The sequence below is a fragment of the Parashewanella hymeniacidonis genome, from assembly GCF_016900895.1.
GTDB lineage: Bacteria > Pseudomonadota > Gammaproteobacteria > Enterobacterales > Shewanellaceae > Parashewanella > Parashewanella hymeniacidonis.
The window spans coordinates 1-40,408 of record NZ_JAFEUN010000030.1 but is presented as its reverse complement, the minus strand read 5'-3'; the positions used below and the strand labels follow the sequence as shown (position 1 = coordinate 40,408).

Annotated in this window: 30 protein-coding genes, 10 tRNA genes and 1 pseudogene; 17 read left to right on the top strand and 24 right to left on the bottom strand. The window is 39.7% G+C overall.

Annotated elements, in window-relative coordinates:
• Window positions 1-164: 164 nt before the first annotated feature.
• The 5 genes from JQC92_RS08105 to gltX form a co-directional block, all read right to left on the bottom strand.
• Window positions 165-240, bottom strand: a tRNA-Glu gene (locus tag JQC92_RS08105).
• 107 nt (window positions 241-347) lie between these two features.
• Window positions 348-423: transfer RNA gene (locus tag JQC92_RS08100), tRNA-Glu, on the bottom strand.
• Between the two features lie 107 nt (window positions 424-530).
• A tRNA-Glu gene (locus JQC92_RS08095) sits at window positions 531-606 on the bottom strand.
• A gap of 23 nt (window positions 607-629) precedes the next feature.
• A tRNA-Ala gene (locus tag JQC92_RS08090) sits at window positions 630-705 on the bottom strand.
• 104 nt (window positions 706-809) lie between these two features.
• The gene (gene gltX / locus JQC92_RS08085; RefSeq protein WP_204999171.1) at window positions 810-2,219 is read right to left on the bottom strand and encodes a glutamate--tRNA ligase; all 1,410 of its coding nucleotides are present in this window, start codon (window positions 2,217-2,219) and stop codon (window positions 810-812) included.
• A gap of 241 nt (window positions 2,220-2,460) precedes the next feature.
• On the opposite strand from gltX, the gene JQC92_RS08080 reads away from it, so the two are divergent.
• From JQC92_RS08080 to JQC92_RS08055, 6 genes are all read left to right on the top strand, one after another.
• Window positions 2,461-2,536: transfer RNA gene (locus tag JQC92_RS08080), tRNA-Val, on the top strand.
• Window positions 2,537-2,587: 51 nt separating this feature from the next.
• A tRNA-Val gene (locus JQC92_RS08075) sits at window positions 2,588-2,663 on the top strand.
• 37 nt (window positions 2,664-2,700) lie between these two features.
• A tRNA-Val gene (locus tag JQC92_RS08070) sits at window positions 2,701-2,776 on the top strand.
• 32 nt (window positions 2,777-2,808) lie between these two features.
• A tRNA-Val gene (locus JQC92_RS08065) sits at window positions 2,809-2,884 on the top strand.
• A gap of 32 nt (window positions 2,885-2,916) precedes the next feature.
• Window positions 2,917-2,992: transfer RNA gene (locus JQC92_RS08060), tRNA-Val, on the top strand.
• Between the two features lie 49 nt (window positions 2,993-3,041).
• Window positions 3,042-3,117 (top strand) — tRNA-Val (locus JQC92_RS08055).
• Between the two features lie 146 nt (window positions 3,118-3,263).
• On the opposite strand, the gene JQC92_RS08050 is transcribed toward JQC92_RS08055, so the two are convergent.
• From JQC92_RS08050 to JQC92_RS08030, 5 genes are all read right to left on the bottom strand, one after another.
• Window positions 3,264-6,578 (bottom strand): immune inhibitor A domain-containing protein, encoded by a 3,315-nt coding sequence (locus JQC92_RS08050; RefSeq protein ID WP_204999170.1) that lies wholly within the window; start codon window positions 6,576-6,578, stop codon window positions 3,264-3,266.
• A 411-nt stretch (window positions 6,579-6,989) separates the two neighbouring features.
• The gene (locus tag JQC92_RS08045) at window positions 6,990-9,821 is read right to left on the bottom strand and encodes an immune inhibitor A domain-containing protein (RefSeq protein ID WP_204999169.1); all 2,832 of its coding nucleotides are present in this window, start codon (window positions 9,819-9,821) and stop codon (window positions 6,990-6,992) included.
• A 330-nt stretch (window positions 9,822-10,151) separates the two neighbouring features.
• Window positions 10,152-12,248 (bottom strand): immune inhibitor A domain-containing protein, encoded by a 2,097-nt coding sequence (locus tag JQC92_RS08040; RefSeq protein WP_204999168.1) that lies wholly within the window; start codon window positions 12,246-12,248, stop codon window positions 10,152-10,154.
• 538 nt (window positions 12,249-12,786) lie between these two features.
• Window positions 12,787-15,945, bottom strand: a complete 3,159-nt coding sequence (locus JQC92_RS08035) for an efflux RND transporter permease subunit (protein WP_204999167.1) — start codon at window positions 15,943-15,945, stop codon at window positions 12,787-12,789.
• A gap of 15 nt (window positions 15,946-15,960) precedes the next feature.
• Window positions 15,961-17,136 carry an efflux RND transporter periplasmic adaptor subunit gene (locus tag JQC92_RS08030; protein WP_204999166.1) on the bottom strand — a complete coding sequence of 392 codons (1,176 nt, stop codon included), beginning with the start codon at window positions 17,134-17,136 and terminating at the stop codon, window positions 15,961-15,963.
• A 294-nt stretch (window positions 17,137-17,430) separates the two neighbouring features.
• Here JQC92_RS08030 and JQC92_RS08025 point away from each other — a divergent pair, with 294 nt between their 5' ends.
• A complete protein-coding gene (locus JQC92_RS08025) occupies window positions 17,431-18,642 on the top strand; it encodes an MFS transporter (RefSeq protein ID WP_204999165.1) in 1,212 nt (403 codons plus the stop codon).
• A 328-nt stretch (window positions 18,643-18,970) separates the two neighbouring features.
• Here the strand turns inward: JQC92_RS08025 and maiA are convergent, their stop codons facing one another.
• From maiA to phhA, 5 genes are all read right to left on the bottom strand, one after another.
• Entirely contained in the window at window positions 18,971-19,621 is a 651-nt protein-coding gene (maiA, locus tag JQC92_RS08020) for a maleylacetoacetate isomerase (protein ID WP_204999164.1), read from the bottom strand.
• 61 nt (window positions 19,622-19,682) lie between these two features.
• Entirely contained in the window at window positions 19,683-20,669 is a 987-nt protein-coding gene (locus JQC92_RS08015; protein ID WP_204999163.1) for a fumarylacetoacetate hydrolase family protein, read from the bottom strand.
• Window positions 20,670-20,786: 117 nt separating this feature from the next.
• Window positions 20,787-22,337 carry a transcriptional regulator TyrR gene (gene tyrR, locus JQC92_RS08010; protein WP_204999162.1) on the bottom strand — a complete coding sequence of 517 codons (1,551 nt, stop codon included), beginning with the start codon at window positions 22,335-22,337 and terminating at the stop codon, window positions 20,787-20,789.
• A gap of 233 nt (window positions 22,338-22,570) precedes the next feature.
• Window positions 22,571-22,909, bottom strand: coding sequence for a 4a-hydroxytetrahydrobiopterin dehydratase (locus JQC92_RS08005; protein WP_204999161.1), 339 nt, complete (start codon window positions 22,907-22,909; stop codon window positions 22,571-22,573).
• 28 nt (window positions 22,910-22,937) lie between these two features.
• The gene (gene phhA / locus JQC92_RS08000; protein ID WP_204999160.1) at window positions 22,938-23,732 is read right to left on the bottom strand and encodes a phenylalanine 4-monooxygenase; all 795 of its coding nucleotides are present in this window, start codon (window positions 23,730-23,732) and stop codon (window positions 22,938-22,940) included.
• Window positions 23,733-23,976: 244 nt separating this feature from the next.
• Here phhA and galE point away from each other — a divergent pair, with 244 nt between their 5' ends.
• From galE to JQC92_RS07985, 3 genes are all read left to right on the top strand, one after another.
• Complete coding sequence (galE, locus tag JQC92_RS07995) at window positions 23,977-24,990, top strand: UDP-glucose 4-epimerase GalE (RefSeq protein ID WP_204999159.1); 1,014 nt, start codon at window positions 23,977-23,979, stop codon at window positions 24,988-24,990.
• A 9-nt stretch (window positions 24,991-24,999) separates the two neighbouring features.
• The gene (napF, locus tag JQC92_RS07990) at window positions 25,000-25,506 is read left to right on the top strand and encodes a ferredoxin-type protein NapF (RefSeq protein ID WP_204999158.1); all 507 of its coding nucleotides are present in this window, start codon (window positions 25,000-25,002) and stop codon (window positions 25,504-25,506) included.
• A gap of 112 nt (window positions 25,507-25,618) precedes the next feature.
• Window positions 25,619-26,029 carry a bactofilin family protein gene (locus tag JQC92_RS07985; protein ID WP_129946480.1) on the top strand — a complete coding sequence of 137 codons (411 nt, stop codon included), beginning with the start codon at window positions 25,619-25,621 and terminating at the stop codon, window positions 26,027-26,029.
• 11 nt (window positions 26,030-26,040) lie between these two features.
• Here JQC92_RS07985 and JQC92_RS07980 read toward each other — a convergent pair whose 3' ends face one another.
• The 4 genes from JQC92_RS07980 to cysQ are packed head-to-tail and all read right to left on the bottom strand — an operon-like array spanning window position 26,041 to window position 29,141.
• The gene (locus tag JQC92_RS07980; RefSeq protein ID WP_338049500.1) at window positions 26,041-26,700 is read right to left on the bottom strand and encodes a DUF2982 domain-containing protein; all 660 of its coding nucleotides are present in this window, start codon (window positions 26,698-26,700) and stop codon (window positions 26,041-26,043) included.
• Entirely contained in the window at window positions 26,690-27,430 is a 741-nt protein-coding gene (locus JQC92_RS07975; RefSeq protein WP_239480467.1) for an ElyC/SanA/YdcF family protein, read from the bottom strand. The genes JQC92_RS07980 and JQC92_RS07975 overlap by 11 nt, the downstream gene beginning before the upstream one ends.
• Window positions 27,431-27,435: 5 nt before the next feature.
• Complete coding sequence (mak, locus tag JQC92_RS07970) at window positions 27,436-28,341, bottom strand: fructokinase (protein WP_204999156.1); 906 nt, start codon at window positions 28,339-28,341, stop codon at window positions 27,436-27,438.
• Window positions 28,341-29,141 (bottom strand): 3'(2'),5'-bisphosphate nucleotidase CysQ, encoded by an 801-nt coding sequence (gene cysQ, locus JQC92_RS07965; RefSeq protein WP_204999155.1) that lies wholly within the window; start codon window positions 29,139-29,141, stop codon window positions 28,341-28,343. The genes mak and cysQ overlap by 1 nt, the downstream gene beginning before the upstream one ends.
• Before the next feature lie 395 nt (window positions 29,142-29,536).
• Between cysQ and JQC92_RS07960 the strand changes: the two genes are divergently transcribed.
• Complete coding sequence (locus JQC92_RS07960; protein WP_239480466.1) at window positions 29,537-30,850, top strand: tyrosine-type recombinase/integrase; 1,314 nt, start codon at window positions 29,537-29,539, stop codon at window positions 30,848-30,850.
• Between the two features lie 19 nt (window positions 30,851-30,869).
• Here JQC92_RS07960 and JQC92_RS07955 read toward each other — a convergent pair whose 3' ends face one another.
• On the bottom strand, window positions 30,870-31,151 hold the full coding sequence (locus JQC92_RS07955) for a type II toxin-antitoxin system RelE/ParE family toxin (protein ID WP_204999153.1): 282 nt from the start codon (window positions 31,149-31,151) through the stop codon (window positions 30,870-30,872).
• A complete protein-coding gene (locus JQC92_RS07950; RefSeq protein WP_204999152.1) occupies window positions 31,148-31,426 on the bottom strand; it encodes a type II toxin-antitoxin system TacA family antitoxin in 279 nt (92 codons plus the stop codon). The genes JQC92_RS07955 and JQC92_RS07950 overlap by 4 nt, the downstream gene beginning before the upstream one ends.
• Window positions 31,427-32,104: 678 nt before the next feature.
• On the opposite strand from JQC92_RS07950, the gene JQC92_RS07940 reads away from it, so the two are divergent.
• From JQC92_RS07940 to JQC92_RS07920, 6 genes and pseudogenes are all read left to right on the top strand, one after another.
• Window positions 32,105-32,551 (top strand): GNAT family N-acetyltransferase, encoded by a 447-nt coding sequence (locus JQC92_RS07940; RefSeq protein WP_204999150.1) that lies wholly within the window; start codon window positions 32,105-32,107, stop codon window positions 32,549-32,551.
• A gap of 334 nt (window positions 32,552-32,885) precedes the next feature.
• Window positions 32,886-33,398 (top strand): type II toxin-antitoxin system RelB/DinJ family antitoxin, encoded by a 513-nt coding sequence (locus JQC92_RS07935; protein ID WP_204999149.1) that lies wholly within the window; start codon window positions 32,886-32,888, stop codon window positions 33,396-33,398.
• 69 nt (window positions 33,399-33,467) lie between these two features.
• The gene (locus JQC92_RS07930; RefSeq protein ID WP_204999148.1) at window positions 33,468-35,879 is read left to right on the top strand and encodes an AAA family ATPase; all 2,412 of its coding nucleotides are present in this window, start codon (window positions 33,468-33,470) and stop codon (window positions 35,877-35,879) included.
• Between the two features lie 65 nt (window positions 35,880-35,944).
• Window positions 35,945-36,076, top strand: a pseudogene (locus JQC92_RS22550) (hydroxyacid dehydrogenase); the annotation flags it as partial.
• A gap of 231 nt (window positions 36,077-36,307) precedes the next feature.
• The gene (locus JQC92_RS07925) at window positions 36,308-37,714 is read left to right on the top strand and encodes an AAA family ATPase (RefSeq protein WP_476739466.1); all 1,407 of its coding nucleotides are present in this window, start codon (window positions 36,308-36,310) and stop codon (window positions 37,712-37,714) included.
• Window positions 37,714-38,571, top strand: a complete 858-nt coding sequence (locus tag JQC92_RS07920) for an HNH endonuclease (RefSeq protein WP_204999146.1) — start codon at window positions 37,714-37,716, stop codon at window positions 38,569-38,571. Before JQC92_RS07925 ends, JQC92_RS07920 begins: the two co-directional genes overlap by 1 nt.
• Before the next feature lie 268 nt (window positions 38,572-38,839).
• Here the strand turns inward: JQC92_RS07920 and JQC92_RS07915 are convergent, their stop codons facing one another.
• The 3 genes from JQC92_RS07915 to JQC92_RS07905 all read right to left on the bottom strand — a co-directional run bounded on the left by JQC92_RS07915 (window position 38,840) and on the right by JQC92_RS07905 (window position 40,303).
• Window positions 38,840-39,478, bottom strand: a complete 639-nt coding sequence (locus JQC92_RS07915) for a helix-turn-helix domain-containing protein (protein ID WP_204999145.1) — start codon at window positions 39,476-39,478, stop codon at window positions 38,840-38,842.
• Window positions 39,479-39,564: 86 nt separating this feature from the next.
• Window positions 39,565-40,071, bottom strand: a complete 507-nt coding sequence (locus JQC92_RS07910) for a hypothetical protein (protein WP_204999144.1) — start codon at window positions 40,069-40,071, stop codon at window positions 39,565-39,567.
• 19 nt (window positions 40,072-40,090) lie between these two features.
• Window positions 40,091-40,303, bottom strand: coding sequence for an acyl-CoA thioesterase (locus tag JQC92_RS07905; RefSeq protein ID WP_239480465.1), 213 nt, complete (start codon window positions 40,301-40,303; stop codon window positions 40,091-40,093).
• Window positions 40,304-40,408: the final 105 nt, after the last annotated feature.

Genomic DNA, 40,408 nt, shown 5'->3' with positions numbered 1-40,408 from the left:
CGAACCCCTGTTACCGCCGTGAAAGGGCGGTGTCCTAGGCCTCTAGACGAAGGGGACCCTGGACCGATGTTTGATTCATCTCTGAATATTTAATATCAGCTTCTGTAGGCTAAAAGCTGATACTGTAGCGTTAAATGAATATTAAACTCATAAAACACGAAAATTGGTATCCCCTAGGGGATTCGAACCCCTGTTACCGCCGTGAAAGGGCGGTGTCCTAGGCCTCTAGACGAAGGGGACCCTGGACTGATGTTTGATTCATCTCTGAATATTTAATACCAGCTTCTGTAGGCTAAAAGCTGATACCGTAGCGTTAAATGAGTATTAAACTCATAGAACACGAAAATTGGTATCCCCTAGGGGATTCGAACCCCTGTTACCGCCGTGAAAGGGCGGTGTCCTAGGCCTCTAGACGAAGGGGACCCTGGACCGATGTTTGATTCATCTCTGAATATTTAATATCAGCTTCTGTAGGCTAAAAGCTGATACCGTAGCGTTAAATGAATATTAAACTCATAGAACACAAAAATTGGTATCCCCTAGGGGATTCGAACCCCTGTTACCGCCGTGAAAGGGCGGTGTCCTAGGCCTCTAGACGAAGGGGACCCTGGACTTACTTCTAGTCGAAATGGTGGAGCTAGACGGGATCGAACCGTCGACCTCTTGCATGCCATGCAAGCGCTCTCCCAGCTGAGCTATAGCCCCTCACTATTCCAACTACAATCGAACCACTTTATTGGGTAGGCCACCCTGTGTCTCAACTGCGAGGCGCATTCTATGCAGCGTACCCAAAAGTGTCAACTCGTTTTTTACGAATTAAGCCTATTTGCTACAAATTCGACCGCTTTGAGGATTCTTTGCTCGCAACGTTCTTTTCCAATAAGGAAAAGTGTTGTATCAAGACCCGGTGACTGCCCTGCCCCTGTAACCGCTACACGTAAAGGCATACCAACTTTGCCCATACCAACTTCAAGCTCAGCTGCAGTATCTTCGATGACTTGATGCAATGCTTCTGGAGTCCAATCATTTAACTCAGATAATTTTTTATGAGCCAGCTTCAATGGCTCCATGGCAACGCCACGTAAATGTTTTTTCGCAGCCGCTGGATCAAACTCTTCATAGTCTTCATAAAAGTAGCGACTTGAAGCAGCTAACTCTTTTAAAGTTTTCGCTCTTTCTGATAGCGCTGTCACAATTTCTGGCAATGCAGGACCATTTGAAGTATCAATGTTTTGATCCTTCATATGCCATTCTAAATGCTCTGCAACATACTCAGCTGGTAGCGACTTAATATAATGTTGATTCAACCATTGAAGCTTTTCAGTATTAAAAGCAGAAGCAGCCTTGTTAATTGCATCTAAGCTGAAAAGATCTTTCATTTCTGAAATCGAGAAAACTTCTTGATCACCATGTGACCAACCAAGACGAACCAAGTAATTAAGCAGCGCTTCTGGCAAATAACCATCATCACGATACTGCATAACACTCACTGCACCATGACGTTTAGATAGTTTTGCACCATCATCGCCTAAAATCATTGCAACATGAGCGTACTCTGGAATTGGTGCATTCAACGCCTTAAGGATATTAATCTGTTTAGGTGTGTTGTTAATGTGATCTTCACCACGTACAACACAAGTAATCCCCATATCCCAATCATCTACGACTACGCAAAAGTTATATGTTGGCGTACCTTCAGTGCGGGCAATAATAAAATCATCCAACTCAGAGTTAGCAATTTCAATTCGACCACGAACGTGATCGTCAAAAACAACTGTGCCATCAAGCGGGTTTTTAAAACGAACAACATATTCTTCATCTGTTTCGTTTATGTCTTTATCACGACAGCATCCGTCATAGCCTTGACGTTCGCCTTTCGCAGCTTGCTCTTCACGTAGAGCTTCGACTCGCTCGCGTGAACACGTACATTTATAAGCCGTGCCCTCTTCTAACATTTGTTCGATAATTTCGTTATAACGATCGAAACGCTTAGTTTGATAGTAAGGGCCTTCGTCCCATTCTAAACCAATCCATTTCATTCCATCGAGAATCGCATCACAAGCTTCTTGAGTTGAACGTTCAATGTCCGTGTCTTCAACACGAAGAACGAACTCACCATTATTTGCTTTTGCATATAACCAAGAATATAAAGCTGTACGTGCACCACCAACGTGAAGAAAACCAGTTGGGCTTGGAGCAAAACGTGTCTTAACTGTCATAACGGACACTTACCTATATAGATGTACATAATTGTAAAGCAGTGATTTTAACGCCAACGCCGTTTTGTTTCTATATAAAGAAGAAAGAGATTCAATATAAATGAAAAGAAATATAGCTATTTCTTGGGCAAGTTGAATAACTGAGCATCAAAATGAACAAAATTAAGCCGTGCAGTTATTTTTTCGATAAAAAGCGTTGACACTAAAAGCTTGCTCCCTATAATACGGCTCCACACAGCGGGGTCGTTTAGCTCAGCTGGGAGAGCACCTCCCTTACAAGGAGGGGGTCACTGGTTCGAGCCCAGTAACGACCACCATGATTTTTGTAGAATCAATTGCTTTCGCTGTGTAACAATAGAATATTCCCAGGTCGCTTAGCTCAGCTGGGAGAGCACCTCCCTTACAAGGAGGGGGTCACTGGTTCGAGCCCAGTAGCGACCACCATATCTTTTGATATGAATATTCTTAAAAAGTGTTCCCAGGTCGTTTAGCTCAGCTGGGAGAGCACCTCCCTTACAAGGAGGGGGTCACTGGTTCGAGCCCAGTAACGACCACCATATACTTTCTAGGTATTAAAATTAGAATCCCAGGTCGCTTAGCTCAGCTGGGAGAGCACCTCCCTTACAAGGAGGGGGTCACTGGTTCGAGCCCAGTAGCGACCACCATATACTTTCTAGGTATTAAAATTAGAATCCCAGGTCGCTTAGCTCAGCTGGGAGAGCACCTCCCTTACAAGGAGGGGGTCACTGGTTCGAGCCCAGTAGCGACCACCATATCTCTTCAATTGAAGATTAAGAAGTTTTAAACTTCTTACATATCCCAGGTCGCTTAGCTCAGCTGGGAGAGCACCTCCCTTACAAGGAGGGGGTCACTGGTTCGAGCCCAGTAGCGACCACCATACTTTCTCTAAAAATTAAAATCCCTAATTATCAATCCTAACTGAAGTTCGATATTTTCTTAATTTAGAAATATAAGAAAGAAAATACAAAAAACCCCGAGTGCTTGCACCCGAGGTTAGAAGGAATTATGTATTTGGTTAAATATTTAAGACTTGTAGACTCTTCGTCTAAACACACTCAGTCCAGCAAGAATAAATATGCCAATAAGCGACACTGTTCCGCCACCACTTGAATTACTTGCCTTTTCTTCTTCAACGACAGGTGCAGCTTCTGTAACACTGATTTGAACAGTTACTGTTTTCGTATTGCCAATACTATCTGTAGAAGTTAGAACCACATCGTAATTACCTGAATTAACGTAAGTATGAGCAGGAGACAAGTCTGTACTGGATGAGCCATCACCAAAATCCCAGCTATGAATCAAATCCCCTTTTCCCCCTGACGATGTATTCGAAAACTGCACTTGTAATTCAGATGCACTAAAATCGAAGCTTGCCTCTATCTCTGAGAACACATCAACCGTCATTTCAATTGCTTCAGAAGCTTGATCATTTTCATCAGTAACAATAAGGGAAACTTTATATTCTCCAGCTTCTGTATATTGATGAACAGGTGACTTTTCTGTACTTACTTCCCCATCACCAAAGTGCCATTGATAAGTATAATTGCCTTTCCCTAAACTACTTTCATCTGTAAACGTAACTGATAAAAAATTGATTTCAGATGAAAACTGAGCAATTGGCTTTGCATATACATCTATTTGAATACTGTCAGTCGCTGTCTTGCCCTGTATATCTGTCACAGTCAGTGTCAAAGTATACTGGCCTTGCTGAGCATATGAGTGAGAACCTTCTGTCACATTCACAACAGTATCATCACCCAAATCCCATGTTACTGAGGCAATATCTCTAGAGTGAGATACGATATTTGCACCGAAATTAATATTGAGTAAAGCAGTGCTCTGCTCAATATTGAACATTATTTCAGCCAATTCTATGTCTATTGATTTTTCAACAACAAACTCTGCACCCTCTGAATCTGTAACTGTTAATGAAACAGTAAAAGTTCCTTCCTCTTGGTAGGTATGAGTTGGGTTTTGAGTCTCAACGACATCTGAACCATCGCCAAAATTCCACTGATAAGTGTATTCCCCACTACCTCCATTAACTGCCGAAGTGAAAGACACTATTTCAAAGTCTTTTGTTTCTTGAATGTCTGCCCATAAAGCGACATCGGCATCATCAGTTTGTCTCAATAATCGAATACTTGCAGAACTATTATCTTCTTCCTGAGAAGTGACTTCCATTTCAAGCCCAAAAGTTTGAAGGGTCAGACCGCTTTCAGGCTGTGTTGGAGAGGAGTAATCTAGGCTATCATCAAACATTGATATTGCACTTAACTCCGTGTCAGCCCCATTAATTAGAGCAATTTGATCATATAAGCTAAATGCAGCATCTCTGATTTGAAGTGAGGTACCATAATCAGCAATCATTGTTTGATCTGCATCGATCACTCCGATGAAACCTGAACCTGGATGAACAGAGACCTGATTATTTGAAACACCAGTATTTTCTAGCCACATTAAAACTCCAGGAGAATAATGCTCACCAGCCAGACTTGCATCTAACCCACTAAAACTTCTTAGCTCAATTAAATATCGACTCGATGAGTATGGTTTAGTATCTGTTATTCTCAAAAAACCCGAAAGTGAAGCATTACTGATAGTCTCAGCGCCATCAAATAGTATCTCAACGCTGTCAGCTTCAACTTTAATATCATCGATAGCCAGACCGTATTCATTTACAAGTTCATCTGTAATATATACGACGCTCAGGGTAATCGATTGCCCTGCATAACTCGATAAGTCGAAATTCAAATCAACCCAGTTATCCGGTTGCTCTGCACCCGTAATATTTGCAGAGCTTCCTGTAAGGATATTAATAGCGTCATGATATTGACCAGTGGCTTTTGTATGATTTCCTACAATTGCATCACCATTCACCAATATTTGTGCGTAATCGTAATCAAGCTCAATATTCCAATGGGACTTCATACTCAGTTCAATTGATGAAGCATTAGGCAAAGTTACATCAAAAGATAAAGAATGGCTTTTATTGTGCCCTTCCCCTGAGTAGTACTGATAGCTCCCAGTATATGGTGAGGTGAATGCTGCAGGGAGCGGAATCGAAATCTGATTTATTTCATCGTAATTTGTCGCAGTAGCCAGCGAAAAAGTTTGATTGTTGTTTGTTATGCTTGATAAAGGTACCTCTTGCTCACGTACCCAGTTTCCACCAAATTTATTTTGTAAAAAACTCTTAGCATATGGACTAAACCCAGTTGGTGCAGCACCAGCAATTTCACCAGACCAACTACCTCCTGACATCACTGACCAGCTTCCTACAGGCGATCCAGGGCCTTCATTGGTAGTGTCATATTCATCAGGTAAACCGATATCATGACCAAATTCATGAGCACACACACCAGCCGCAGCTGTAATCGGTTGAATAGTGTAATTCGAAATTTTCATGCTTGTGCCGGGAATTGTATATTCACCTACACTCCAACGATGAGACCATAATGCGTCTGTTCCTAGAACTCCACCACCTGACTCTTCACCAATACTCGAGTGAAAAAGCATAATATGATCTATAACACCATCAGCTTCGTTGAAGTCACCATCGTTATCAAAATCGAGTGGATCTTCAATATCATAACTTTGTAATTCTTCTTCTGTCATTCCCTCAACAGCTAGAGTTACCGCTTCTTTCACTAACTCTCTTGGTTTTGCACTGCGACCACCACTCTCATTATTACCGTAATAAGCAGCATTCTCACTTGCTGTGACCCACCCTCTTACTTCACCGGTGAAGTTATAAGTTTGACCAGAAACGGTTTTAAAGTATTGGTAAGTTGATAACAAGTTTTCGCTATTTGGGCCTGTAAAGCCTGTCTCAGAAAAGAGTAGATCTTGGTAATGCTCTCTAGGATATACAGGATAAAACATATCACTGTCACCAGCACTTAATCGATTATCGTCAAATGGTAAATCGGGAAAATCAACTAAAACACCTAATACCTTAACGGTTGTTTGATTCACAAACTCGCCAGAGGCTGAGTTAAGATATCGAGGAATCTTATTTTGAAGTAAGCGATTTTGTTTATTTTTTTGAATTCGCTTGTTATTCGCAGTGATTTCTTCAGAAGATAAGTGGGCATGAGATGTATTCTTTACATCACCAATAAACTCTTTGGCTGCAGCCTTTTTCTGTTCTTGAGTTGCTAATGGGGACAATTCTCCCCGTTTAATCATCCAATAGATAATTTGCTGCTCATTAATTAATGCCGCATCACTATCACTTTTCATTGTAATACTCGTTTTAGCCATTAATTCATTAGCTAAAAAACTTGAACACACCCCTAGTGAAACCACGACAACTTTTTTTAAAAATTTTTCCATGTGATTATTCTTCTTTGTATGAAGTTAATATTTTGAAGCTTTCATCTAAAGCCATTAAGAATAAAGCAAAGTAATATTAACATCTACACAACATATGTAATACTAAAGTTTAATGCTAGAGAATTGACGAAGAGTAAAAATTATCCCTTGAGTAGAAAGCTTGTACTAGTTAATTTGAAATGAGAGTAATTACAGTGGCTAAAAGGCACTTCTTAGACATATTCTATCAAGACTGACTCGAATTCAGGATAATGAAAACAATAACACTTTGTGTAGTGAATATATAATTTTAAACTTGACCTACAAAGAAGTTAATTATGTTTCAGTTTAGGTATTTCAGCTCGTAATAGTGAATCTATTTCGAGCTAAAATAACGAAATTGCATCAGTTATTGTTTATTTCGAATTAAGGTTAACGACTCTTCCGTTTCATTCTCAGACCAAGAAGCAGCATCAAACTATAGAAAGAAAAAGTACCTCCAGAGCTTCCTGAATTATTATCCGGCGAGACAGTCGTGTCTGTAACATTAACAGTAACTGATTTACTAACACTCTTCGTACTGTTTTCTTCATCTGTAACTAATAGAGTTACCTGATAAGTACCTGCTCTATTATAAGTATGATTCGGAGATTGTTGTGTGCTGATATTACCATCACCGAAACCCCACTCATACCTTACTTCTCCCTTACCGCCAGCAGAGTTATTAGTGAAAATTACGGCTAAATTATTGACTGATTGAGAAAAGGCCGCTGTAATCGGTAAATACACCTCTACATTTTCTGAAACAGATTCGGTTCTGTTTTCTGAATCCGTGATGGTCAATGTAACTCCATAGTTACCAGCAGTTTGATATGAGTGTGTTGGAGATATTTCCGTGGACGTACTACCATCACCGAAATTCCACTCAAACTGATACTCACCACTGCCACCATTAGCATTACTTGTAAAGTTAACAACATTGAACTCTATTTCAGAACTGAATGATGCTTGTATCTCTCTGACTTCCGGAGTCGAGGATGTGCTGCGATTTATTCGAATAGTTGCACTACTGCTATCTTGAGCTTGGTCAACTACTTCAATACTGATACCTAGACTTCTCAACACCATGCCACTTTCTGATTGAGTAGGTGCAGAATAATCCTGACTATCATCGAACTTAGAGTTATGCAATAGATGGCTGTCTAAACCACCTAAATACGAAGACTGGTCATATAAGCTGAATGTGGCATCACGAACTTGCGATGGTGATTTAAGGTCACTAATCAGATTTTGATCAGCATCAACAACACCAATTAAACTTCGTCCTGCATGATCCGAAACATTATTATCAGATTCATTAAAATTTTCTAACCAAATCAACACACCAGGTACGTAGCTTTCGCTCTGAAGCCCAGCATCAAGACCTTGATGGTTTCTTAATTGAACAATATAACGAGATGCTTTGCCTGGCTTAGTATCACCCGTCCTAACAAAGCCACTGAGGTTTACATTGCCTAATTCTTCAGCATTATTAGACAAAACTGTTTCACCTTCAGCTGTTACGAGCACTTCATCAGCCACAAAACCATACTCTCCAACAGCTTGATCTGTTGCATAAGAAATACTGATTGTGACGTTACGTCCAGCATAAGCACTTAGGTCAAACTCTAAATTAACCCAGTTATTCTCACCTTCTGATGAAGGAATATCTGCTGAATCACCAGTAATGATGTTACGAGCATTATTAGTAATATTTGTCGCTTTAGTATGATTACCAGAAACTGAGACGCCATCAACTTTAATCTGTACAAAATCAAAATCTGTCTCGATATTCCAATGAGCTTTCATCTTAAGTAATAAATTACTTTCACTAGGTAAATCCACATCAAAAGACATCGCATTATTAATTAAATGCCCTTCACCAGAATAATATTGATAGTCTCCGGCATATGGTTCTTTAAAACTGATCGCTTGAGGTGGCAACGGTAAGGAGATTTGATTGATTGCGTCACTATTTGTCGCACTATTAATTTGAACATCTCTTGGTGTGTTGGCAACAGAATCTAATAGAATTACTTGCTCCTTAACCCAGTTACCACCAAACTTGTTTTGGAGATAACTACGTGCATAAGGACTAAAACCTGTCGGCTTTGCACCAGGAATAACCCCTGCCCAGCTTCCCCCGGACATGATTGACCAAGAGCCAACTGGAGAGCCTTTCCCTTTGCTACTCGCAGTATCATATTCATCTGGTAACCCAAGGTCATGACCAAATTCGTGAGCACAAACACCGGCAGCAGCATCAATAGGTTGAACAGTGTAACCAAATGCTTTCATCGAAGTACCAGGAATAGAGTAGCCGTTTGTACTTGAATCAACAAAAAAGCGATGTGACCAAATTGCATCACCTCCAATTACTCCACCACCAGCTTCCTCACCAACACTAGAATGGAATAACATAATGTGGTCAATAATCCCGTCACTTTCGTTTAAGTTACCGTCACCATCGATGTCATAAGGGTCTTCGATATCGTAACTCTGCAATTCATCAGTACTCATGTCTGCAACTGCAGCAGTTACCGCTTCTTTTACTAACTCACCAACAGCTTTATCGTTGTCATTTCGATCTGGATCATTTTCACCATAATATGCAGCATTTTGGCTTGCGGTGTACCAACCTTTAACGTCGCCAGTGAAGTTAAAAGTTTCTCCCGAAGCTTGCTGGAAGTACTGATGAGCTGATAATAAGTTCTGCCCACTAGGTCCCACAAAGCCCGTTTCTGCAAACAGTAGTCCACGATAATGCTCGGCAGTATAGTTATCGTAGTACATTGCAGTATCAGAACTAGAAAGTCGGTTGTTATTATGAGGTAAATCAGGAAAGTCGACTAACACTCCCAAAACTTTAACAGTGGTTTGCTTTGGAGCTGCTTCAGTAAAACTCAGAGAACGAGCAAATAGTGGTTGCTTTTTAGGTGCATTTAATCGCTTCTGTTCTGCTTTCAAAGCTAGAGCAGGATAACTATCCTTTGATTGAGAAGAAGTTTTTGATAAATACGCTTCTAACGCAGCTTGTTTTTCAACCTCAGAAGCATCTTTAGAAATAACACCACGTTTTTCTAACCAATATAAAATCCGCTCTTGGTTTACAACACCAGCATCGGCAAGGTTTTGCTTAATAGGTTTAGCTACCACATTAAACCCTAATGCTAATAAACCTGCACCACACACAATCGCTAATTTTGTCTTTTGTAATTTTTCCATAGATAAACCTTCGGTACTTCAAATATCCGCAATGCGGCTACTTACCAGTGATAAATGTTAATTTTAATTACAGTAAAAGTTCTTTATGTAAAAAAAAGATTGTACCACAGTAAAAAAATCTGAAATAAGTGTAAATAGGTTATTTCCTATAGAATATATAAAACTAAATTCCGGTGTTTATTTTCAAAAAGTTAACAGCTTATAATTTGTTTGCATAAGAACTTTAACTTTATACATTGAATATGTTAACTCGATGAGATGAATGAAAAAAACTCAAAACCGATTTAAATTAAACATCGATTTTGAGTTTTAATGAGAAAGTTGGCTTTATTACGATCTTACTAAAATCCTTTTCCTCATAATTAATATCAGTAACAAGTAGAAGATATTAACTGCGCCTCCTGAATTACTACTCGACTTTACATCGTTTTCAGAATCTGGCTGACTCGGATTAGAGCTAACTGTTACTGTTCTTGTAACATTTATAGAATCATTATTTGAATCTGTAATAGTGACCGAAACTGTATAATTTCCGTCTGAAGTATAAATATGGGTAGGAGATACTTCAGAGCTTGTATTTCCGTCTCCGAAGTTCCATGCGTAACTATAACCTCCACTCCCTCCGGATACGTTTGCAGTAAACGCAATTGAACCATCGGACTGGAGTAAGGTACTAATAGAGGCTCTATACCCACCTTCGTTGGTCACACCTTCACGAATGATCCTTAAACGTGCTGTTGAGTTATCGGTAGCTTGTTCAACAACGCTAATACTTAACCCATGGTTTACGAGTGATATTCCTGCTTGCGGCTTCGAACTAGCAGAATAATTTTCGCTATCTCGAAAACTCGACTTATGATTTAAATGTCGATCTCCTACATACGACGATTGATCGTACAAACTAAAAGCTGCGTCTCTTACTTGAACACGAGTTTTATCACTTCCAATAAGGCTTTGATCCGCATCAATCACACCAATCATTGGCTTACCTGGACGACTTTGTACTCGATTATTTGTTTGATTGGTATCATGCTGCCAAATAAGCACTCCAGGTTCATACTTACGCGTGGATAACCCGACATCAATACCCGTTTTACTTCGTAGCTGAATCAAGTACTTTCTCGGTTTTGACTCACCGTTAGCCAATGGCAAAGTAATGGAGAGCTGGTTAACTTCATTGATGTTCACCGCTTCATTCAACACAAAATCCATTGCTGTTTCAGAGAGTGATGAAAAATCGATTTCTTGTTCTCTAACCCAATTACCTTGAAATTTCTCTTGTAACTTATTTCTAGCGAGTGGACTAAAACCGGTTGGAGCCGTTCCTTGAGGGTTTCCGGTCCACGTTCCTTGCCCCATCAAAGACCAGTAGCCGATGGGCGCACCAACGATACTTGTAGAACTACTCGTATCATACTCATCGACTAATCCGAGCTCGTGCCCAAATTCATGGGCCGCTAAACCAACAGTGGCATCAATGGATTGAATCGTGTAGTTATACACTTTCTTTGATGTGCCAGGTAAAGCTTTACCTCGGCTCGAGCCTTGAACTACAAAGCGGTGTGACCAAATCGCATTTACACCTAAATCACCACCTCCTGCTTCTTGCCCGATGCTGGAGTGATAAATCATCGTGTGGTCAATAATGCCATCAGGCTCTGAATAGTTACCATCTCGATCAATATCATAAGGATCTTCACGGTCATATTCAGCCAACTCTGATGCAGACATCGCTGCAGCAGCCTGTGATGCAGCCTCAAAGACTAAATCCGGTACTCTTGAATCATTGGAGCTTCCGTTTGGTGCACCATAGTAAGCCGCATTATTCTCTGCTCGAAACCAACCTTTTACCGTTCCTGTAAATTTAAACGTGCCACCTGATGCCATATTATAATGTTGATAAACTGATCTTAGAGTTTGCCCGCTAGGGCCTCTATAACCTGTTTTTGAAAACATCATATTCATATAGTGGCTTACTGGATAACTGCTGTAATACATTTGTGTATCACTGCGTTCAATTTGGTCACCATCGTATCTGTAATCTGGGAAATCAATTAGAATGGCCAGTACTTTCACTGTCGTTACTTGTGAAGCGCTTGCATTTGAAGCTCCCACACCAGAAACATTTTGAACACTTTTATTGATATTACGCTTATGTTTGTATGGTTCAGGAAGGTCATCGATAATGTTATTATTCTTGATGACGTTTTCTTGATTAAGGTATCGTGTTATTGCAGCATCTCTTTCTTCTACAGAGGACTCTTTAGACAGTGCACCCCGCTTTTTTAACCAATACTGAATTCTTTCTTCATCAATCAAGGCCATATCTGAAGGCGTTGGTTGTAGTTCAGCTGCGGTTATCACACAACTGAAGATAGACGAAAAAAAAACAGCCGAATACTTCTGCCTTACTACTCTGCTAGACATAACTCATTCATCCTTGAATTACTTGTAAATCCATTTAGCAAATCAAATCGAGTGATAAGGTGAATGACAAAATTAGGCCTATACCTTTTACCAACACTCGACATCAGTTTCTATGTCATCAAAGGACCACCTGAGCTCATAATTTCATCGGTACAAGGCACCATAAATGTAGTACCGACTTTACTTCTAAATTTTGAGGTTTTGGTCTTTTGAGTGGCAGTTCTTAATTGTTATGAAGCAGTAAATGAAATGAGCATGCATGGCATATATCCGTATTAAATTCGAAAACAGCCTTTAATGAATCAATCAGCTGAATACCATTACTAAATTGATGATAATCAGCTTTTAAATGAGTTCATCTACACATCAACCATTTAGCTTTGGCTTGCAGAAAATCAGAACTACTGATGTTTAAATATAGACCAATAAATAGACTATGGTATTAGTAGATAGGAATTAACTATTTTTTGATAATAAAGGACGAATTAAAGACATAAAAAAGGAGGCCGAAGCCCCCTATGTTTAATAAAAGTTTAATTTAGTTTGCCACTGAAGGCTGGCTTCCAAATAAACCTCTAAATTTAGTTCTAATGTCCTCGATCATTAAATAAATACAAGGAATTAATACTAAAGTAACAATCGTTGCGAATAACACACCAAAACCGAGCGACACAGCCATAGGAATAACCATCTTCGCTTGCATACTGGTTTCAAGGATGATCGGAGTTACACCAATAAATGTCGTCAGGGACGTTAATAAAATCGCTCTAAAGCGTCGACCACCCGCTTCAATCACTGCGGCTTTCAAAGGCGTTCCTTGCTTTCTCGAGTTATTAATGTAATCCACCATCACCAGTGAATCATTCACCACAACACCTGCTGCGGCAATGATGCCAAATAATGACAAGACACTTAAATCAATACCTAGGATCATATGCCCTAAAACAGAGCCCACGATGCCAAATGGAATCACTGACATAATCATAAACGGTTGTGAATATGACTTAAGTGGGATCGCCAGTAAGCTGTATATAACAAGTAGTGAAATCAAGAAGTCTCTCATTTGAGTATTGGTGCTATCCAATTGCTCTTGAATACTACCGGCTAACTGGCTTTGAACTCTTGGATACTTGCTCAGTAATTCAGGCAGGTAATTATCACGAATGTCTTTTGCAACTACAAACGGCTCAGCTTGTTCAGCATCAATCGATGCCCAAACATTGATAGTACGATTACCATTTTCACGACGAATGCGATTTACACCGTCGACCAATTTAATATTGGCAACCTCAGAAAGCGGTACTTCATTTCCTGATCGTGTTTTTATCAATAAATCTGGAACTTGTGCTAAAGAATTACGTTCATGTTCTGGATAGCGAATCATCACTTTAAGTTCTTCACCATCTCGGATGATACGTTGTGCTTCATAACCATAAAACGAATAACTTGCCTGTGATGCAATATCACGCAACGATAGTCCAAGTGCATGAGCTTGAGGCTTTAACTCAAACTGAATTTCCTTAGTGCTACTTTGACGACTGTCGTTAACGTCACCCAAGCCTTTTAAGCTTTGAAGTTTCGCTTTAAGTTCTTTAGCAGCTTCAACTAATTGTTGCTCATCCTTTCCTTCTAAGCGGAAAGAAATATCGCCATCATCACGACCACCACCAAAAAGACTATCCTGAACCGTCAACGTCTTCATTCCTGGAATCGTTGGAAATGCATTTCGCCACATATCAGCAACAGCAAAAGTGCCCATTGGTCTTAATTCAGGATCAACGAGTTTGGTGCTAATTAATGCGTCAGTTCTTCCTTGTAAACGCACCTGAATATCGGATAGCATTTTTTGGCCATACTCTTTCTCGATTTCATTATCGATTCTCAGCAGCGTATCTTTTATCGCTAGTGCGCCTGCAAGCGTTGCCTTTTCTGACGCATCAACCTTCATTTCAAGAGTAATACGTGGGAAATCCTGAGGAATTTTAGGTTGACCAACAAAACGAACAAAGCCGCCAGCGTATAGCCCGGCACAAACAATTAAGAAGCCGATAAATGCCATGATCACTGAGTATCGATATTTCACCGCTACCGTTAAGAATGGCAAATAACGATTTCGAATGAAGCCTTTTAATGTTGAATCAACCTTACCTTGTACAGCGTTAACACCACGACGAAGATAATCTAATGGATTTTTTGATCCCGGTTGAATGACTTTTGGTTGTTTCATTCTCGCTAAGTGAGCAGGCAAAATGAGCTTTGATTCAATTAACGAAAAGACCAAACAAAGTATGACTACAAAACCAATCGCTTGCCCGAATGCAGCTGAAGGTCCAGTATCCAGTGTTATCGGTAGGAAAGCGGCTATCGTTGTCAGGACACCGAAAGTCGCAGGCATTGCGACCTTTTTAACACCTCGAATAACATTATCAATCGAGTGCCCTTTTTCTTCGGTTTCTGCATGAGCACTTTCTCCCATCACAATGGCATCGTCGACCACAATACCGAGCACCAAAATAAAGGCAAACAAACTGATCACATTAATGGTTACATCAATCATGCCTAACGGCATAAGTAATAACGTACCTAAGAAACAAACTGGTAGACCAACCATTACCCAAAACGCTAAACGTACCCGAAGGAACAACGCTAACATCATGAAAACAAGAACAGCACCCGTTTTCATACTATCTAGCATTAAGTCCAGACGACCTTGAAGGTAATATGTCATGTCTACCCAAGGCTCGATCTTTACACCTTGAGGAAGTACTTTTTGCTTTTCATCTAAATAATTACCGACGACTTTTGCGACATCAGTAATCGATTGATCACTTGAGGCTTTAACAGAGAAAGTAACTGCATTTTCACCATTAAATTTTGAGTAACGAATGCCTTCTTCGAAACCATCATTTACATTCGCAATGTCGCCTAGCTTAATATTGGTGCCATCAATCAGTGTTATTAATGGTATTTTGTCGTACTCATAACCTTTATAAGCTTGGTTTTCGACACGTAAGTTGATATAGCCATTTTCAGTGCGAATTTGGCCCGCTGACATATTCTGAGAATAATTTGTTACCGCATTAGCAACATCAGCAAAGCTCAGCCCATATTCACGCAGTTTATCTTTGCTCACCTCAATTGAAATTTCATAGCCCAAACCACTGTAAAACTCTGAAATATTAACCAGTGGTAACTGTAATATTTCATCATGTATTTTATGGCCCAAGTCTTTAAGCTGCCGCTGAGAAAGATCACCGTATAAACTAATGTACATCACTTCTTGCTCGTATTTACTACGAACAACTTGAGGTGGCTCCATAGATGCTGGAAAAGTAGAGATGGTATCAATCGCTGACTTAACTTCTTCAAGTACGACCTGTGGATCATACGTTTCATCAATCTCAAACCAACCGTTTGAAGAACCACGGTTTGAATAAGTAATGATACGCTTTAACCCTTGAACAGATTCAAGTGCATCCTCAACTTTAATAGTAATGCCTTCTTCTACTTCCTGAGGTGCAGCTCCAGGGTAACCAGCATTGAATTGCAGCCAATTATCTTCGACCGCAGGGAAAAACTGCTTTCGAATCGTCCCAGCAGTGAGTAAACCACCGATCAAAATGATGATCATGAGTAAGTTTGCCGCAACAGGGTTTCGAGCAAACCAGGCAATTAAACCTTTGTTAGTATCTATCATTAGGTATCCCTACTCTTAGTCCTGTTCAGCTTCTTCGGCATCTTCTACTGGTTCAGGTTTCTTTTTATCACCTGGCAGTGCAAGTGCCATGCCTTCTAATGGATAATCGAGTGCAGACACAATAAGCTTATCTCCGGCTTGTAAGCCTTCAGAAATAATCGCTTGTTTGCCTCGTTCACGCAGAATCGATACTGGTTTTAACTTCAGTAGTTGGTCATCACCTAAAACAGAAACATTGCCTTCGACAACTAAATGGCGCGGAACAATAACAACTTTCCCGGCTTTATCACCAGTAATAGAGGCGGTTACATATGAACCAAATTTAAGAACAGGTTTGTCAGAGTTAATACCGTAAGGGTCGACAACCTGAGCCACTAAATACGTCATGCGACTATTACTATCAACAACCCCTTCTGAACGTATGATCTTTCCTTGCCAAGATTGTGCTTTGCCAGCTAAATTGGTCTGGATGGTGACTTCAGCGTTTTTGCCAGAGCGCTCCAAATAAGCCAGTTCTTTATCTGCAACAGGTAATCTGACTTCTGCAGTATCCACACTGATGGTTTTACCTAAAGTAGTACCTGTGTTTACGTATGAGCCTAAACCAATATTACGAGCTTCAACTAACGCATCATAAGGCGCTCGAATGACAGTACGTTCAACATTTCTTTTTGCACGTTTTAACCCAGCTTCTGCTGATTTTAAACGTGCAATTTCTTGCGCAAGCTGGGGTTTACGTAAGCTCAACTCTGTTGGCTTACCCTGTGAGATCTGAGCCCATTCTCTTTCTGCAACTTTACCTTGCGCTTTCTCTTGCACGAGTGTTGATTGTGCATTGGCTACCGAAGCTTCAGCTTCAATAAGTGCAGCCTCATAATCACTTGGGTCGATTTTTGCAAGTATGTCACCTTTGCGTACAAATCCACCTCGAACAAAAGCATCAGACACATGTAAAATTTGACCAGAAACCTGAGCAACTAACTCTGTTTCATATTTACCTGTTACAACACCGTAAGAGTTAATAGTGTGGGTATAATCAATTGGTTGCACCTGCTCTACTGTTACCACGGGACGATTATCGACTTCTGGCTTTTCTGCTGGCGGCTTTTTCATTGAAGCAAAACCGATCGCAATTAAAATGGCGCCGGTTAATACTGCAACTGGTAAAAATATTTGTTTCTTAGTTGCCACACGAGTGTCCTCTTTTATGCTCCCTTCGGGATATTTTTAATTTTAATCACTCTGATGAGTTCAGCGTTCCGTTGCGACTCAACAGTAAGAGTAATTTTATTGTGGATATGATAATCAATATCTGTGAACAAAGATGTCTCTAATTGTTACTGATTGTGTCAATAATTTTATCCCAAGGTGAGTTACGAAATGATGTCAACTTCAAAGCATTAAAGTTATTTTATAAACTTTTATATTTACTTATTAAAATTAAAGATTAAGATATAATCCAGAGAGATAAAATAAGAAGCTAAAATGAAAAGCGAAATAAGCACTCAAGCAAACAGTATTCTCGGCGTAACCCTATTGGTTACGCTGTTAAGCGTGGCAGGTATTGCCCTTCCTTACCCTATACTTGCGCCTTTATTTGAAGAAGGGTTGAGTCCGCTCACTCATTTTATGTCATTACCTAAAGAGCTGTTATTTGGTATCGTCATTGGCATTTACCCTTTAGGGGTAATTATTGGCTCAAGTTTCATTGGTGCTTTATCTGATAGACAAGGACGAAAACGAGTACTCACGGTCACCATGCTCGGCAGCTCAATCAGCTATGTATTAACAGCAATGGCCGTTTATAAGGGTGACTACCTTTTATTCTGTTTGTCTCGATTTATTACAGGCTTGCTGGAAGGTAACGTAGCCATCGCTCGAGCTATTGCCATCGATTTACATCCTACAATTCATAAAACTAAGAGTTTATCTTGGATAAGCGCAATGGGATTTGGCGGTTACTTGGTAGGTCCTCTTGCAGGAGGGCAATTAGCATCTCAAGGTATCGATGTAGTATTCCTATGGGCAGCTCTTGCTTGTTTTATTGCTACTGCGTGCTGTTACTTCTTGTTACCCGACACCTTAAATCGTTCTGTTAAGAATGCAGAAAAAGGATCCAGTCTAATTCTGCTAAAAGAAGCGCCTCTGAGACGATTCTTTTTAATCTATTTCTTATTGATGCTTGGCATAAATATTTATTACGAATTTTATCCTGTCTGGCTGGTAGAAAAATTATCTTACGACCCTTCAAGTATCGGTTGGGCAACCGTATTTATTACCAGTTGTATGTTGATTCAGAGCACACTATTAAATCCTAAGTTACAAGAAAAAGTAACAACAGCTAAAGGGAGTTTAATCGGTATGTCATTTGTTGCGTCAGGGTTATTTATCATGCCTCTCATTGAGCAAAGTTGGTTTTGGGCTTCTTTTGCTTTAATCGGAATGGGTGTTGCGATTTATAATGGATTTCTCACCAGTTATATTTCAACTGCCTATGAAGATCGAGCCCAAGGAAGCTTAATGGGCATGATGGTAACCATATTTTGCGTAGGAAACCTAGCTGCGGCTGCCATTGGCACGTTATTACTGTTGATTAAAGTTGATTACACATTAATTTTTGCTTCTTTATCTGTCATATTAGCCTGTTTAATGTTTTATCGAGGTCACTACAAATTAACACTTTGGGGCGACAAATAATTATCTTTAGAGCACGATAGTATCGCTTCCTGATCAACTGATTAGGAAGCGAAAAACGCCAAGGAACTATCCCATGATAACTTCTCTGGTTTGCTGTTATTTAGTTTTAACTTCTACCAGGCGGAGAAGGTGTAGTGTAGTGACTCTACATGAGCCTTTGACAACGCAGTAGAAGCAAAAACTAAATTCAGCCCAAAGGGTTACGCTTAAAAATTGTCACTCTCTGCGTTACTCATCATTTATTTAGAATCACTAAACATCATTCTTCATGCCTTGATAGTGACAATTTTAAGCAGTAACAAATCAAGAAGTTATTTCGGGACAGTTCCTAAACTGCATCATGTTGATTTTCTGGCAATGCTTTATCGAATGCCTCAAGTTTATGGCACTCATTCCAAATGCGCTCTATGTTTGGGTAATCAGCCAAAGGCACATTAAATCGCTTCGCATTATAGATTTGTGGAATCAAACAAATATCAGCTAGGGTTACTTCGTTACCAAAACAATATTTACCACTGTGTGTCTCTAGCATTGACTCCAAAGCATGGAACCCTTTATGAACCCAGTGGTGATACCAGGAATTTTTAGCATCGTTATCGACATTCAATTCATTAGACAAATACTGAAGAATGCTTAAGTTATTTAAAGGGTGAACATCACAAGCCACCAGCAAGGCCATACTTCTCACTATCGCTTTATCTGCATGAGCTTTGGGTAATAAAGTGACATTCGGATATGCATCGTCAAGAAAATCTAAAATTGCTAATGATTGTGTCAGTTTAAACGGTTTCCCATCTAATTCTGTTACTAATGTCGGTACCAATTCTTGGGCATTCAGTTCGCTATATTCAGAAGTGTGTTGCTGACCACCATCTTTAACCAAATGCACTGAAATATGTTCAGCATCAAGTGCTTTTAAATTAAGTGCGATTCGAACACGATAAGCCGCACTTGAACGCCAATAACCATAAAGTTTCATTATATTCTCCTAACAAAACGGGGCTAGAAAGCCCCGTTTTTATTGTCAAAATCTAATTAGATTATGCTTTGTATTCAACAACGGTTTGATCGATTGTGCCAAAGATACTGTTACCTTGTTCATCGTTCATTTCGATGCGAACTTTATCGCCAAACTTCATGAATGACGTTGCTGGTTTGCCGTCAGCAATCGTTTCTAGCATACGCTTTTCTGCAAGACAGCTCGAACCTGCACTGCGGTCATAGTTTGAAATGGTGCCTGAGCCAATAATTGCACCAGCGCCCATTGGTCGAGACTTAGCAACATGTGCGACAAGTTGTGCAAAGTTGAACGTCATATCAACGCCAGCATTTGGTTGACCAAATAGCTCGTCATTCAAATGCGTGATTAGCGGTAAATGAACCTTAGCATCTTGCCATTTATCACCTAACTCATCAGGTGTGATCGCCACAGGAGAAAAGCTGCTTGATGGTTTTGATTGGAAGAAACCAAAGCCCTTCGCTAATTCACCTGGGATCAGGTTTCTTAGTGATACATCGTTAACCAGCATCAGTAGCTTAATGTGCTTAACAGCATTATCAGCTGAAACGCCCATTGGCACATCATCAGTGATCACTGCGATTTCAGATTCGAAATCAATGCCCCATTCTTCGCTACCCAATTCGATATCAGCCTTTGGCGCAATAAAACTATCTGAACCACCTTGATAAACAAGCGGGTTTGTCCAGAATGTTTCTGGCATTTCTGCACCACGCGCTTTACGTACTAATTCAACGTGATTTACATAAGCACTGCCATCAGCCCATTGGTAGGCACGAGGTAACGGCGAATGGCATTTACTTTCATCGAAATCAACAGCATTGTCCATTTGGCCTTCATTCAATGCTTCATACAACTCTTGTAGTTGTGGCTGTAATAAATCCCAAGAATCCATAAGCTGTTGCATTGTTTGCGCAATAGCTGGAACCTCAACTGCTTTTGATAAATCACGGCTAACTAACATTAGTTGACCATCACGGCGGCCATTTTCATACGTTGCTAATTTCATGGAAACTCCTCAATTCTTTGCAGGGTATAGAGATACCCCAAAAGGGCACAAAAAGAAATAGTGTGAACAATGTCACACTATTTCTTTTTTCACTAATTCGTAAATCATATTTGCCAATTATTTCTTCTTGGTGATTTTGTAGTCACGAAGCTTATTAGCAATAGCGGTGTGCGAAACACCTAGTTTCTTTGCAAGCTGACGAGTGCTTGGATAAGCGGGATATAAACGTCTTAATAAGCTCGCTTCGAATTGCTTCATTGCATCTTCTAAGCTCCCTTCAAATTCGTTATCGAAATATCCAAAACCTTCAGCATAAGAAGGCAATTTTAATTGTTCTACTTCTAGTTCGTTACCGCCACTGTGCATCGACACGGCTCTAAAAATTGCATTTTTAAGCTGTCGAACATTTCCCGGCCATGCATATTTCAAAATAACATCTTTACAGTGAGCCGAAATGCGTCGTGTTGGACTTGATAGCTGTAAACTGTAATGTTCAAGGAACATTTCAGTTAGCGGAATAATATCAAGTTTACGCTCTCTTAATGCAGGAAGGTGATAGCTCAACACATTTATCCGGTAATACAAATCCTCTCTAAATGCACCTGATTGGCATAGCTCAGCAAGGTTTTCTTGAGTAGAACAAATGACACGGATATCAGCCCTGATCTCTTTATTTCCGCCAACTCGACGAAATGAGCCATCTTGAAGTACTCTTAATAATTTAACTTGAGCTGCGGCTGACATCTCGGATACTTCATCAAAAAATAATGTTCCGCCTTTAGCTTCATCGATGTAACCGCGCTTTACTGTCACCCCTTGTTCACAAAGCCCAAAAAGCTCTTCTTCTGCGACTTTATCGGGTAATGCTGCACAATTAACAGCAATGAAAGGTTGTTCACGCCTCATACTTGCATCGTGACTGGCTTTCGCCATGAGCTCTTTTCCTGTCCCCGTTTCACCAGTGATCAGTAATGGTGCATCTAATTGAGCCATACGCTGCGCCGTCTTTAAAACAGCTTTCATCTTGTCGCTAACCGCTAGTACAGAATCAAAGCCCGTAATTTGGTTTTGTAATGCATTGAACTGTTTGCCAACTCTTGCGGGTGATTTTAAAGAAACTACGGCACCAACGAGTACAGGCTCATCACCAAAATCCGAATCTTCTTGAGGTAAAAATAGAGGCAACATTTCCGCTAAGTAATCACTTTGGCCAATTTGCACTCTTGCCGCTTGAGCTAATACTTCAGGTTCTGACAACCAACGGCTAAAACTAAAACCATTTATCCATTGATTAAGTTGCTCACCAATCACTTCATTTTCGGGCGTTTCTAATACCATCAAAGCGGATTCATTAATAATTCTAATTCTCGCTTTAATATCAATTGAGAAAACTAGATCTGGCAAAGTAGTAAGAAGCGTTTTGAGAGCATAATGTTTTTGCTCTGAAGGCATAAAGGCAGCTGTACGAACATCGGTAACACCTTCAACTTTTCTCAATTGAGGCATTAACTCACTTAACACTTCAAAACCGACCTCGGCAAATTGAAGGTAAATAAAACCAAAATTACTGGCATCAATGGCAAGTAGGTTTATGCCATAACGCTCTAACACTTCAAGGATGTCTTTAGCGAGTCCCACACGATCGTTACAACTGATTTCCAGACGCATAGTTTGATATTCCCTTACATTTTTAGGGTAACTCTCTATCTCACCCACTTGTTAGCGTTGAATTTGAAAGAGTCCTAGAGCTAAAAAATGTCTATACGGTAGTGTTTTATACGTTGAGTGGCAAGTCTCGTTTACAGATATTTTGTTTACAAAAAAAAATAATCAACACATTAACTCAGTAACATGCTGATTATTTTATATAAAAGCTAGATTAACTATAGATAAATTACAGATTAACCAAACAACTGATCAGTTTTTGCTGCACAAACAAAATCATTTTTATGTAGGCCTTTAATCGAATGAGACCACCAAGTGATCGTCACTTTACCCCATTCAGTAAGTAGGCCTGGGTGATGACCTTCTTCTTCAGCCATATCACCAACAGTATTGGTAAATGCAATCGCCTGTTTAAAGTTTTTAAACTTGAATACACGCTCAAGTTGCATGATTCCATCACGAACTTCAACATGCCAATCTGGTACCATTCTTACAAGCTCTGCAAGTTCAGCATCAGTCACTTTAGGTGCATCACCATGGCAAGACACACACTTCATTTCAGATAATTCAGACATTGTTATTTTCTTTCCTTTAAATCAACGTTTAACTTGCCTTGGCTTTAGGCTCAAACTTTGGCGCAAAAAGGCCTAATTCACGTGCTTTAGCAACCGTGCCCATAATGTCCATTTTTGTAATTTCATCTAAGAAATCCAAATTTTCAATGACATAATAAATCGGTTGCATAATATCAATTCGATACGGTGTACGCATCACATTGAGTAAATCAAAATCATGATGTTCAGGCTTCTCACTCAACGAGTACATTGTTTCGCCCGGAGAACTTAAAATACCACCACCATAGATTTCATAGTTATTCGACTTTGACTTCATCAATCCAAATTCAACTGTGAACCAATACATTCTCGCCAGAAATACTCTTTCCTCTTTAGATGCAGCTAATCCTAGTTGACCATAAACATGAGAGAAGTGGGCAAAAGATGGGTTGGTTAACATTGGGCAATGGCCAAATATTTCGTGGAAAATATCCGGCTCTTGCAAGTAATCAAACTCTTCTTTTCTACGAATAAAAGTTGCTACAGGAAACTGTTTCGACGCCAGTAGTTCAAAAAACTTACCAAAACCGATTAGCGCCGGAACGGCTGCTGTTTTCCATCCAGTAGCATCAAGCAGTACTTTATCAATTTCACCAAGCTGAGGAATTCTATCTTTTGGCATATTAAGAGCATCAATCCCCTCCAAATACTCTTTACATGCTCGACCTGGTAAATTGACCTCTTGTCGAGCATATAACTGGCGCCATACATCATGTTCTTCATCGCTATAATGAAATAAACCTGATGCGTCAGGTTCATGGGAAATGTACTTTGTGCCTTTCATAGCTCTATCTTCTTATCAATATGTTATCTCTTCATACTGTGATATGAATCGTCGTTTGTTAACTCAAACCGCTGTTAAAATTGACTTACATCAATCAATATTTGTAAACCAAAGATTACAATTAAATTATTTTCCTTTCTATTTCTTAATGTTAGTCATTCCATCATTATTTGTTGATTTCTATTTAAAGTGAATAGAAGTACAATCTGAGATAGATAAATCGATAATAAAAAGGATGGTTTTAATGGCTGTTTTGGTCACTGGTGGAACTGGGTATATTGGAAGTCACACGGTTGTAGAACTATTAAATAATGGTGAAGAGGTCATTATTTTAGATAATCTATCAAATTCGTGTGTTGCGGTATTAGAGAGAATCGAGCAAATTACTCAAGGGAAGCAAGCGACATTTTATCAAGGTGACATTCTCAACAAGCCATTACTTCAAAAAATCTTCACAGATCATCAGATAGATTCCGTGATTCATTTTGCTGGCTTAAAAGCTGTGGGTGAATCAGTACAAAAGCCTTTGAAGTACTACGAGAACAACGTAACAGGCACACTTGTTTTATGTGAAGTGATGGCTGAATTTAATGTTAAAAATTTTGTGTTTAGCTCATCCGCAACTGTTTATGGCGACCCGGCATCTTTACCCATTAGAGAAGACTTCTCGACTGGAGCAACAAATCCTTACGGCAGCTCTAAACTTATGGTAGAGAATATTTTAGCTGACCTTCAACATGCCGATGATAGCTGGAATATCGCCCGTCTTAGATACTTCAACCCCGTTGGTGCACACGAAAGTGGCTTGATTGGTGAAAACCCTAACGACATTCCAAATAATCTAATGCCATTTATCTCACAAGTTGCAGTAGGCAAGCGTGAACAACTTTCTGTTTTTGGTGGCGACTATGAAACTCATGATGGTACAGGTGTTCGCGACTACATCCATGTAGTTGACCTAGCTGTGGGTCATTTGAAAGCACTGGACAAACTAAAAACTAATCCAGGTCTTGTTACATTCAACTTAGGTACAGGCACTGGTTACAGTGTAATTGATATGGTTAAGGCATTTGAAAAAGCCTGCGGTAAAACAATTAAATATGAAATTGTTGACAGAAGACCAGGTGATATTGCGGCTTGCTACGCCGATCCAACCAATGCACAAACAGAGTTGAACTGGAAAACTGTTCATACCTTAGAAGACATGGCAAACAGCACTTGGAAATGGCAATCACAAAACCCAAACGGGTATAAATAGAGGTAATTCATGGCAAGTGGTTTTAGCCAAAATAGACGTAGTTTATTTCGCCGTGGTTTAGGCCAAAAAAGAAATGACAGTGCAATTCGTCCACCATGGGTCAATCCTGAAATTAATTTTGTGGATGAATGCACTCGTTGTGATAAATGCATACCTGTTTGTGAAACGAGCATCATCTCTCGTGGTGACGGCGGTTTTCCTGAAATTTCATTTAAAAACGGGGAATGTACTTTCTGTCAAAATTGCGTAACTGCCTGTCCTGAAAACATTTTCGATACCACTCAAGAAGCGCCTTGGGATGTAAAAGCTTCGATACAAAATTCATGCTTGGCACACTCTGGAGTTTGGTGCCAAAGCTGCAATGACTATTGTGACGTTGAAGCCATAAGCTTCGAATATCGAGTTAACCAAGCACCTCTTCCTCAAATTAACCTCGACCTGTGTACTGGTTGCGGGGCATGTTTAGAACCTTGCCCCAATGATTCAATTTCATTTGCTAAAAAAAATACTCAATAATGAGTTAATCAACTTTAGAGATTAATCAAACCTGTCGCTAACTTACTTAGAATTGAACAATTAATCAGAGCAAGGTAATATCACCTTACCTGTACAAAATTAAAGCAGAACTATGTTTGGAAAAAAGAACGCTTCTTCTGAATTAACCTACATCGCTCAAGGGACAAAACTCACTGGTGAATCAATTTTTTCTGGTGATGCTCTAATTGGCGGCCATGTGGTTGGTAATGTATCTTCTAACAGTCATGTAATTGTCGAGTTAGAGGGGATTATTGACGGTGAGGTTAGCTGTAAAGAAATAAAAATATCTGGCAAATTCAAAGGGAAGCTTTTTTGCGAAAAGCTGATCATTACTGCGACAGGAATTTTTGAAGGCGAAGTCAATAGCGCAAGTATAGAAATTTTTGATGGTGGGCAATTTGTTGGCACTCGAATTAGTGCAAAACCAACGCACCAATCACTTGAAGAGCCTGCAACACACAATATAACGCCAAATATCACCCCGATTGAACAAGCTCAGTGATCAACTGAGCTTCACTTTCTTGCATTTTGCAGTTCTCTGATCAATTTAATGAACGCTTCTGGTTCTCTATCTAGACAATCTATAGGCATATACAAGTGATAACCCAAGTGTTCATCCAGCATCAAACACCTGCGACCAAACATCGCTAAAATCCCTCTGTAGCGTTCATCATTAACCGTCAACGGCATAAATTCATGATTTAGGTATGACTCTAGTGCTTCTTCGTTATTAGCTTGAGCGCCTGCTGTCATAAGTAGAGAACGTTGCTCAGTGAGCAGGCCAGTCGCTAACCTTGGCGAGACAGTATCCAAAACGGGATTAATCGCTTTGAGCTTAATTGCGACATAAGGCAACTCGATCAAACCAGTCCCTTTTGTCACTCTAGGAATATCAATGCGCTGAATATTATCCCAATGCACTTCAGTCGACCCACGTCGATGAAAATACTTAATACCTTCGCTATTTATCTTAAAGCTTACTTTAGGCTCAATTTGCTTGGCAATGCCTAAAATAAAGCAAACTGCACCACCAGCAAATAAAATTAATCCTTGTGCAAACCAACCACCATGAATAAACAGTGTAAACGCTAACAGTAAGCCAACAGCACCGATTAACGTGTATACCTGGCCATTTTCATTACCTTCAGGTGAAATTATTACTTCAGAGTTCACCAAACCAACCTTTTATATTAATCCAAGCCATACCAATGTATTCATGCATCGCCTTTTGGGCACTCAGTAAATAGTTTGCAGAGAGTTCGTGCCACTGCGTTGTTACCGCAAAATCTGTCGGAGCAGCTTGAGGGGTTAAGCCTTTATCTTTAAAAATACGCATGGCTCGTTTCATGTGAGTCGCAGAGGTCACTAACCTAAACGGGTGATTATCCAAAACACTTTTCGCGTACTCAGCCTCTTCAATCGTATCTTTAGCTAATGGGAATTGAATAATCCTATCTTTAGGAATCCCGAGCTCTTCAGCGGCTTCTGCAGATACTTCAGCGTGACTTCTAACCGAATGACCTTTATATCCAGACACAATTAAATAACAGTTATGACCAAGTTTAGTTTGACGTATCCCTTCTATTAATCGAGATAATCCGGTATTCGACAGCTGTTGAGTAGCTGGCAACTCCGTATAATCATTATGCCCACTTCCAAGCACCATTACATAACATTTACCGTTTATTGGTTTACTATTTACGGTAAAACTGGTTTCAAGCGGACTAACTAAATAAGTATGAGATAAGTGAGTACTCAAGAAGATGATACTCAAAAATGCTAAAGACAAAATCACCCGTGCGAATCTTGGTCGGTAAATAAATAACCAAGCAACACCAATTAAAATAGCAATCAATGACAGTGGCATTAAAAACTTTGATAGAATCTTCTTAAGAACGAACATGTTACTTATCCTTCAGATTTTGCCCAAAGCCAAGCTGCACCACGAACCCCTGACGAACAGCCAAACTCATTTTTTAGAACTGGTGTTTTACACTCTCGTCCTAAAACATAGTGTGGCAACAATTCAGGTAATTGCTTGTAAATCTCATCTACGTTCGACATTCCACCACCTAGTACGATGGCGTCAGGATCTAACACATTAATCAAATGCGCTAAAGCACGTGCAAGTCGGTCAAGGTAACGAGTAAATACCTCTTGAGCTAATGGCTCACCATCATGGTAGCGACTCATGATCTCAACACCAGATGTCACTTTTTTGCCATGCAAATTATAATCACGAACAAAGCCAGTACCACTGATGTAAGTTTCAATACAATCGTGATTGCCGCAAAAACATTGAGTTGATTGATGCTCGTCTTTTGTCATCCAAGGTAGAGGGTTGTGCCCCCATTCACCACCGATGCCATTACCGCCACCATGCACTCGACCATTTATAGCAATACCACCACCACAACCGGTGCCCAAAATCACTCCAAATACGAGCCCTTTTCCTGCGGCTACACCATCCGTTGCTTCTGAAACTGCAAAGCAATTGGCATCGTTTGCAACACGAACTTCTCGATTTAATAATTCGCTAAGATCTCTATCTAATGGCTGACCGTTTATCCAAGTCGAGTTGGCATTTTTAACAAGCCCTGTAAATGGAGAAATTACACCAGGAATACCAACCCCAACACTTCCCATTACTCCCAAAACGGATTCAGCTTCATGAACTAATCCAGTAATGGTATTCAACGTAGCCTGATATTCTCTAGGCGTAGGCAATCGCTTTCTGAAGACTTCTTTTCCATCACGTTCTAAGGCGATTAATTCTATTTTTGTTCCACCGAGATCAACACCAAAACGTACCATTAAACTTCTTGCTCCATATTGTATTCGCTGCAATTTTTAGAACGTGCTAAAAACAGAGGATTTAATATATTTTTCTTTTGATTATATAGTAAAGGCTCACTCGAATTGAGAAGCGTCACAGAACCACCAGCAGCAATAAGAACCGCTTGGCCAGCAGCTGTATCCCACTCACTTGTAGGGCCTAAGCGAGGATAAAGCTGGGCTTCACCGGAGGCTAGCAAACAAAACTTCAAAGAACTGCCGACTGACGCCACTTCATAATCGTTAAACTGCATTAAATAACCTGACATTTCTGGGCTTTGATGAGAGCGGCTTCCAACTATCGTCAGTTTAGATGGAGATAGATTACTGTCCGGTAAAGCGACGGTTTCACCATTTTCATCACACCACGCACCTAACGTTTCAATGCCATAAAAACATCGCTTTAAAGCTGGAGCATACACAACGCCGGCAATAGGTTTACCATGATGAATTAAAGCAATATTAACCGTAAACTCACCATTCTTATTGATGAACTCTTTGGTACCATCAAGTGGATCAATTAACCAATATTGCTCCCAGTCCTTGCGTTCATCCCAAGCAATTAATTCAGACTCTTCTGATAAGACAGGAAACCTGAAAGGAAGTTTATTTAAACCTTCAACAATTACTCGGTGAGCGGCTAAATCAGCAGCTGTTACAGGAGTTTCGTCCGTTTTTATCGAAATAGCAACGTCATCATGTTGATAATACGCCATGATGGCATTTCCAGCATCGACTGCAATTTCACAAACTTGTTTGAGTTGCTCAAGAGTTAACATAATTCAATGCAACACACTGTTTTTTAAAGTTGTGGGATTATGCCATTAAACAATGAGAAGGAAAACTGAGCATACGTATTCAAACGATGAAAAGGTGCAATGTTCTATTGATGAAGAGAATGGTCTCCCCACAGGAAAGGGCTTTGTCGTTTAATCAATTTTAACCAAATTTAATATTATTATTTTAATCATAACGTTATAGTGGTTTTGTCCAAATTTCGATTAACGAAATATAACCAATTTTAATTTTATTTAATCTCTATGGTGGAACATAGGCGGCACAGGATAAGTGCAATTAAGCATAACTGAAAAGACTAAGCCTTCTAATGCTTACCCAAGATTTATTTGATAAAACAGGAGGTAACTGAATAACACTGAAAGAAATGAGTATTGTTATGTCAGAAACTTCATTCACAAAGCGCAGTTTCGAGCAGATTAAACAGCAAGCAAACCGATACCGAATTTATGATTCAGGTCATCGAGATTCAGTTAATGGACTTTATCTGGATGTTTTACCATCTGGCAAAAAAGTATTCCGCTTTCGGCGCAAAAGGCTTGGTAAAGACATAACTGTAACGATTGGTCATTTCCCTGATATTACAATCGAAAATTGCCGTAAAATGGCTCTAAAATATTCAACTCAAATCGCTGAAGGTCATAATCCAATTGATCTTAAAAGATTAGAAAAACAAAAGCTCAAACTGGAAGAAGAACAATCAATAACGATTGGCGAGCTGTATCAAGCTTACGTTGAAGAGTTCAAAATCAAAATTCGCTCTGGTGAGCGGAGGAAAAAATCACTCAATGATGCAGATTCCATGTGGCGAAATCACATTAAAGCTAAGCTTGGGAAGTTAAAATCAGAATCTTTCACTCATGCAGAGGCTGAAAAATTTCTTAAGTTACTCGTCATTCGTACTTCACCTGCAGTTCGAAATAAATGCTTAACGCTATTAAAGTCTGTCTTTCGCGATCAGCCTGAAAATCCATTTTCAAAAATAAAAAAATATGCCGGTACTAAGCGAGAGCGAATTCTTTCAGAAAATGAAGTGAAATCCTTACTCAGTGCGTTAGAAGAAGAAAAGTCGATTTATCGTGATGTGGTGATGATGTTGTTACTCACCGGGCAACGTAAAGGCTGTGTGTTTAGTATGGAATGGGCTGAAATCGACTACCAGAATCAACTTTGGATAATACCTACTTCAAAAATGAAAGCGAAGAAACCTCATGCTGTTCCGCTAACTAAAGAATCGTTATCGATTCTTGAAAGAAGAAATCTGGAAGCTAAAGCTGGTGAAAAATATGTGTTTCCAGCCATCACAGCAAATAACAAACACATTGTGGAAAAATCCGGTAAAGGCAGTTTCTGGTTTAGGATCACTGAAAAAGCAGGGCTTCGCAGTGAAACAAAAAGTGATAACGTCACAATCCACGATCTCAGGCGCACCATAGCCAGCTGGAGTGTAATGCGTGGTGGTAACCTCCAAGTAACCAGCAAACTCCTTGGTCACAGTGATATTAGTATTACTGCAAGTACCTATGCGCATTTAGATGTTGAAAGAGTAAGGGCTGAGCTTGATGTGACAACCGCTAAATTACTTGGTTCAGAGCCACAAGCAACAAGGCTTGAGTTCTTGTTAAAAGAAATAAATAAACTATCGCATGAAGAACTTTTAGTCTTGTACCAGCATATTGACGAAATGCTTTAATTGAGCGACTTAGAATTTGTTATTCAGCTCTAGGAAACTTTTGTTTTTGATGTAGTACTCGAAGAACCTGAATATCATCATTTTGGATATCATAAGAGACAATCATGGACACTTCAGGAATAATAAGTAATCGACCTCGAATACCATCACGTTGAACGCCCATAAGCGGTTGCTCAATGAGATTCTCAACCTTTTTTTCAATGATCTCATCGGTCTTCTCTGCGGCAAACGGGTTTACTTCATACAGAAACTCAAAAATCGCTTCACGATCATTTAGCGATTCTTCTTCCCAGTAAATCATGATTTATTCCGTATCTTTGCTTTACGCATAGCCATACTACTCTTCGCTTTATCATGGGAAACAAAAACAGCTTGGCCTGAATCCATTTTCTCAAAGGCTTCATTCACCTGCTCAGTTAGCCACTCATCATGAGACATCGCTTTTCTCTGCTGTTCAGCTAGTTGTTCAGTAAGTTCACGGCAAGCGTCACTTAAAGTTCGGCCTTGGCTTTCAGCCATCAGTTGAGCTAAGCGTTTAACCTCTTCATCAACACGAAATTGAATTCTTGTATCCATAACATTACCCCTTCATATTGTACGTACAAATGTTAGCACTGAGAGGCTGTATCCACAACATGGAGATTGACTAAGAGTTACATATCAATGAAGTGTGTTGGTAAATTCTATTCTTTAAAAAATCATCAATATCAGATTGACGGTACATAACTATTCTCCCTACTTTGACATACTTTAAGGGGTACCTGCCCGTACAACGCCAGACACTCAAAGTTCCAGTTGTAACGCCTAATAAATTTGAGACTTCTAAAGGAGAAAGTAGCTTATTCATGAGAATCACCTTCAACGTAACTTTATTAAAGTTGATTAAATATACGCTCACTTTTTCTTATTGAGAAGATCGGCAAGATGCCAAAAAGTGCCATCTTTCTCGACACAGGGTTAAGGACGACATCTTGAGGAAAATAGAATTTATGTCAGAGGGCAACTGCTCTCACCCGTCCAACCCAAGGGGATTGGACAAGAGTACTGTTACCGCTACTGTTACTGCTACTTCTACTGCTACTATGTTTCAAAACTTAATTGCTAACCTAGTTATTCACAAGCTATAAGGGTTTCGAAACCCTTTCATTGATTTTAATCATTAAAAAAATCCATTCTTTACCTTTCATCAACCCATTGAAAATATACCTATTAGCCCAATATCAGTTGAGCAATAAACAAAAAAGGACGTCATTAATGAAAATTAATCTTAGGGATATTACTAAAGACAATTGGGTTGACATGATTGAGTTAGAAATAACCAAAGAACAAGAAGATTTTGTTGCGTTCAACTCTGAGTCAATTGCTGCATCAAAATTCCATGACGATTATGTTAACCGAGGTATTTATCTTGACGATGAGCCAGTAGGCTTCATCCAATATTATCCAAATTTACCAGATAACAAACCAAACGAAATCTATATTGACCAATTGATGATAGACATCAGTCATCAAGGTAGAGGATACGGTACTAAAGCTGTCGATCTTGTTTTAAAAGAGATTAAGCAAATTCCTCAGTGCAATGTCATCTCGATTTGTTATGTTGAAGGCCATGATGTAATGAAAGGTTTCTTTGAACGTTTTGGTTTTAAAGTTGTTGAACAAGATGAGTTTGATGAAACAATCATGGATCTGCATTTTTAATGCTGAACATAGTTTGCAACTCGATTTTGCCCCTAAATCGGTTGGAACTTTTGATCTAACGTGTTTTAGATAAGCAAATTTATATTAGAAGAGCTAATGGGTTAGCGATAAGTTTTTTGTACTAATTAAGGAGTTAACCAATTGGCTTGGCGAACAGCAAAGCTTTGGAGGTTTAGTCGTAATAATGCAAAAGATAAAAGTTTTGGGTGTCCACACTTTACTTTGCAATCACCAAACCAATTTCTTCTCGCTTTTTTGACCCAAGCACTCGCCACTACAAAGCAAACTCGCTAAAATACAAAGATTACAATTTGTTGTAGGTTTTGTGATTCATATGAAAGCAGCTAAGATAGCCCCTCAACTACTTGAAAGAGCCGCGAACATCTTTGCTGAGTTGGGCTTACCGTTTGAGCAAGCCATCAACGTATTTTTAGCAAAATCAGTTCAGGCCAAAAGTTTCCCGTTTTCTGTTGCCCTTAAAAATGAAGAAAAGGCAAAGGGGGCCTCTCACAGTCAAACACCGCATAAAATCAGCAATGCCGAGATAACCGAGGCAATCCAAGACCTAGTTGAACACTCTCTACCACAGAGTGAAATAGAAAACCTCACGCAGCTAACCTATTGTTGCAACACCTTTGGGTTGTCATTCCCCGTACTCAAGTTGGCTAAATCAACACGACCAGAAGACATACGCAGTGCAGCCAAAGATGCCAAAGAGCGAAACCGCTACTCCACCACTAAAGTGGCCCAGCGAGATGAAAAAACCTACGTTATTTGCACCCAATGGACCGACAGGCACCGCAATGCGTTTTGTCGTTGGCAAGCCATCTTTAGCAATGAATCATAGTAACTCATCTAAAGAGCAACCAAGCATCTGATTAACCACAGGCAACCTAGAACAATAAGGAGATCTATAATGCTTAAGAAAATCCAGCATATTAAGAAGCTTGGTGTTTTCAAAGACTTCAGTTGGGATTGTGAAGTTAAAAACAAAGGTGGTGCCGTTCAGAACTTTGTTGATATCAACATCATCTATGGTCGCAACTATTCTGGTAAGACCACACTATCGCGTATTGCGCGTGCTCTAGAGACAGGCGCTTTATCAGACAAATATGGCTCGCCATCGTTCCAGCTAAAATTTTCTGACAAATCAGATGTAACACTCGCAACCTTATCTACCCATGATAGGAACATTCGCGTATTTAACGAAGATTTTATTAAAGAGAATCTACGGTTTATCACCAATCCAGACGACAGCATTGAACCATTTGCCATTTTAGGTGATGACAATAATAAGATAGAAAAAGAGATCGAAGCTCTTGAAGCGGAACTGGGTTCTAGTGTTGAAGGACAAGAAACGGGGTTGTTTGCCGACAAAAAGCAGGCCACCTTTGCATACAACAATGCCTTTAGCACTCATAAGAAGGCGAATGATAGCCTAGAAAAACAACTGGGTGATAAAGCGACCAACAAAAACATCGGCATTAAATATAAGCCTGAGCGTTTTGGTGACCAAAACTACACCATAAAAAAATTAAAAACTGATATCACGACAGTAAGCGCTCCAAATTTTCAGATGTTAAATTCAGAGCAAGTGGGCGAGCACGAAAAGCTGATTGATGAAAAGGTTTTGCCTGCAATACCTAGATTTTCTTCACCTAAGCTAAGTTTTTTTAGCTTGGCACAGCAATTGGAAACGCTGATTACCAAGCCCATCAGTGAGTCTGATAAAATTCAGATGTTAGTCAAAGATGCAGTACTTAACCGCTGGGTAAATGAAGGTCGTACTAATCATCGAAATAAGCATGGAAAGTGCGCATTTTGTGACAATGAAATTTCAGCTAAACGATGGACTGAGCTTGATAAGCACTTTGACGAAGAATCTGAGCGATTAGAAAAGTCAATTGATGCGTTACTTTCTAAGATAGAAACCGAGAAAAAGACGGTTAATGTCGCACTCATCATTGATCAATCAGTTTTTTATTCTAAATTTCATTCACAACTAACAGCCTTGGGTTCCAGGTTAAAAGCTTCAACCAAAGACTATCAGCTTGCTTTAGATAACCTAACCAAGCAGTTGAAGGCACGTAAAGGTGACATTCTAAATGCTAAAGAATATGAGAGCCCCGCTGATTGCGCTGAAACATTAACGCAAATCTGGCAGGAGTATAGTGACCTTTGCGCTCAATCAGAGTTATTTAGCAGCTCATTATCTGGAGAACAAACAAAGGCTAAAGCTGACTTGCGATTAAAAGAAGTCGCTGACTATTTGCTTACGATTAATTACCAAACACAGCTAGACTCAATTAAATCCTTAAAGCAAAAGAGGGATGAGGCTCAACAAGCACAGGCGACTATCAATGAGGACATTACCAAAAAACAAGCACAAGTTACGGCGAAGAAAGGTGAACTGAACGACGAAGAAAAAGGGGCTAAAAAGGTAAATGAATACCTGAATAATTTTTTCGGGCATCAGTTCTTAACGTTGGAGGCTAAAAAAGATGAAGGACCAACGCAGGACTCCAAGCGCATTCGATTTGAAGTGAACCGTGACGGAAAGAAGGCTTATCACCTTAGCGAAGGTGAATGCAGCTTGCTGGCATTTTGCTACTTTTTGGCCAAGTTAGATGATGTTGCAACCAAAGACTCAAAACCCATTATTTGGATTGATGATCCTATCTCGTCGCTCGATGGTAATCATATTTTCTTTATTTATAGCCTGTTAAATGCAGAAGTTGTCGAGAAGGGAAAATTTGCACAGTTATTTGTTTCAACACACAACCTTGATTTTCTTAAGTACCTGAAAAGATTGAAAGATAATTATATCAACACTGAAAAAAAGAAGGTTGATTGTCAAAAAGCATATTTTGTTGTGGTTAGACAGGGTACAAAATCTACCTTACAGGTCATGCCATCATACTTAAAAGAATATGTGACTGAGTTTAACTACCTATTTCATCAGATCCATAAATGTGCCTCTCTTGATGCCATCGATGATACCAACTACGTAACCTTTTATAATTTTGCCAACAATGCAAGGAAGTTTTTCGAAATTTACCTGTATTACAGATACCCTGATCAAGGCATGACCCCAAGGACTCTTAGTGTATTCTTTGGTGAAGATAGTATTCCGGCAGTCTTAACAGACAGGATTAACAATGAGTATTCTCATCTGTCTGGAGTCTTTGAAAGGGGGGCATCCCCTGTTGAAGTTCCAGAAATGCAAACGGCCGCTAGACAAATCATTGAACGACTAAAGCAAGATAGCGACCAATTTACTTCATTGATGAAAAGTGTTGGTGAGGCAGTTGAGTTGGAAACCGTATGATCTGGGATACTGACTCAGCATTCATAACTAGTAATGTACGAGGCTGAACTTATGGCAGATAACAGCCCACAGCCTCTCAAGGGGAGTTTGTTCTCCTTACAAGTGCTGACAGTCAAACCCGTGTAGAGTGCCGCTTTGAATCAGACACCTTGTTGCTGTCACAAGCTGCGAAGCAAGCCGTTGTACAGGCTAACTCTGCTGATAGAAGGCGATACCACCAAAACAACTCAACGACCTACAGATAATAGCAAGTTATGTTGAGCTGATTTTTAACATGATGAATAAAGGTGCAACTCAACACCACAGCGGAGAGTGACATGAATATTGTTATAGTCCCAAGAAATCAGAGGATTCCCCCATCTGGAGTTAGTACCGCCTATCTTCATATTGACCGCTGGAATGATTTTTCATTCGTTACGATGTTTTACTTGTCACTGTTCGATGAGAAAGGTGCTCTTCACGAAATCGGAAATATCAAAATTGGTTTCCAAGGACAAACAACGGATAAATCAACCTACGAAACATTAGATTCAGTATTTCAAACGCTACCCGATGGATATTTTTCCATTGGCATGGATGTTGACTACTATAAGAAAATCTCAAAACTATCAGCGCCCATTAAGAGCTCATTACTCCATGCGTTAAAGGATATGGCTCAAACTCCTGACCTCATATCGCTAGCTCAGGACGAAGAAGTATTTAGGACCTCTTTACTAAGAGATGTCAGTTTATCTGTGATTAAGGGACAGTTCACACGAGTACTTGAAGGCAGAAACCCACTCACTAATTTCGAGTTTAAGTTTGGAAGACCTCCTCAAACCAAAATGTCTGGTATTGATTTAGCATTTAAAGTGAAAGTTGGAGAAAAGCCGAGTACGAACATTCATGCTCTTATAGGTCGAAATGGTGTAGGGAAGACAACTATTCTCAACGGCATGATTGAAGCAGTTACTAGTCAAGGGCAATCAGAGGATAAGTTCTATGACATTGAGGGGTGGAGAGAGACCCCTATCAATACAGACTACTTCAGTAGCTTAGTGTCGGTATCCTTTAGTGCATTCGACCCTTTTGAGCCTCCTAGAGAACAACCCGACCCATCCAAGGGAACATGTTATTTTTATATAGGACTAAAAAAAGAAGGGGAGTCACTTAAAGGGTTAAATGATATCCATGAAGACTTTCTTCACGCCCTAAAGTCATGCTTTAGTCAAGAGTCGAAAAAGCATAGGTGGCTACAAGCCATCGATACACTCGAATCTGATGAAAACTTTGCAAATATGGAGCTGAAAAGCCTCGCTGAATACTCAGGTGATGTACTAATAAGAAACGCACGAAAACTAATAAAAAAAATGAGTTCTGGCCATGCTGTCGTGTTGCTAACAATCACGCGTTTGGTGGCTACGGTGGAAGAAAAAACACTAGTGTTAATTGATGAACCAGAGAGCCACCTTCACCCTCCCTTACTTTCTGCATTCATTAGAGCATTATCAGACCTCCTCCTTGATCGAAATGGCGTCGCAATTATCGCAACACATTCTCCGGTTGTACTTCAAGAGGTTCCCAAAAAATGTGTCTGGAAAATCAATCGTTCTAGATTGGTGACGGAACCACGCAGGCCCGCCATTGAGACATTCGGCGAAAACGTAGGCATTTTAACAAGAGAAATATTTGGCTTGGAGGTTGTTAAATCAGGTTTCCATGATCTGTTAGTCAAATCAGTCAATACTGGCGATTCGTATCAAAAGATAGTGGATGACTATCGTGATCAGCTTGGTGTTGAAGCAAGAGCATTACTAAAAGCCCTTGTTGTGTACAGAGATCGGAGTAAACACTGATGCTAAAACTTACACAACCAGCTTATGCTTATGCTGATGCGCTTGCTCTCTGCCGAGATGGGATAACAGGTAACATAGGGTTACTCCAGAAGGTAAACAATGCGACCCAAGCTCTACAGGCACAAGCTCAAGCATATGAAGCTTCTGGTACCACTGGTGAGCTATTTACAATTCAACCTCTACAAACTCAAGATGAGGATGACCCTATTGTTTTAGGGCTACTCAAAAAATCTGATTTGATTAAGCTATATGGTAATTATCTGGTGGGGAAAAAGAAACCAGCTCGAGAAGTATATGATGCTTTGATGCTTGCCGCTGATGAAAAATGCCCATTTTGTGGTGGAATCGGACGACCTCGAAACTTGGACCACTATCTGCCTAAGGCTCACTTTCCTCAGTTTTCGATAGTACCAGTAAACCTAGTGCCATCATGTCGAGATTGTAACATGGATGGCAAGGGGGAAGGTTTTGCAACGACAGAAGCAGAACAAGTTATACAGCCCTATCTAGACGACGATCGCTTCTTCAATGAGCAATGGTTACATGCTCGGTATCTTCCAGGTGATGGGAATGAACCAGGTGTTATAGAGTACTTTGTTTCTCCTCCTGACTACTGGGAGCCTGCACAGAAAAAGCGAGTAGAAAAGCACTTTAAGGACTTTGAACTAGCCTTGAGATTTTCTAAAGAAGCAGGGCCTCGACTAGTAGTATTAATGACTCAATACCAAGCTCTACTTGACAATCAAGTAGATGAAGCAACAAGTAAGAACATCATTTTTCAGAGTGTCATCAATACATCGCCATTTATTAACCATTGGGAAAGGGTCATGTGCGCTACGCTAATGTTGGAGTTGTGATTATGCACCAAATTTTACCACCTAAACTCAGCATTACTGAAAGGAGACTCAATGAACGACAATACCCCACAAGCTCCGCATAATGAATTCGTCTTGTTTACCAGTGCAGATGGCACAACTCGTGAGAGTGGGGACAGGCATTCTTTTTGACATAGATACCTAAAGTTATTCGCTTTGAAAATTGCATTTTTCATACAAAATCTAATGCGACTGTGCTTGGTATAATCAAAACGCAAAAATGTTAATTCTCCAAAAGCTTGCCAGAAACCTAAAATCTTATCTCGATCAAAACCGCCAGAATTGAGTTGCTTTTACTGAGTATTTTCAATTCTGAGCTCCCTTCCGAGTTCTCAAGCTTCACGGCAAAATTGCCTTTATCGTACTCAAGCAATTGTTTGATATAAAGTGCATCATCTATTTGAATCAAGGCGAAGCGCTTATCTTCTGGTTTTAACTCAGGCTCGAACACTAATTTGGCGCTGTTCGACAATAAAAAGTCTAATTCAAAGCCGCCTTCTTTTGCGTCAATAACAAAAGCGCTGGCACTGACTCGATCTTGTACTGAAAGGTACTGATTGAAGTCTGCTGTTTTGCCTTCTAAAAATGGAAGAATTTGTTTTTTGCTAATGACAGGAATATCAATATTACCCGACGGCAATGCGTCGTCAGGTTGATGACCGAAGATCAACCAATCGACAGAGACATTAAAATGTTCACCGATAGTATTGAGCATTTTTCTCGATGGTATGGCTTTGCCGTTTAACCAATTTCCAGCACCTTTATGGGTGATCTCAAACAATTCAGATAACAAGGTGATCCTACCCATGTTCTTGGGAGGAAAATTATGACGATCTAACAGCTGATTTAGACGTTGACTGAATTTAAGTTTGCTATCCGTAATTGGCATTTATTACTACCGCATTAAGACCATTTATTCGATGATTATTACATAAAAAGTACAAAATTCGATAGTAAGGTGAGCAGAGTTTAATCTTAGTTCAAGTTTGTTATTGGAATGATATTGTCGGAACGCTGAAAGTTGGCAATACTTCTAAGCCGTTGTAAGTAACTATCTATAATAGTTTTATTCATGATTAACAGGGAGGGAAAGCTGGCATTCGTGCTATCCGTTGCTAACCCTAAGTATTCTTTAAAGTTACCGCAAGAGCGGCCAAAACTTATCCCATGGCAGATTTTAAATTCATTGCGAATGCCTACAACATTTGTTTCTTCTTTAGAAGTGCAATAAATGTCATTCCAGCGAACGATCACTGATTTTTCATGATTGCGCTCAAAGCGATCATGTCCAGCTCGTAACAGTGGGCAATGATCGATAAGCTTATCTTTGACATAAACATCGTACCAATTTGGGTTACTGGAATGTGTTATTTTTCTATCGCCATATTCGTACAAATAGAACATATAAGAGCACCCAAACTCGTATTCTAATTCTGCAAATATTTGTTCGAAAGTTTCAGCGATATTAATGATGGAGGCCACTTTAACCACCTATTGATGGTTAATTTTCGCTAAGAGCAATAATCTCTGGTGGCGTTCTAACTGGACGACGAGTTTCGCAATTAATGAAAGCGAGTGTCTCAATTGCATTAGAAACGATTTTTTCAACTTCATTCTTGGTGACGTTATATTCTAAGGTGCAAGTTGTTTTGCCAATCTGTTTGACGTTAACCTTTATATGTAGCACGTCATTAAAGCTGACTCTTCTACACAAATATTATGGAAATTGAACTTATTATCGTTTCGTTGATCTGATCAGTAAATTACACTAGATAAGGCAACGCATCATGTCAATTTTCAACCAAGATCTATGGTCAAA

Excerpts from the sequence above, each read along its gene's own strand:
- gltX (WP_204999171.1), bottom strand. The coding sequence starts at position 2,219 with ATGACAGTTAAGACACGTTTTGCTCCAAGCCCAACTGGTTTTCTTCAC.
- JQC92_RS08050 (WP_204999170.1), bottom strand. The coding sequence starts at position 6,578 with ATGGAAAAATTTTTAAAAAAAGTTGTCGTGGTTTCACTAGGGGTGTGT.
- JQC92_RS08045 (WP_204999169.1), bottom strand. The coding sequence starts at position 9,821 with ATGGAAAAATTACAAAAGACAAAATTAGCGATTGTGTGTGGTGCAGGT.
- JQC92_RS08040 (WP_204999168.1), bottom strand. The coding sequence starts at position 12,248 with ATGTCTAGCAGAGTAGTAAGGCAGAAGTATTCGGCTGTTTTTTTTTCG.
- JQC92_RS08035 (WP_204999167.1), bottom strand. The coding sequence starts at position 15,945 with ATGATAGATACTAACAAAGGTTTAATTGCCTGGTTTGCTCGAAACCCT.
- JQC92_RS08025 (WP_204999165.1), top strand. The coding sequence starts at position 17,431 with ATGAAAAGCGAAATAAGCACTCAAGCAAACAGTATTCTCGGCGTAACC.
- maiA (WP_204999164.1), bottom strand. The coding sequence starts at position 19,621 with ATGAAACTTTATGGTTATTGGCGTTCAAGTGCGGCTTATCGTGTTCGA.
- JQC92_RS08015 (WP_204999163.1), bottom strand. The coding sequence starts at position 20,669 with ATGAAATTAGCAACGTATGAAAATGGCCGCCGTGATGGTCAACTAATG.
- tyrR (WP_204999162.1), bottom strand. The coding sequence starts at position 22,337 with ATGCGTCTGGAAATCAGTTGTAACGATCGTGTGGGACTCGCTAAAGAC.
- JQC92_RS08005 (WP_204999161.1), bottom strand. The coding sequence starts at position 22,909 with ATGTCTGAATTATCTGAAATGAAGTGTGTGTCTTGCCATGGTGATGCA.
- phhA (WP_204999160.1), bottom strand. The coding sequence starts at position 23,732 with ATGAAAGGCACAAAGTACATTTCCCATGAACCTGACGCATCAGGTTTA.
- galE (WP_204999159.1), top strand. The coding sequence starts at position 23,977 with ATGGCTGTTTTGGTCACTGGTGGAACTGGGTATATTGGAAGTCACACG.
- napF (WP_204999158.1), top strand. The coding sequence starts at position 25,000 with ATGGCAAGTGGTTTTAGCCAAAATAGACGTAGTTTATTTCGCCGTGGT.
- JQC92_RS07985 (WP_129946480.1), top strand. The coding sequence starts at position 25,619 with ATGTTTGGAAAAAAGAACGCTTCTTCTGAATTAACCTACATCGCTCAA.
- JQC92_RS07975 (WP_239480467.1), bottom strand. The coding sequence starts at position 27,430 with ATGTTCGTTCTTAAGAAGATTCTATCAAAGTTTTTAATGCCACTGTCA.
- mak (WP_204999156.1), bottom strand. The coding sequence starts at position 28,341 with ATGGTACGTTTTGGTGTTGATCTCGGTGGAACAAAAATAGAATTAATC.
- cysQ (WP_204999155.1), bottom strand. The coding sequence starts at position 29,141 with ATGTTAACTCTTGAGCAACTCAAACAAGTTTGTGAAATTGCAGTCGAT.
- JQC92_RS07960 (WP_239480466.1), top strand. The coding sequence starts at position 29,537 with ATGTCAGAAACTTCATTCACAAAGCGCAGTTTCGAGCAGATTAAACAG.
- JQC92_RS07955 (WP_204999153.1), bottom strand. The coding sequence starts at position 31,151 with ATGATTTACTGGGAAGAAGAATCGCTAAATGATCGTGAAGCGATTTTT.
- JQC92_RS07950 (WP_204999152.1), bottom strand. The coding sequence starts at position 31,426 with ATGGATACAAGAATTCAATTTCGTGTTGATGAAGAGGTTAAACGCTTA.
- JQC92_RS07940 (WP_204999150.1), top strand. The coding sequence starts at position 32,105 with ATGAAAATTAATCTTAGGGATATTACTAAAGACAATTGGGTTGACATG.
- JQC92_RS07935 (WP_204999149.1), top strand. The coding sequence starts at position 32,886 with ATGAAAGCAGCTAAGATAGCCCCTCAACTACTTGAAAGAGCCGCGAAC.
- JQC92_RS07930 (WP_204999148.1), top strand. The coding sequence starts at position 33,468 with ATGCTTAAGAAAATCCAGCATATTAAGAAGCTTGGTGTTTTCAAAGAC.
- JQC92_RS07920 (WP_204999146.1), top strand. The coding sequence starts at position 37,714 with ATGCTAAAACTTACACAACCAGCTTATGCTTATGCTGATGCGCTTGCT.
- JQC92_RS07915 (WP_204999145.1), bottom strand. The coding sequence starts at position 39,478 with ATGCCAATTACGGATAGCAAACTTAAATTCAGTCAACGTCTAAATCAG.